At 50.7% G+C, this 57,671-nt stretch carries 47 protein-coding genes, 2 pseudogenes and 1 riboswitch (1 of these 50 running past the window's edge); of the genes and pseudogenes, 39 read left to right on the top strand and 10 right to left on the bottom strand.

The genetic code is table 11. The annotated features are described in order from the left end of the window. Nucleotides 1-1,147, bottom strand: partial view of a DUF4127 family protein gene (locus SD71_RS07235; protein WP_041061576.1) — the 5' portion only. 413 nt of this gene lie to the left of the window's left edge; only the first 1,147 of its 1,560 coding nucleotides appear in the window; it begins with the start codon at nucleotides 1,145-1,147; the stop codon falls past the left edge of the window. A 199-nt stretch (nucleotides 1,148-1,346) separates the two neighbouring features. Between SD71_RS07235 and SD71_RS07230 the strand changes: the two genes are divergently transcribed. The 15 genes from SD71_RS07230 to SD71_RS07165 all read left to right on the top strand — a co-directional run bounded on the left by SD71_RS07230 (nucleotide 1,347) and on the right by SD71_RS07165 (nucleotide 18,269). Next, nucleotides 1,347-2,051, top strand: a complete 705-nt coding sequence (locus tag SD71_RS07230; RefSeq protein WP_041061573.1) for an N-acetylmannosamine-6-phosphate 2-epimerase — start codon at nucleotides 1,347-1,349, stop codon at nucleotides 2,049-2,051. A gap of 69 nt (nucleotides 2,052-2,120) precedes the next feature. Next, nucleotides 2,121-3,479 carry an ABC transporter substrate-binding protein gene (locus tag SD71_RS07225; RefSeq protein WP_041061570.1) on the top strand — a complete coding sequence of 453 codons (1,359 nt, stop codon included), beginning with the start codon at nucleotides 2,121-2,123 and terminating at the stop codon, nucleotides 3,477-3,479. Between the two features lie 68 nt (nucleotides 3,480-3,547). Next, nucleotides 3,548-4,444: a carbohydrate ABC transporter permease gene (locus tag SD71_RS07220; RefSeq protein WP_235427026.1), complete on the top strand. Its 897-nt coding sequence runs from the start codon at nucleotides 3,548-3,550 to the stop codon at nucleotides 4,442-4,444. Further along, nucleotides 4,437-5,318 (top strand): carbohydrate ABC transporter permease, encoded by an 882-nt coding sequence (locus SD71_RS07215; RefSeq protein WP_041061567.1) that lies wholly within the window; start codon nucleotides 4,437-4,439, stop codon nucleotides 5,316-5,318. Before SD71_RS07220 ends, SD71_RS07215 begins: the two co-directional genes overlap by 8 nt. A gap of 93 nt (nucleotides 5,319-5,411) precedes the next feature. After that, the gene (locus SD71_RS07210; RefSeq protein WP_041061565.1) at nucleotides 5,412-6,536 is read left to right on the top strand and encodes a mandelate racemase/muconate lactonizing enzyme family protein; all 1,125 of its coding nucleotides are present in this window, start codon (nucleotides 5,412-5,414) and stop codon (nucleotides 6,534-6,536) included. 2 nt (nucleotides 6,537-6,538) lie between these two features. Further along, nucleotides 6,539-7,372: a Gfo/Idh/MocA family protein gene (locus tag SD71_RS07205; protein ID WP_235427025.1), complete on the top strand. Its 834-nt coding sequence runs from the start codon at nucleotides 6,539-6,541 to the stop codon at nucleotides 7,370-7,372. Between the two features lie 227 nt (nucleotides 7,373-7,599). Next, entirely contained in the window at nucleotides 7,600-8,448 is an 849-nt protein-coding gene (locus SD71_RS07200) for a MurR/RpiR family transcriptional regulator (RefSeq protein WP_326998717.1), read from the top strand. 192 nt (nucleotides 8,449-8,640) lie between these two features. Continuing rightward, a complete protein-coding gene (locus tag SD71_RS25850; RefSeq protein WP_326998716.1) occupies nucleotides 8,641-8,946 on the top strand; it encodes a hypothetical protein in 306 nt (101 codons plus the stop codon). Then, nucleotides 8,828-9,394 carry an N-acetylmannosamine-6-phosphate 2-epimerase gene (locus SD71_RS07195; protein WP_326998715.1) on the top strand — a complete coding sequence of 189 codons (567 nt, stop codon included), beginning with the start codon at nucleotides 8,828-8,830 and terminating at the stop codon, nucleotides 9,392-9,394. Before SD71_RS25850 ends, SD71_RS07195 begins: the two co-directional genes overlap by 119 nt. A gap of 404 nt (nucleotides 9,395-9,798) precedes the next feature. After that, entirely contained in the window at nucleotides 9,799-12,501 is a 2,703-nt protein-coding gene (locus tag SD71_RS07190) for a glycoside hydrolase family 10 protein (protein WP_052476052.1), read from the top strand. A gap of 230 nt (nucleotides 12,502-12,731) precedes the next feature. Continuing rightward, complete coding sequence (locus tag SD71_RS07185; RefSeq protein WP_041061562.1) at nucleotides 12,732-14,114, top strand: ABC transporter substrate-binding protein; 1,383 nt, start codon at nucleotides 12,732-12,734, stop codon at nucleotides 14,112-14,114. A gap of 92 nt (nucleotides 14,115-14,206) precedes the next feature. Beyond that, nucleotides 14,207-15,103: a carbohydrate ABC transporter permease gene (locus tag SD71_RS07180; protein ID WP_200889574.1), complete on the top strand. Its 897-nt coding sequence runs from the start codon at nucleotides 14,207-14,209 to the stop codon at nucleotides 15,101-15,103. Then, nucleotides 15,096-15,974, top strand: a complete 879-nt coding sequence (locus SD71_RS07175; RefSeq protein ID WP_041061559.1) for a carbohydrate ABC transporter permease — start codon at nucleotides 15,096-15,098, stop codon at nucleotides 15,972-15,974. Before SD71_RS07180 ends, SD71_RS07175 begins: the two co-directional genes overlap by 8 nt. Before the next feature lie 19 nt (nucleotides 15,975-15,993). Next, a complete protein-coding gene (locus SD71_RS07170) occupies nucleotides 15,994-17,229 on the top strand; it encodes an alpha amylase family protein (protein ID WP_052476051.1) in 1,236 nt (411 codons plus the stop codon). Beyond that, entirely contained in the window at nucleotides 17,226-18,269 is a 1,044-nt protein-coding gene (locus SD71_RS07165; RefSeq protein ID WP_052476050.1) for an SGNH/GDSL hydrolase family protein, read from the top strand. The genes SD71_RS07170 and SD71_RS07165 overlap by 4 nt, the downstream gene beginning before the upstream one ends. A 48-nt stretch (nucleotides 18,270-18,317) precedes the next feature. On the opposite strand, the gene SD71_RS07160 is transcribed toward SD71_RS07165, so the two are convergent. The 5 genes and pseudogenes from SD71_RS07160 to SD71_RS23500 all read right to left on the bottom strand — a co-directional run. Further along, the gene (locus SD71_RS07160; protein ID WP_041061553.1) at nucleotides 18,318-18,692 is read right to left on the bottom strand and encodes a hypothetical protein; all 375 of its coding nucleotides are present in this window, start codon (nucleotides 18,690-18,692) and stop codon (nucleotides 18,318-18,320) included. 69 nt (nucleotides 18,693-18,761) lie between these two features. After that, nucleotides 18,762-19,229 carry a hypothetical protein gene (locus tag SD71_RS07155; protein ID WP_041061551.1) on the bottom strand — a complete coding sequence of 156 codons (468 nt, stop codon included), beginning with the start codon at nucleotides 19,227-19,229 and terminating at the stop codon, nucleotides 18,762-18,764. A gap of 143 nt (nucleotides 19,230-19,372) precedes the next feature. Further along, nucleotides 19,373-20,351: pseudogene (locus SD71_RS07150) on the bottom strand (electron transfer flavoprotein subunit alpha/FixB family protein). A gap of 24 nt (nucleotides 20,352-20,375) precedes the next feature. Further along, nucleotides 20,376-21,143 (bottom strand): electron transfer flavoprotein subunit beta/FixA family protein, encoded by a 768-nt coding sequence (locus SD71_RS23505; RefSeq protein WP_041061623.1) that lies wholly within the window; start codon nucleotides 21,141-21,143, stop codon nucleotides 20,376-20,378. Nucleotides 21,144-21,206: 63 nt separating this feature from the next. Then, nucleotides 21,207-21,761: pseudogene (locus tag SD71_RS23500) on the bottom strand (TetR/AcrR family transcriptional regulator); the annotation flags it as partial. Nucleotides 21,762-21,931: 170 nt separating this feature from the next. Here SD71_RS23500 and SD71_RS07140 point away from each other — a divergent pair. The 17 genes from SD71_RS07140 (at nucleotide 21,932) to SD71_RS07060 (ending at nucleotide 47,252) form a co-directional block, all read left to right on the top strand. Beyond that, entirely contained in the window at nucleotides 21,932-24,100 is a 2,169-nt protein-coding gene (locus SD71_RS07140; protein ID WP_041061548.1) for a heterodisulfide reductase-related iron-sulfur binding cluster, read from the top strand. 5 nt (nucleotides 24,101-24,105) lie between these two features. Beyond that, complete coding sequence (locus tag SD71_RS07135) at nucleotides 24,106-26,502, top strand: 3-hydroxyacyl-CoA dehydrogenase/enoyl-CoA hydratase family protein (protein WP_041061545.1); 2,397 nt, start codon at nucleotides 24,106-24,108, stop codon at nucleotides 26,500-26,502. Between the two features lie 25 nt (nucleotides 26,503-26,527). Continuing rightward, on the top strand, nucleotides 26,528-27,712 hold the full coding sequence (locus SD71_RS07130) for an acetyl-CoA C-acyltransferase (RefSeq protein WP_041061543.1): 1,185 nt from the start codon (nucleotides 26,528-26,530) through the stop codon (nucleotides 27,710-27,712). Nucleotides 27,713-27,743: 31 nt separating this feature from the next. Continuing rightward, complete coding sequence (locus SD71_RS07125; protein WP_041061540.1) at nucleotides 27,744-29,528, top strand: acyl-CoA dehydrogenase family protein; 1,785 nt, start codon at nucleotides 27,744-27,746, stop codon at nucleotides 29,526-29,528. Nucleotides 29,529-29,556: 28 nt separating this feature from the next. Continuing rightward, nucleotides 29,557-31,242, top strand: coding sequence for an AMP-binding protein (locus tag SD71_RS07120; protein ID WP_041061538.1), 1,686 nt, complete (start codon nucleotides 29,557-29,559; stop codon nucleotides 31,240-31,242). A gap of 38 nt (nucleotides 31,243-31,280) precedes the next feature. Next, a complete protein-coding gene (locus SD71_RS07115; RefSeq protein ID WP_041061535.1) occupies nucleotides 31,281-31,703 on the top strand; it encodes a PaaI family thioesterase in 423 nt (140 codons plus the stop codon). 271 nt (nucleotides 31,704-31,974) lie between these two features. Then, on the top strand, nucleotides 31,975-33,402 hold the full coding sequence (locus SD71_RS07110; protein WP_041061532.1) for a PTS mannitol transporter subunit IICB: 1,428 nt from the start codon (nucleotides 31,975-31,977) through the stop codon (nucleotides 33,400-33,402). An 82-nt stretch (nucleotides 33,403-33,484) separates the two neighbouring features. Continuing rightward, nucleotides 33,485-35,557: a BglG family transcription antiterminator gene (locus tag SD71_RS07105; protein WP_235427030.1), complete on the top strand. Its 2,073-nt coding sequence runs from the start codon at nucleotides 33,485-33,487 to the stop codon at nucleotides 35,555-35,557. Beyond that, nucleotides 35,554-35,988: a PTS sugar transporter subunit IIA gene (locus SD71_RS07100; protein ID WP_041061526.1), complete on the top strand. Its 435-nt coding sequence runs from the start codon at nucleotides 35,554-35,556 to the stop codon at nucleotides 35,986-35,988. Before SD71_RS07105 ends, SD71_RS07100 begins: the two co-directional genes overlap by 4 nt. Further along, nucleotides 35,985-37,136 carry a mannitol-1-phosphate 5-dehydrogenase gene (locus SD71_RS07095; RefSeq protein ID WP_041061522.1) on the top strand — a complete coding sequence of 384 codons (1,152 nt, stop codon included), beginning with the start codon at nucleotides 35,985-35,987 and terminating at the stop codon, nucleotides 37,134-37,136. The genes SD71_RS07100 and SD71_RS07095 overlap by 4 nt, the downstream gene beginning before the upstream one ends. A 24-nt stretch (nucleotides 37,137-37,160) precedes the next feature. After that, nucleotides 37,161-38,885, top strand: a complete 1,725-nt coding sequence (gene ptsP / locus SD71_RS07090) for a phosphoenolpyruvate--protein phosphotransferase (RefSeq protein ID WP_041061620.1) — start codon at nucleotides 37,161-37,163, stop codon at nucleotides 38,883-38,885. Nucleotide 38,886: 1 nt separating this feature from the next. Further along, a complete protein-coding gene (locus SD71_RS07085) occupies nucleotides 38,887-39,147 on the top strand; it encodes an HPr family phosphocarrier protein (protein ID WP_041061519.1) in 261 nt (86 codons plus the stop codon). A gap of 136 nt (nucleotides 39,148-39,283) precedes the next feature. Beyond that, entirely contained in the window at nucleotides 39,284-39,823 is a 540-nt protein-coding gene (locus SD71_RS07080) for an endonuclease/exonuclease/phosphatase family protein (protein WP_326998714.1), read from the top strand. Nucleotides 39,824-40,073: 250 nt separating this feature from the next. Continuing rightward, the gene (locus SD71_RS07075) at nucleotides 40,074-40,442 is read left to right on the top strand and encodes a hypothetical protein (RefSeq protein ID WP_041065147.1); all 369 of its coding nucleotides are present in this window, start codon (nucleotides 40,074-40,076) and stop codon (nucleotides 40,440-40,442) included. A 117-nt stretch (nucleotides 40,443-40,559) separates the two neighbouring features. After that, a complete protein-coding gene (locus SD71_RS07070) occupies nucleotides 40,560-41,045 on the top strand; it encodes an SRPBCC family protein (protein ID WP_041061513.1) in 486 nt (161 codons plus the stop codon). A gap of 7 nt (nucleotides 41,046-41,052) precedes the next feature. Further along, nucleotides 41,053-41,553 (top strand): GNAT family N-acetyltransferase, encoded by a 501-nt coding sequence (locus tag SD71_RS07065; protein WP_041061510.1) that lies wholly within the window; start codon nucleotides 41,053-41,055, stop codon nucleotides 41,551-41,553. Between the two features lie 362 nt (nucleotides 41,554-41,915). Further along, nucleotides 41,916-47,252 (top strand): S8 family serine peptidase, encoded by a 5,337-nt coding sequence (locus tag SD71_RS07060; RefSeq protein WP_041061507.1) that lies wholly within the window; start codon nucleotides 41,916-41,918, stop codon nucleotides 47,250-47,252. 239 nt (nucleotides 47,253-47,491) lie between these two features. On the opposite strand, the gene SD71_RS26160 is transcribed toward SD71_RS07060, so the two are convergent. Beyond that, the gene (locus tag SD71_RS26160; protein ID WP_161793352.1) at nucleotides 47,492-47,653 is read right to left on the bottom strand and encodes an ATP-binding protein; all 162 of its coding nucleotides are present in this window, start codon (nucleotides 47,651-47,653) and stop codon (nucleotides 47,492-47,494) included. Continuing rightward, on the bottom strand, nucleotides 47,640-48,539 hold the full coding sequence (locus SD71_RS07055; RefSeq protein ID WP_041061505.1) for a sensor histidine kinase: 900 nt from the start codon (nucleotides 48,537-48,539) through the stop codon (nucleotides 47,640-47,642). The genes SD71_RS26160 and SD71_RS07055 overlap by 14 nt, the downstream gene beginning before the upstream one ends. Nucleotides 48,540-49,191: 652 nt before the next feature. Here SD71_RS07055 and SD71_RS07050 point away from each other — a divergent pair. The 3 genes from SD71_RS07050 to SD71_RS07040 all read left to right on the top strand — a co-directional run bounded on the left by SD71_RS07050 (nucleotide 49,192) and on the right by SD71_RS07040 (nucleotide 53,141). Continuing rightward, the gene (locus SD71_RS07050; RefSeq protein ID WP_041061499.1) at nucleotides 49,192-49,404 is read left to right on the top strand and encodes a hypothetical protein; all 213 of its coding nucleotides are present in this window, start codon (nucleotides 49,192-49,194) and stop codon (nucleotides 49,402-49,404) included. Between the two features lie 47 nt (nucleotides 49,405-49,451). Continuing rightward, nucleotides 49,452-49,644: riboswitch (cobalamin riboswitch) on the top strand. A gap of 134 nt (nucleotides 49,645-49,778) precedes the next feature. After that, nucleotides 49,779-52,055, top strand: a complete 2,277-nt coding sequence (locus tag SD71_RS07045; protein ID WP_041061496.1) for a ribonucleoside-diphosphate reductase subunit alpha — start codon at nucleotides 49,779-49,781, stop codon at nucleotides 52,053-52,055. Nucleotides 52,056-52,082: 27 nt separating this feature from the next. After that, a complete protein-coding gene (locus tag SD71_RS07040) occupies nucleotides 52,083-53,141 on the top strand; it encodes a ribonucleotide-diphosphate reductase subunit beta (RefSeq protein WP_041061491.1) in 1,059 nt (352 codons plus the stop codon). 74 nt (nucleotides 53,142-53,215) lie between these two features. Here the strand turns inward: SD71_RS07040 and SD71_RS07035 are convergent, their stop codons facing one another. Together SD71_RS07035 and SD71_RS07030 are read right to left on the bottom strand one after the other, a co-directional pair. Next, a complete protein-coding gene (locus tag SD71_RS07035) occupies nucleotides 53,216-54,256 on the bottom strand; it encodes a hypothetical protein (RefSeq protein WP_041061488.1) in 1,041 nt (346 codons plus the stop codon). Further along, on the bottom strand, nucleotides 54,243-54,788 hold the full coding sequence (locus SD71_RS07030; protein ID WP_041061486.1) for an RNA polymerase sigma factor: 546 nt from the start codon (nucleotides 54,786-54,788) through the stop codon (nucleotides 54,243-54,245). Before SD71_RS07030 ends, SD71_RS07035 begins: the two co-directional genes overlap by 14 nt. 137 nt (nucleotides 54,789-54,925) lie before the next feature. Here SD71_RS07030 and SD71_RS07025 point away from each other — a divergent pair, with 137 nt between their 5' ends. From SD71_RS07025 to SD71_RS24765, 4 genes are all read left to right on the top strand, one after another. Then, a complete protein-coding gene (locus tag SD71_RS07025) occupies nucleotides 54,926-55,489 on the top strand; it encodes a DUF1697 domain-containing protein (protein WP_041061483.1) in 564 nt (187 codons plus the stop codon). A 140-nt stretch (nucleotides 55,490-55,629) separates the two neighbouring features. Continuing rightward, nucleotides 55,630-56,487 (top strand): class I fructose-bisphosphate aldolase, encoded by an 858-nt coding sequence (locus tag SD71_RS07020; protein WP_326998713.1) that lies wholly within the window; start codon nucleotides 55,630-55,632, stop codon nucleotides 56,485-56,487. After that, nucleotides 56,484-57,503: a Gfo/Idh/MocA family protein gene (locus SD71_RS07015; RefSeq protein ID WP_235427024.1), complete on the top strand. Its 1,020-nt coding sequence runs from the start codon at nucleotides 56,484-56,486 to the stop codon at nucleotides 57,501-57,503. Before SD71_RS07020 ends, SD71_RS07015 begins: the two co-directional genes overlap by 4 nt. Then, entirely contained in the window at nucleotides 57,500-57,646 is a 147-nt protein-coding gene (locus SD71_RS24765; RefSeq protein WP_235427023.1) for a hypothetical protein, read from the top strand. Before SD71_RS07015 ends, SD71_RS24765 begins: the two co-directional genes overlap by 4 nt. Nucleotides 57,647-57,671: the final 25 nt, after the last annotated feature.

The following is a 57,671-nucleotide window of genomic DNA, read 5'->3' as shown; positions in this document are numbered from 1 at the left end:
GGAGACCCGCGCGAGACAGCTGTTTCATGAACACGTGGTCGCTCCCGTTAGACACGGCTGTGTCGGCCAGCGCGACAAGTCTCCCGCGATCCGTATAATACTTGATGGCCTGTATCAATTCTTTGCTGTTCGTCTCGGAAAAATAGGCGTGGCTGCGATCCTCAAAAGCTGTCGTTGATTCCGCAGCCTGTGCGGCCCCCACGGGAGGGGCATTGACGCAAAGCACGACATGGGCGCTGTCCGGTGAATCGCTTTTAAAGCTGCCGGAAGCGGTCAGATGTGCTTTAATGCTTTCATTCAAGCTTCGGTCTTCGTAACGCGGGATGACGAACGGCGCTGCGGTGGAAGAATAGCGGACGAAAAATTCAGGCTGGAAGCCCACTGTTTCGTTAAATACCCGAGCAAACAGCGTGCATCCGATCTCATCCGCTCCCGGATAAATATGTACGCGGTCGGACACTTCAAGCGACTCCGCATGCGCAATCAGCTGCCGCTGCTCCATGGCGGAAAACCCATATTCCGCGTTATCGTCCAAGGGAATGATCAGCAGGTCAATCACACCGTCCCGAACAAGCCTGATTGCATGTCGGTTAACCTCAGCGTTCACCGCGCGTCTGCGGGTGAAATCGTCCAGCACCTCTGCCGGCACGGTACGGGTAATCTCCGCAAGCTCTTCATTTTCCGATTCCGACAGTCCGCCGCCGCTCCGCTTATCCTCAATCCAGCCGAAACGGTGAATACGCCTTCCGTACTGCGCATAATACGCCGGTTCTTCGTCGTCACCGTCATAAGCGGGTACACGCATAATGAGATTGAAGGCGCGAATTTTAACCTGCGGGTTCCGCTCCTTAATTTTAGACAGAACCTCCAGCCGATTCAGACATTGCTCCACACTGGCTTGGTGAAGCCTCGAAGGAACGATACCTCCGTACACCAGCATATCGAGCGATACGATCATACTTTCAGCTTCGACCGCTTGCTGCTGCAGCCAACTTGCCAGCTTCGCGCAGTCTGCGGGTTTTTTCTTATTCCCGTATAAATCTTCCGGCGGCAAGCTTAACGGCAATGCTGTCATTCTTGACAGCATCTCGGGGTATTTCCGGTTGCATGGTCTCTCGTCCAAAGGTAAATACACGGCCGGCTTCATGCGAGGTACAACCTCCCAACGGGTAGAATGATTCTCTAAATTATATCACCCGTCATTTTGAATAAAAAGAAATTTTTTTCACTTTTTTAAAATAAAAAAGAAAAAAATTCTTTTATTCAGAATATTTTGATGATATGCTTTTGTCAGAGCCCAGAAATTCTCAAAGAAGATGGGGGATGAGCGAACAGGAGGTGAAGAAGTGTCTGAAGTGATCCACCGCTTCAAAGAAGGCATGGTCGTGTCATGTCAGGCTTTGGAGGAAGAACCTCTATTCGGCTCCGAGAACATGGCGGCCATGGCAATGGCGGCTGAAGCCGGCGGAGCCGCAGGGATTCGCGCCAATACACCTCAGGATATCGCGATGATCAAGCGCAAGTGCTCCCTTCCCGTGATCGGCTTGTACAAGCACACTTACGCCGGTTCTCCGGTATATATCACACCGACGATCAATGAAGTGAGGGCCGTAGTCGAAGCTGGAGCGGATCTCGTGGCGGTGGATGCCACCAAGCGTGCTAGACCTGACGGGATAACGTTTGACGAGCTTTACCGGGCGATCAGAAAGAATTTTCCTGCAGTGCCGATTGTCGCGGACGTCTCAACTTTTGATGAAGGCGCAGCGGCGATGGAACTGGGCTGCGATCTGATCTCCACCACAATGTCCGGATACACGCCCTACAGCACCCAAGCTGCCGGACCCGATATCGAACTGGTGGCTCAGCTTGCGAAGCTGAAGCGGGTACCGGTGATCGCGGAAGGCCGGATCTGGACGGCGGAGGAATGCCTGGCCTGCTTCGATGCAGGCGCTTATGCGGTAGTCGTCGGGACTGCCATCACTCGTCCGCAGGAGATAACCAAGCGTTTTGTCGGTGCCATCAGCCAATATATACAAAGCAGAAAGAATTGAAGCACTATTTTTATTAACCATTTTGGAAGCGTTATCAATCATCTGGATTTAAAAAAAGGAGGCAATAAAATGGCAAGAAGGTCAAGATTAACCGCAGTATTATTGGCAGTCGTAATGATGATGACAATGGTGCTGGCGGCTTGCGGTTCGAACAACGAGAGCAGCAGCGCATCGAACAGCGCCCCGCCCACGGGCAGCGCTCAGCAATCGGGTGAAAAATCCGAAGCGCCGAAAGAAAATGTGCAAATCGACTTCTGGACACTCTCGCTGAGCCCGAACTTCGATGACTATATCAACGGTCGCATCAAGAAATTTGAGAGCGAGAACCCGAACATTAAAGTCAAATGGACAGATATTCCTTACAATTCCGCCGAAAATAAGCTGCTGACCTCCATCGCAGGCGGTAATACTCCAGATGTGGTTAACCTGAATACCGTTCTGGCTCTTACATTGGCATCCAAAAATGCTTTAGTAGATCTCAACGCTGAAGCAACCGAAGAACAGCGCAGCATTTATTTTGAAAAAATGTACAATTCAACTGCCCTGGGAAACAGTGCTTATGCGTTCCCTTGGTACCTGACAGGAGCCGTTTTCATGTACAACAAGAAGATTTACGAGGAAGCCGGACTCGACCCTAATACACCTCCTAAGAATTGGGATGAGGTGGTGCAGCAAGCTAAGACAATCAAGGAAAAAACGGGAAAATACTCTTTCGTGTACACGAACCATATCCTGGCCGACTTGCGCGAACTGGGAGTTCCGATTTTGAATGAAGACAAGACGAAGGTCATGATCAATACGCCGGAAGTACTCAAACATGCCAAATGGGTCAAATCTCTGTACGATCAGGAATTGATTCCGAAGGACGGAGTTACCGGCAAGTACACCTATAACATCGACCAATTTCAGGCGGGACAAATGGCGATGCTCATGACCGGCCCTCAGTTCTTGAACCGTGTTAAAGAAAATGCGCCGGACGTTTACAAAAACACCGGGGTGGCGGAGCTGCCTCGCTTGACGCAAGACGGGGATATCGTAACGGCTTTGATGAATGTGGTCATTCCTAAACTCAGTGATAGCCATAAGGAAGCGATCGCTTTCGCGAACTATATTACCAATGACGAATCACAGCTTGAATTCGCGAAGGTCGTCAACATTCTTCCGTCCACGAAACAGGCGGCGAAAGATCCGTTCTTCACGACAGAGGCGGATGACCCGGAGTCCAAAGCAAAAGTAATTACAGCAAAACAATTGGACAGAGCATATGACTTTACGTTTGGTTTAAATCGCGAGAACGACATCATCAAAGCATTTAACGACGAGTGGGATAAAATGCTTCTTGGTCAGCAAACGCCTGAAGAAATGATTAAAGCAGCGGAAAAGAGCATGCAAGAGAAGCTGGATGCGATCAACGCGGAATTTAAATAATTGAATGACACTTATCGGAGTGAGCTGTGGCTCACTCCGATTGTTCAACCAGGAAGGAGCGTATTCGATTGCTGTCTAAATTGAACCGCAACCGGCTCCGGTTTGCTTATTTGATGATAATCCCGGGGTTTATGCTTATGGCTGTTTTTGTCTTTTACCCGATCCTCTACGGTCTGCCGCTGGCATTCACGAATTACTCCGTCGTGGATGAAATGAAATGGGTCGGCTGGAAAAATTTTGACCGGGCTTTTAAAGACCCGATCTTTATCAAATCGATCTGGAACTCACTCATCTATCTGATAGTAGTACCGATAATCCAGCTCATATCCATCCTGATGGCCATTCTTGTGAATAACCGGCTAAGAGGAGTGCAATTTTTCAGGGTGGCCTATTTCGTGCCTGTGGTCACTTCTATGGTTGCGGCGGCCATTGCATGGAGATGGATGTTCCAGGGCAACGGAATTTTGAACTATCTCCTTCAAAGCGCCGGGCTGATCGGCAAACCTATCTCTTATCTCGCGGAAGCGGATGTGGCGCTTTTCGCCATCATGTGTGTAACGGTATGGAAGGGTTTGGGCTACTATATGATGATTTATCTCGCGGGCTTGCAGTCCATCCCGTCCGAGATGCAGGAAGCAGCCAGAATCGATGGAGCAGGCAGAGCCAAAGTCATTTGGTATATTACGATTCCTTTGCTTAAACCTTTTGTGCTTCTATGTTCACTGATTTCCATGATGAGTGCTATTCGGGTGTTTGATGAAGTGTATGTGATGACCGCGCCTCTCCCAGGTGCCCCTTTCAACGCTACCATGACTTCTGCAGTTTATACGTATGAAAAGGCCTTTAGGGACTTCGATTTTGGATACGCGGCAGCGCTCGGATTGATCGTTTCGCTGATTGTTATGGTAATCAGTATCATCATGTTCAAATACGGCAGAAAGGGTGGGATGAGTTATTATGGCTGAAGTACAAGCGGCTTTTTTGGAAACCAAGTCAAGGCGTATTACAAAACCAAGGTCGTTTAAACGTATCGTAAAGCCGCTCATTCTCTACCCGCTGATGATCATAACGGCTTTACTGTGTTTAGGTCCTTTTTTATGGCTCTTATCGACGTCATTGAAAACGAATGCCAATGTTTTTGCTTTCCCGCCGCAATTCATCCCTCGTCCAATTTCTTTTAATAACTATATAAAAGTGTTTGAATTTATGCCTCTCTGGCACCACATCTACAATACCGTCTTGATCAGCGGCATGGGGGTCGCCTTGAATCTCATTACTTGCCTCCTTATGGCCTATCCGCTGGCTCGGATCCAGTTTCCCGGCCGCAACACGATCTTTGTCGCCATGATCAGTACACTGATCCTGCCTAATGCCGCCGGGATGATCGTTCATTTCGTCACGATCCAGAAGTTCGGCTTATATAACACATACCTTGGCGTTGTGCTGCCGGCAGCGGTGAGCGTGTTTAATGTGTTTTTGCTGAGACAGGCTTTCATCACCATTCCGAATGAAATGGAGCAATCCGCTCGTATTGATGGAGCCGGAGAATTCCGAATCTTCTGGAACATCATGGTGCCGATGGTTCGTCCGGCAATTGCTACGGTTGTCATATTCGACTTCCTCAATTTCTGGAACAGCTTTATCTGGCCCGTCGTTGTGCTTAGCGACAAGGAAAAATATCCGCTGGCGCCCGCGCTTCAATATTTGCAGAGCGATTTTTCGTTCAACTTTCCGTACATCGCTGCGGGAACGATTATTTCGATCATTCCGATCATTATCGTGTTTCTCTTTCTGCAGAAGCAGTTCATCAACGGTATGGTCGGCGCCGTGAAAGGTTAGAGAAGGGGAGGGCGGTACCGTATGCCCTCTCTTTCCCGCAGGACGGTGTCGGCTTTGCTCCCGATGCGCGCGAAATGAAAGGAATGAGTGCGTATGAACATCTCGCGTATAGACGTCTATCCGCTGATGCTGCCCATGAAGCAGAGCATCGCGATCTCCGGCGGAACCGTCGGGGACAGCCAGGCCGGCGCGCCACATGTGTATGTCAAGATTACAAGCGACGACGGATTCGAAGGCTGGGGCGAAGCGCGGCCGAGCCACCGGTGGAGCTATGAAACTTTGGAGTCGGTCATCAGCACGGTTAGGAATTACTTCAAGCCGGCGCTGATCGGGATGTGCTCAGGCGACATACATGCAGTACAGCGGGTAATGGATCGGCAGATTGCCGGAAGCGTACATCCCGGTCAGCCTATCGCCAAAGCGGCGGTCGACATGGCGCTGCACGATTTAATAGGCCAACGAGAGGGCAAGAGGCTTCCCGAGCTGTGGATGGCTTCTTTTCGAAATACAATCAAGCTTTCCTATCTGATCAGCACGAGTGATCCCGCTGAAGCCGCAGCCAAAGCGAGAACAGCAGTGGAGGAGGGATTTGAAGGAATAGATGTGAAAATCGGCCTCGAACCTTCAATGGACCTATTGGTTTTGGAGGCGGTGAAACACGAGGCGCCGAATCTGTTTTTTCGTGTGGACGCCAATCAGGCATACGACTTGAATAGTGCGGTGAAGTTGGCAAGGCAGATGGAGCGGCTGGGCGTAGATGTATTCGAACAGCCGCTGCATGCGGGCGATCTTTTTGGCCATGCGCAGCTGAGGCGGAAGACCGCGCTGCCGATCGCTCTGGATGAGAGCATATGGACGGCGAGAGACGTCGTGCAAGCGGTCCGCGCAGAAGCGTGCGATACCGTAGTGATCAAACTGACCAAAATGGGCGGCCTTCAAGGAGCAAAGCAAGCCGGGGAAACAGCCTTGGCGGCCGGCCTGTCACTGCTGGGCGGCGGTTTGACGGAGTCCGGGCTTGCTTTGACGGCAAGCAGCCATCTTTTCAACTATTTGGTGATTAAACCGCCTGTCGATTTGAATGGGCCGATGTTTCTCTCCGATGATCCGCTGGAAGTCGGGCCGTTATTAAAGCATGGCACCGTTACATTGCCTGAGGGTTACGGTATTGGCTGCACCGTTTCCGAGGAGAAACTGAACTCTTACACACGCGAGGGATGACAATGAAAATCGCAAACGAACGGCCGGCTCGCACGATCAAATTCGGCATCATCGGCTGCGGCATTATTGCGGAGCTTCATGCTAACGCAATTGCAGCATGCCCGAACACGGAGCTGCTGGCAGTGACGGATGTCGACGCAGACAGAGCCCGCCATTTTGCCGAGAAGCACGGGATTGCATTGCACGGTTCGGACTTATCCGCTTTGCTTGCCCATCCCGATATCGATGTCGTTTCTGTCTGCACCCCGAGCGGCTTGCACCGTGACGCGGCAGTGGCGGCAGCGGAAGCGGGAAAGCATGTTTTATGCGAAAAGCCGCTTGAGATAAGCGCTGAGAAAATGGAGGGAATGATTAACGCGTGCAGGAGGAACGGTGTGAAGCTGGGCTGCGTCTATCAACGAAGAGCGCGGGCTGTTCCGCGAAAAGTGAAACAAGTGCTGGAGCAGGGGCTGCTGGGGAAACTTGTATTATGCGATGCCTACCTGAAATATTACCGCGACCAGGCCTATTACGACAGTGCCGGCTGGCGGGGCACATGGGCGCTTGACGGCGGCGGTGCGCTGATGAACCAGGGAGTACACGGCGTCGATATGATTCAGTGGCTGTGCGGTGGAATCACCAGGGTGTACGGACGAACGGCCGCTTTGGCCCGCAGCATAGAAGTGGAGGACACGGCGGCTGCCGTTGTGGAATTCGGCGGCGGTGCCTTCGGCGTTATTGAAGGAGCCACTACGGTATACCCGGAACGAAGCACCCGTTTTGAAATTCACGGCGAGCTGGGAAGTATTATTTTTTTACGACAGCGGCATTCAGGAATGGCATGTACCGGGCGTTGAGGATCCGGATGTTCAAGCGGACCATATTGAAGGAGTGCATTCGGTCGGACATTTCCGGTTTATCGAGGACATGGCCCTGGCTGTGCTAGAAGGGCGGGAGCCTTTGGTACCCGGTGAGGAAGCACGCAAAGCGGTGGATATCATTCTCGCAATTTATGAATCTTCGCGAACAAGAAGTGAATGGGTGTTGTGATGGATAGATATCTAAGCCGAGAGAGGGATGCTTTATGAAGAACAAGCCCCTTCTTAACCACTCTTTATTGTTGACGATTCAAAGCATCTATCCATCCCTCACGAAATCGGAACAAAAGGTAGCGGATTCTGTGGTCTCCGACCCCGAAGAGGCTATGTTTTACACGATCACGGATCTGGCTGCGAAATCGGAAGTCGGCGAAACGACGGTCATGCGGCTCTGCCGAAAGCTTGGTTTCAAAGGCTACCAAGAGTTCAAGCTGTCGATCGTGCAGAACCTTTCCTCGCCTTCCGAGCAAATTCATCGCGATATAGAAGACGACGACGATCTCATAACGATTGCGCGGAAGATCTGCTCGCTGAATACTCAAACAATCTCCGACACCACCGCGCTGCTGGATGAAAGCAGCCTTCGGCAAAGCATTGCCGCGCTAAGCGGCGCTAAGAAAATTTATTTTTTCGGCGTCGGATCATCAGGCATCATTGCCGAGGACGCCAAATATCGCTTTATGCGATTGGGCTATAATGTGGAGAGCGCGACCGACGCTCATATCATTGCGATGAATGCGGCGCTGGCAGCGGAGGGCGATGTGGTGTTCGGGGTGTCTGTTTCGGGAAGCAGCAAAGATCTGGTAGACGCAATGGCGATTGCCAAAAATAACGGAGTCACTACTATATGTTTGACCAATCATTTGCGATCACCGATCACCAAATACGCCGACGTTGTGCTGCTCGGTTCATCGCGCGAAAACCCTCTTCAGGGTGGGGCATTTGCATCCAGCTCGCGCAGATTCATATTCTGGATGTCCTTTCGACATCTTTGGCGATCAAGCATAAAGAGAAGACCTATGCGGCACTGGAGAAAACGGCGAAATCTGTTCTGAGCAAACTCTACTAGAATAAAATGATTTGAATTGAGGAGGGGGGGCATATGCACCTCCTCCTTTGTATTACTGCACTTGATTTTGAATAAATTTTCCATAAATAATTATTAAAAAGAAATAAAAATCTTTTGTTATCCAATTGATATTGCTATAATGAGTGGCAAAGGTTGGAGGTGAGATTCAATTTTTAATATGAAAATAAATAATTACTCCAGTTCAAGGCCAGGTGACCTAATGAAGGAACAACTGATTTCCAACCTTAAAAACGGTTTCATCGTCTCGTGCCAAGCTTTGGATGGCGAGCCGCTGTTCGGCTCCAACTTGATGGCATCAATGGCCAAGGCGGCTGAAGAAGGCGGTGCTGCCGCAATCAGAGCGAATGGACCGATGGATATTGCAGCGATTAAGCGTGTCACTTCTTTACCGGTTATCGGCCTTTATAAGAAAAAATTACCCGGACTCGGATGTCTACATAACTCCTACGCTCAAGGAGGTTAGGGAAATTCGGGATGCAGGAGCCGATCTGATCGCAATCGATGCAACGAGGCTGACACGTCCCGGCGGAATGGTTCTGTCGGAGTTCATAACCGCCATCCGTGAAGAGTGTCCGCACGCTGTACTTGTTGCCGATATTTCAACATTTGACGAAGGTTTGGCCGCAATGGATCTCGGTGTCGACATCGTCTCGACGACGATGTCAGGCTACACCTCGTACAGCAAGCAGCAGGAAAAGCCGGATCTCGAGCTGGTTGCCCGTTTGGCGGCTCTTGATAGGACACCGATATTGGCAGAGGGACGCATCTGGACGCCGGACGAGTGCGTCGCTTGCTTCAAGGCCGGAGCGCACGCTGTGGTAGTCGGTACAGCCATTACGAGACCGCGGGAAATTACACGCCGTTTCGTCGAGGCAATGAACGCGCAAATTCGCTCGCGTGCGGAGCTGTAAGGCGGCAAACCCGCCTTACACGAGCAAATTGCTCGCGTGCGGAGCAGTAAGGCGGCCAACCCGCCTTACACAAATAAACTCTCCCATCGAAACACGCCATAAGTCCGGTAACCAGCCTTAAACGAACAAACTCGGCCCGCAATGCACGCTCTAAGTCCGGTAACCGGCCTTACACGAACAAACCGCCCCAGCGAAGCAAACTGTAAGTCCGATAACCGGCCTTACAAGAGCAAACCCAGCAGGCGATGCACGCTGTAAGTCCGGTAACAGGCCTTACACGCAACCCCGCCTTACAGCTCCGCTAGCAATTGCCAAAAGGTGGGTAAGAGATGGGAAGGAGGTGAAAGGAGTCGATCGACGCGTCAAGTTGTGATATCCACATATACGATTGAGGAGGCAAGCGAATGAAAGGGAGAAATAAGGCATTATTGCTTATGCTGGGACTAGTCCTTCTCTTCACCGGCGCATTGGGGCAAGCAGGTGCCGCAGCTCCGGCCGGAGCTCCGCAAATCATTCTTGAAGACGGCAGAACGTTACCCGTCGATTCGGTCGATCAGGTACGCGGTCAGGATCAGTTGGCTGTCTATACGCGAAACTACGGCGAAAAATCCCCGCCTTTCGGCACGGGTACGGTAGAGTATATTATCGTTGACGAAGTTGTTGTTACCAAACGCACGAGCGGTGCCAATGGTACGTTCATTCCGACGACGGGGTATGTGCTTTCCGCCTCAGGTAAGGCAGCCGAATCGCTGGGCCATCTTGAAATCGGTACCACAATCCAGACGCAAAATATCGATATCCCGGTTCTTCCGTCCAAATATATGAGCGTGAAGGGTATTAACGTCGGGATCGACAAAGTCAACGCTTCCCGGGGCGCGAACGAAGTCATTCTTTACCAACCCTCTTACGGAGCTTCAACGGGACAAAATCCGTGGGGGATGGAAATTACGGTGGTCGCCGACAAGGTTACCAGAGTTGTGGGAATCACAGCAGATCCGGCCACCGGGCAGTTCCTCGATAATAATTCCCCCATCCCGAGAGACGGATATGTCCTCTCCATCCAATCGGGAAGTCCTTTCTATGATCGTCTCAACGGTACGGTAGCCGTGGGCGATCCCGCAGCTTTAGTCGTGAACAGTCTAATCTATACCGCAGGAAAAATTACTTATGATGCATTTAACCCGAAAACCAAAGAAGATAACCCCGCCGGTTGGGACGATGCCGCGAACGCTCCGTTTCCGGGCTTCCGGGGCGCTGACCAGCTCATTGTGTATGACAGCAATTACGGAGCGCGCACCGGCACGAATCCATGGGGATTTGAAGCTGTTGTCAACGACAAAGGATTCGTGATCGCGAGCGGAGGCAATGACAGCGTCATTCCTCAGGGCGGCTATGTCCTGTCCGGTCATGGCGTGAAAAACCTGGCACTGACGAAAAACGCCTTGGTCGGTGCAACGGTAAAAATCGATCACAGCAAGAAACAGGTACTTATCATTTTTACCCCTGAATCTTACCTGAACAAAGCGGAAATCGGCATCGACAATGCTGAAAAGGCGCTTCAAGCGTCCAAGAGTAAGTTCCTGGATGTGCCTTATGCGCAAATCGAACAGAAGATCGCCGCCGCCAAAAGTCTCTATCAGCAGGCCAAATCGGAAATGGAGGGCGGGGTCACGAACGGATTGTTCGATCTGCTGAACCGGCTGGACCAGAACCTGTCCGACACTCATTTCATGAATTTCGAGTCCCGCAAGGTTGATGCTCGCGGCTTGTGGCTCCGTCCGAAAGAGACGAATCTCGAACAGGTCAGGGAGCATCTGCAACAAATTAAGGAAACGAACATTAACGCCATCTATCTTGAAACCTGGTGGGATGGCTACACGATCTGGCCGACAACGAACAAGGAGACGACTCAGAATCCGATCTATAAAGGTTTTGATGTGCTGCAGGCTTATTTGGACGAAGGAAAGAAGCAGGGCATCGAAATCCACGCTTGGGTGGAAAACTTCTTCGCCGGAGGCCCGGTCGTTGAGAATCATCCGGACTGGCTGCTGATCAGCAGAAAAGGCGACAATTACGAGCCGACTTCCTACGGCGTCAAATGGTACTGGCTGAACCCGGCGCTGCCGCAAGCAAGAGACTTCGTATCCGGCATTTACAAAGAATTGCTGTCCAAGTATGAAGTCGCGTCACTGCATCTGGATTACACGCGCTATCCGGGATCAGGCGATTACACGAACGATTTCGGGTATGACGAATATACCCGAAACTTGTTCAAGCAGCAATCTGGAGCTGATCCGATCGATTTGCATCCGGGTGACGCTCACTGGGATGAGTGGCTGAAATTCCGTGCAAATATTATCAACACATGGGTAGATCGTTTGGTGGCTGAAGCTAGGGACACCCAGCCGGGCATTCAGATTAGCGCAGCAGTATGGCCGAACTATGACGAAGCCCCGAAATCGCACGCTCAAGAAACCAAGTACTGGGTTGATAAAAATTACATCGACCACTTGCTTCATATGTCGTACGTTCCGGATGCGACACTGATCGAGCAAGATCTGAGAAACTCCGTGCAAATTGCAGGCGGCAAGTCATTCGTGTCTTCAGGGATAGGCACTTTCATTGATCTCACGAAGGCGGAACTCGTCCGTCAAATTAATGCAGGCGTAATGGCCGGAGGGGACGGCAGCGCGTTATTCGAGTTCGAGTCGTTGTTCGACAACGGATATGACCGGGAGCTGAAACTGGGCGTATATCGGAATGCCGCCGTAGCACCGGATTATCGGACAACAAAGCCTTTGTCCGTTTTACTGCAGGACATGACCAGAAAAATCAATGAAATTTATGTACCTTTCGAGGGTATGGACAGCAAAGACGCGAAATCGGTGAAAGCGGATCTGCAGACTGCAATCAACGTACTGGGAACGAAAGCGGTGATGACTCAAGGGATCGCAACCGCCGCTAAGAACAAACTGGAAAGCCTCGAGAAGGAGCTCTCCAGGGCCCAGACGATTCGTGCGGAAGTGAAAGAGCGGTTACAGTTTGATTTAGCTTTCGCCCATAGAATGTTGGATCTTTATTTTGCCAAGCACGAGACAGAGCACTGAGTTTAAGCGAATAGGGCGGAGGGCCGCGCAGGCGGTTCTCCCCTTATCGCGAATGATTACAAAAATGGATAAATTATTAATATACATATATTATAAATAATTAGTGAATTATCCAAAAAAGTTATTGACTGGGTAAAATCGCTGTAATATATTATGGACGTAAACACCGAACAAATCGACGAAATTGAAGAAAAATTCCTATTTTTGAGACCGTTTTCATTGACGGTTAAATGACAAATGAAAAGAGGGAACAGAATGACCAGAAAGTTACGGTTGTCGCTTTACTGATGGTTTGCGCCATGATGATATCCATTTTAGCGGCTTGCGGCGGCGGAAAGAACAACGAGGCAGGATCGAGCTCATCTCCCCCTGCATCGGGATCATCAACTCAAAGCGCTTCACCGAGTGAAAGTTCGGAAGCCCCTAAGGATATTACTTTGCAATTCTGGACCATTTCTTTAAGCCCTAATTTCGATGATTATATTAACGGTCGTATCAAGAAGTTCCAAGATGAGAATCCGGGTGTCACAGTCAAATGGACGGATCTGCCGTATGACGCCATGGAGCAGAAATTGCTGGTTTCCATTGCCGGCGGCAACGCCCCGGATGTAGTTAACCTGAACACTGGAATGACGATGACGCTGGCCGGAAAGAATGCGCTGGTCGACATGAACGCCGAAGCAACTGAAGAACAGCGCTCGATTTATTTCGAAACCTTGTACAACTCGGCGAAACTCGGGGACGGCGTTTATGCTTTTCCGTGGTACTACGGACTCTCCGCATTTATGTACAACAAGGAAATATATGAAAAGGCGGGCCTCGATCCGAACAAACCGCCGACCACTTGGGAAGAGCTCAGGCAGCACGCCGTGACGATCAAAGAGAAAACAGGCAAATACGGTTTCGTGCCGACCTACAATCCGCCGGCTGACTTGTACTTCTCCGGGGTGCCGGTTATTAGTGAAGACAAGAAGAAAATCGTTATTAATACCCCGGAAGCACTCGAATGGGTGAAATGGAACAAAGCACTCTATGACGAAGGTATTGTTCCGAAAGAGAGTTTGTCAGCAGATGCCAACTATGCGACGGATAAATATCAATCCGGCCAGATCGCGACCCTTACTACCGGTGCTGCATTCCTGAGCCGTGTAAAAACGAATGCGAAAAAGATTTATGACAATACGCTCGTTGCGGAGATGCCCGTCTTGAAGTCCGGCAAATATCATGCAGGCCTTATGAACCTGGTTGTCCCGGTTAAAAGTGAAAACCACCCGGAAGCGATTGCGCTTGCGAATTTCATGACGAACGACGAGTCGCAGCTGGAATTCTGTAAAATTGTAAACATACTTCCGTCGACGAAAAAAGCCGCAGCAGACCCGTTCTTTACTCAAGGTGGAGACGATGCGGAGTCGAAAGCAAAAATCATTACTGTAAAGCAAGCAGCCAAAGCGCAGGATTTCACGCTGGGTGTGAAGGACGAAGGCAAGATTTTGGAGCCGTTGTGGAAAAATTGGCAGAAGATGCTGCTCGGCGATATTACGCCGGAAGAGTATTTGAGCCAATCCGAATCAGCAGCGCAAAAGATACTTGATGAGGTAAACGCAGCCAAATAATTGAATAACAGATAAATAGGGGTGAGCCAATCTCACTCCTATTTATCCTTAACACAGTATTCGTATATTCCAAATGCAGGGGGTGACCACCTTTGTTTACCAACAAGTTAATGAGGCGGCAAGCCATTTTTGCCTACTTGATTCTGATTCCCGGCATCATTATGCTGCTGATTTTCACGTTTTACCCAATCGTGCGCGGCTTGCCGCTTGCGTTTACCGACTATTCGGTCGTAGATACGACACATTGGACGGGATGGAAAAACTTCAAAAGGGCATTTTCGGATCCGATCTTCGGGGCGGCGCTGAAAAATTCCCTGATATACATAGTGGTCGTGCCTTTTCTTCAGATCATATCCATTCTTATGGCTATTCTCGTGAATAACAAGCTGCGTTTCGTCCAGTTTTTCAGAGTCGCTTATTTCGTGCCGGTCGTTACTTCGATGGTTGCAGCGGCCATCGCATGGAAATGGGTATACGAAGAACAAGGGATTTTGAATTACTTTTTGATGGAGTTCGGAATTCTGGATGAACCGATTTCTTTTATGGTGGAGACGAAGCTGGCTTTGATGGGAGTCATGATCGTTACCGTTTGGAAAGGATTAGGTTTTTACATGATGATCTATCTTGCCGGGCTGCAATCCATTCCGACTGAAATGCAGGAAGCTGCGAGGATTGACGGGGCTAACCGCTGGAGAGTCATCTGGCATATTACGATTCCGCTGCTCATGCCATTCGTGCTTTTATGTTCTTTATTGTCCGTCATGGGTGCGATCCAAGTTTTCGATGAAGTGTTTGTCATGCATGGATCGCTTGGAGACCCCGCTTATTCGACGTTAACGACGAGCGTTTATTCATATAGGATAGCGTTCACAGACTTTGAATTCGGTTATTCAGCGGCACTTGGGCTGCTGGTCGCTATTATTATCACGATCATCTCGATTGCCATGTTCAGATTTACGAGAAAAGGGGGGTTAACGTATTATGAGTGATGCCTCAGTTTCTCGGGCAAGTCGCCGCCCCATCCGCTCCGAAAAGTGGTCGGGAAAAAAGGTGTTGCAGGCCATCATCCTTTACCCGTTGCTGCTGTTGACCACCGTCATTACGCTTGGGCCATTCCTGTGGCTGCTGTCAACCGCTCTCAAAACAGGGGAAAACGTGTACGCGTATCCCCCGCAATTCATCCCGAACCCGATTACGTTTCAGAATTTTATCGATGTGTTCAACATCATGCCATTATGGGATTATATCGGAAATACCGTAGTTATGACGACGCTCGGCGTTCTCCTTAATCTTTCATTGTGCGCTTTGACGGCATACCCTCTGGCCAGACTGCGTTTTCCGGGCCGCAACGCTATCTTTTTTACGATGGTCAGCACAATGATTTTGCCGAATGCTGCGGGTATGATCGTGAACTTTCTCACCATTCAATCCTTAGGCTTGTATAATTCCTTGATGGGTGTCGTATTGCCGTCGGCGATCAGCATCTTCAACGTCTTTTTACTTCGCCAGGCGTTCATTACGGTGCCTAACGATATGGAGCTTTCTGCTCGAATAGACGGGGCCGGCGAGTTCCGGATTTTTGCCAGTATTATGGTGCCGATGATACGGCCGGCAATTGCAACGGTAGTCATTTTCGACTTTATGGCATTCTGGAACAGCCTGATCTGGCCTGTTATCGTACTGGACGATAAGGCGAAGTATCCTCTAGGGCCTGCACTCCGGTATTTGAACAGCAATCTGGCGTTTAACTTCCCTTATATAGCAGCTGGAACGATCATTTCCGTCATTCCGATCATCGTTATTTTCCTCATTCTGCAGAGGCAGTTTATCAACGGGATGGTCGGAGCGGTTAAAGGCTGACAGATGGAGAGGGTGAAGCATGCCGATGCATAATCAGATTGAAAAGGGCGCTAATGTGCTTTGGGTGGATTTTCTGGCAAACGGGATTCATCTGGCAGAGAGAGAAAACAGGGAGCATCTGGTGCGGCACGCAAAGGTGTCCGGCATTACGCATCTGGTTGTCGACGCGAAAATCCCTTACGGACATAGCACATATCCCAGTCGGTATGCTCTGCATGTGAGCAGCTGGTCCGATGGTCGTTTTAAGATGTGGGAAGGCAGGGACTTCCTAAAAGAGATGATCTTGGAGGCGCGTTCGGCAGGTTTGAAGGTTCTCGCTAATATCGATGTGTTTGCCGAAGGAACCAGAACGACCGGAGACGGAATAGCCTTTAGCAGGAAAGAATGGCAAGTCGTGTATATGAACCCGGAAACATCAGGAGTCTCCGCGTACGCTGAAGACTTTGACAATGATACCGTGTTTGTAAATCCAATTCACCCGGAGGTTGTGGAGCACGAGCTTTCGATCATTAAGGAGATCGTTACCGGCTACGAAATAGACGGGATCGTACTGGACCGTTGCCGTTACCCGAATGTGTACGCGGACTTCAGCAATCTTAGCAGAAGTGACTTTGAGCAATTTATCAACCAAACCGTAGAGCGCTGGCCCGATGATATTATAGAGCCTGGTACCCGAGCAGGACGGGACAATTTTATCCAAGGAAAATGGTTCCCCCAATGGACGGAATGGCGCGCGTGGAACATCAAACGATTCGTACAGCAGGCTAAAACGGCGGTCAAGTCGATTCGGCCCGAATGCCTGTTCAGCATCTATGTAGGTTCCTGGTATCCGCTTTACTATCAAGAAGGCGTGAATTGGGCAAGTGAGACGTACCGCTCGGATCTTCGTTGGGCATCGCCTGACTATCACCGGAGCGCTTACGCGGACGAATTGGATTTTATTATGACAGGCTGCTATTACCCGGAGGTTACTGTCGCAGAAGCGGCTGCCAGTGGCAGACCTGCGGCTTGGTATAGCGTAGAAGGCGCTATTAATATGAGTCTGGAAGCGACAAATAATCGTATTCCGGTTGTTGCAAGCTTGTACTTGAAAGATTATGAGGGTAACCCCGAGCAGTTCCGCAAAGCGGTCAACATGTGCCGGGAACGGACGCATGGAGTAATGCTGTTCGATGCCGTATATCTGAACAATTACCGATGGTGGCCGGAACTGCCCGGTACACTTGAATTGGCGAAAGAAGGGAAGAAGAAATGACGGTTGAAAAGTCGGAAGTGTTCTGGCATTCCCCGATGAATGAGCCGTTCCATATTGCCGGGTTTCCATGGTTGGAAAAAGACGGGGTGTACCGCAGAATGCCGGTAAAGCCGAAACATCCGCTTCCGCCCGCTGTGGACGATCTCGCCAATTGTACTGCAGGAGGGCAAATCCGTTTTCAGACGAATTCGAGCCGGCTATCGGTAAAGGTTCGTTTGACCGGAACGGCGGATATGAACCATATGCCGGCAACCGGGCAGTGCGGCTTTGACTGCTATATCGGGGCATCGGGAGAGCAGAAGTACTATAACACGACCAAATACGACCATACGAAAAAAGAATATGAGTTCGCCATGTTCGAAAAGATGGATGCAGGGGTTCAAAATATGACGTTGTACTTTCCTCTTTACATGGGTGTTGAAGAGGTGCTGATCGGACTCGACCCGGAAGCGGAGATTGCTGCGCCGCCGCCTTATTCAAGTGACAAGCGGATCGTGATTTACGGCACTTCGATTACACAGGGCGGGTGCGCTGCAAGGCCGGGTATGGCATACACGAACATTTTGAGCCGGAAGATCAATCTGGAGTTCATTAATTTGGGGTTTTCGGGTAACGGCAAAGGGGAAGCGGAGGTTGCTCATGCCATTAGTGAAATCCCGAATCCGCAGCTGTTCGTTCTTGACTATGAGGCCAATTCCGTCAGCCCGGAATTGCTCGAAAGCACACTGCCGGAGTTCATTCGGATTTATCGCGGCAAGCATCCGAAAGTGCCTATTGTTGTGCTTTCCCAAATACGATATGCGCGGGAGACGTTTGATCACGGTTTGTTGGAACTGAGGCAAAGGCGAAAATCAATTCAAATGAACATCGTGAATAAACTTCGTCAGCAAGGCGACGACAAGCTGTATTTCTGCGACGGTGAGCAGCTGCTTGGAGACGATTACAGCGAGTGCACCGTTGACGGTGTGCATCCGACGGATTTGGGCTTCATTCGGATGGCCGAACATTTGGCGCCGGTAATGATGCAGTATATTGGATGATAGGGATGAACAAAGGAGGGGTGTGCGCCTGCACACCCCTCCTTCCGTTCACTGAATCGGCACCTCATCGATCTCTTCAACGTCCAGTTCATTTAGAATATAGAAGGCATTATCGATCTCGTCACGCCCAAAGAACATAGCGCCCCATTCTTCATCCGACTCATAAAGAAATTTATGCACGCCATCCTCAGAATACACAGAACAAGAAATCGTTCCTTCTTGCAAGTTCTCCACATCGACCTGAATCAATGAATCGTCGTCAAGGTATGTCATGATCACGTTTTTGAGATCCTGCAGAAATTCCTCGCTGATGTTGTCATCTTCAAAAATCCCGGCAATGATGCTATCCGCTTCTTGCCTAAGGTTTACCAGTCGTTGCTCATTCGTGCCTTGGTCATTATTGTCTGTGGTTGTGGTTTCCATGCGTATCCCTCCATTCACTGACAATAATGTTCCCCAAGGAAACGGATTTATGAAACTTAAATCTGCGGCTTAACCCCAGTTAAAGCCGGTGTTGAACCCGATGTCTTGACCGGCAATATTGCCTCCTGCTTTTAAACCGAACCCGTGCATGCCAAGCTGACCGCCGGCTTGCAGTCCGAGTCCGTAATTGCCGCCGATATTGCCGGCAGCTTGCGCGGCAATGCCTTGACCGCCGCCTACACCCGCATTGGCTTGCAAGCCCAGGCCGTAAGCTCCGCCAATGTTCGTGTCAACCTGGGAACCGAAGCCATGCCCTCCGCCCAAGTGGCTGTTTGCGTGGAAGCCTGCGCTGAAAGGGCCTAAACTTCCATCCGCATTGAATCCCATCGTATAAGCGCCCGGTGGAGTTAAATAGGGCTGAATTGCATGCAGATATGCAGCGGGGGAATATGCCTTCTGGTAGCCTGAATGATACGGTTGGAAATAAGGTTGGAAATCTCTGACATACCAATACGGATAATAAGGGTACATAGTCATGAATAAACCTCCTATCGTTTCGTGCTATAGCCTATTCGAGTCGATCGATCGTGATACTGGCCCTGAATGAAATGGGCGGCAGCGGAGGACAACAAAAAGCCCTGTTTCCACTCGAGGTGAGAAACAGGGCTTTAGATCATTTATTAGGCCAATACTTTCTTGAACTCCTGAGTGAGCAGCGGGACGACTTCGAACAGATCGCCGACGATGCCGTAATCGGCTACTTTGAAGATCGGAGCTTCCGGATCTTTATTGATGGCGATGATGATGCGCGATTGGCTCATGCCGGCCAAATGCTGGATCGCTCCGCTGATGCCGCAGGCGATATAGATTTCCGGCGTCACGACTTTACCTGTCTGGCCGATTTGCAAGCCGTAGTCGCAGTAGCCGGCGTCGCAAGCGCCGCGGGATGCGCCGACGGCACCGCCGAGCAGCTCCGCCAGCTCTTCGAGCGGCTTGAAACCATCCGCACTCTTGACGCCGCGTCCGCCGGAGATGATGATTTTCGCTTCGGTCAGATCGACTTTGCCGGAGGTTTTGCGCACGATTTCTTTGACTACCGTACGAAGATCCGTGGCCGGCGAATAGTCGACTTTATTGATTTGCGCCTGCTGTCCGTCGATGGACTGTGCCGCAGGGATGTTGTTCGGACGAACGGTGACGACCCATGGACCGGCTTGAAACATTTTTTTTCTCGAACGCTTTACCCGCGTACAGAGGTCTTGTGAAAACAACTCCTGCACCGTTCGTGTCTACCGCAATCACATCGGATAACTGCCCAGCCTCAAGCTTGGCGGCAATTGCCGGAGCAAGGTCGCGTCCGATTGCCGTATGTCCTGTGAACAGAGCATCCGGACGGCTTGAGTCGAGAAGAGAGGATAAAGCGGAAAGGTAGGCTTCCGCATTGTAATTTTTCAAGCTGTCATGCTCGATTACGAATACTTCCGACAAGGGGTAAGCTGCAAGCTCATCGGCTAACAAAGAAACTTGGGCGCCGACGATCACGGCCGCGATGCGGTCGCCGTCCTGCATGGCCAGCTTGGCCGCCTGGATCGCTTCGAAAGTTACCTGCCGCAGCTTTCCGTCCCGGTGTTCAGCTAAGATCATATAAGTTCTGCTCATGAATGATATCCTCCTAAAAGTCCGTTAGATGGCCTTCGATTCGGTACGAAGCAGTTCGACGAGCTGGGCGGCCTGTGCGGGAATGTCTCCCTGCAGGATCCGGCCAGCCTTTCTGGAAGGGGGCAGGGACAGCTCGGTCTGCGAAGTCTTCGCTTCGAGCCCGTCGGCTGCAATGCCTATATCATCAAGCGTTAGCTGCGCGAACGGCTTCTTCTTGGCCTTCATAATGCCGGGCAGAGAAGGATAACGCGGATCGTTCAAGCCTTGCTGCGCTGTGAACAGGGCCGGGAGCGAAACTTCCAGCACTTCGAGATCGCCCTCGGCATCGCGGTTCACGGCGGCACTGCCTCCCGAGACCTCCAACTTCGTAATGGAGGAGACATGAGGGATGTTAAGCAGTTCGGCCAGCCGCACCGCGACCTGGCCGGCGCCGTTGTCCACGGAGAAGTTGCCTCCGAGGATCAGATCATAGGATTTATCCGCGAAATAGGCGGCAAGCACACGAGATACAGCGTATTCATCCGCAGGTATGCGGTCGTCGCCGATCAACACCGCTTCGTCCGCGCCCATTGCGAGTGCCGTGCGCAAAGCTTCAGCCGTTCTTTCCGGCCCGACGGACACGACGACAACGCTGCCGCCGGACTGCTCCTTGATGCGGATCGCTTCCTCAACTGCATATTCGTCGTAGGGATTAATAACAAACTTTACTCCATCCTCCGAAACCTTGCCGTTCTGGATGACGATTTTCTCCTCGGTGTCGAACGTTTGCTTCAGTATCACATACACATTCATAATGAAATCTCCTTTCATATAATAAAAATTATGTTGATCAAGCTTGAGCGCCTTAAGGAAAAACTCGACGGTCTGGTCGATCTGCCTGCGCAGCGAATACTTACGCCCGGAGATGAGCCACGAGGTCACCACTTCGTCCATAGCCCCGAAGATGAGCAGGCGCGTAAGCTTCACATCCAACCCTTGGCGAAAAGTTCCTTCTTTCATTCCATTTACCAGAATATCCTCAATTAAAACAATGTACGGCTTCACCGCTTGGCCAATCGCTTTGCGGAGCTCAAGCGAGCTCTGTCGGAGTTCGATCTGGGTGACGTAAGCGAGATGTTTGTTTTGCTCCAATTCTGTGTAATGTATCTCGCAGATCTTTCTCAAAGCTTCATCGGCGGTCGCCGACTGCTCAACGCTCGCCTGGAATTTCGTAACAAGATCGCCCAGGCGCTCACGGAATAGCGAGATCAGAATATCCTCTTTATTTTTGAAATATAAATAAATGGTTCCGTCGGCCACTCCGGCTTCGCGCGCGATTTTCGACACTTGGGAACCGTGATACCCGTTTTCCGCGAAAACTTTCACCGCCGCCTCGAGGATCAACTCATATTTATTTTTTTTGCTTGTCATACGCGACCCCCAATGGTAGAATCATGGTGAAAACTGAATGAATACTCATTCATTTCTTGTCTACATCTTATGAAATTCGCCAAGCATTGTCAATGTGCCGTTCATAAGATTTTTTAAATGTACTGGCTGTAAGCGTATTCACTCCGACTTTCGCGAAGGGATGGTTCATCATGGTTTGGTCGTGGATTCATTATCTACTATTCGTGCTCGTTGTCGGGTATGCCCTGTTTTTGTTCTATCAGACCGTTTACCATCGCTATCTGTACATCAAGATGGGCCAGCCTCCGGTTCGGCCGTTCGACTGGCGGATGAGGGTGGGCGAGCTCGTCTCGCAAGTTCTGGGCCACAAGAAACTGATGAAAGACCGCAAGAGCGGGATCATGCATCTCGTTATCTTTTACGGCTTCATTATTTTGCAATTCGGCGCGCTCGACCTGATCTATACGGGGTTAACGGGCGGGCGGAAGCTGCCGATTCCCGGATATCCGGTTTTCGGACTTACACAGGAAATTACCGCAGTACTCATCATATTGGCTATCGGCTACGCCGCATACCGGAGATACGGCGAGAAGCTGAAACGGCTGAAAAAAGATTGGAAGCCCAGCATCGTCCTTTACTTTATTTTCTTCCTCATGTTGTCGGTGCTCCTGTCGCTCGGATTCGAGCGCATTTGGTCAGGGCATGAAGCATCCGCATACGCTCCGTTCTCGTCGATGATCGCTGCCTTGTTCGGAGGCATTTCAACGGGAGCGGCACAAGTTCTGTTCTATGTTTTCTGGTGGGCACATCTCGTTATCTTGTTGTCCTTCCTTGTCTATGTACCGCAGTCCAAGCACTTTCATCTGATTACGGCGCCGATCAATATCTTTCTGGGCCGTACGGAACCGGTGGGTCGGTTAAGCAAGCTGGATTTGGAAAATGAAGAAGCGGAGTCGTTCGGCGCCGGAAAAATCGAGGATTTCACGCAAAAGCAAATGCTCGATTTCTACGCTTGTGTGGAGTGCGGACGATGCACCAATGTGTGCCCTGCATCCAACACAGGTAAGGTGCTTTCACCGATGCACCTCATCGTGAAGCTTCGCGATCACCTGACGGAGAAAGGCGCAGCCGTCACATCGAAATCTCCATGGGCCCCGGCTTTTGCTTTTCCCATGGGGAACGCGCACAGCGTCGTCCACAACGAAGTGGAAACGCAGTGGGCACATGATGGCATCACCGATATTAACCCGACGCTCGCTTGGCAGAAAGAAACCTGGAAGCCCGCGGACAAGAAGCCGGAAGAGATGGAGCTGATCGGCGATGTGATGACGGAAGAGGAAATTTGGGCTTGTACAACCTGCCGCAACTGTGAAGACCAGTGCCCCGTAGGCAATGAACATGTCGACAAGATCGTGGATCTCCGCCGCCATCTCGTGCTCATGCAGGGCAGCGTACCCCATGAAGGACAGCGCGCCATGCAGAACATCGAGCGCCAAGGCAATCCATGGGGAATCAGCCGGAACGACCGCAGCAACTGGAAAGAGGAAATCGGCGGTATTCCGGTGCCGACGGTGAAGGACAACCCGGATTTCGACATTCTGTTCTTCGTCGGATCCATGGGCTCTTACGACAATCGGGCCCGCAAAGTGTCGCGCGCGCTGGTGCGGCTCATGAATGAAGCGGGTATCAACTTCGCGATTCTCGGCAACGAGGAGAAAAACTCGGGTGACACGCCGCGCAGGATGGGGAACGAAATGCTGTTCCAGCAGCTGTGCATGGAGAACATCGAAACGTTCCAGAAGTACGGTGTGAAGAGAATCGTGACCGCCGACCCGCACGCTTACAATACATTGAAGAATGAGTATCCCGAGTTCGGCCTGGAGGAGGTGGAAGTCCTTCACCACACCGAGCTGCTCGATCAGCTGATCAAGCAAGGGAAGCTGACGCCGAAGCATGCGGTTAACGAGCGTATTACTTATCATGATTCCTGCTATCTGGGTCGTTACAACAATGTATATGACCAGCCGCGCGATGTTTTGCGGGCCATTCAGGGCGTCGAGCTCGTCGAAATGGAACGCAGCCGTGAGAACGGGATGTGCTGCGGGGCCGGCGGCGGGATGATGTGGATGGAAGAAACGTCGGGCAAACGTGTCAACGTCGCCCGTACGGAGCAAGCGCTGCTCACGAATCCGACGATGATCAGCAGCGCATGTCCTTTCTGTCTCACCATGATGGAAGACGGCACCAAAATGAAAGAAGTCGACGACAGGGTAAAAGCGCGGGATATCGCGGAGATTCTCGAACAAGCGGTATTCGGCGATTCCAAATTATCTGAACAATTGACCGTACAGGAGGTATGAGGCAAATGGCAGCAAAAATCACCAAAGCCGCTGTAATCGGATCGGGGGTCATGGGCGCCAGCATCGCAGCCCATCTGGCCAACGTGGGTATTCCCAGCCTGCTGCTGGACATCGTTCCGGCAAGCTTGACGCCGGAAGAGACAGCGAAGGGACTTACTTTGGAGCATCCGGCGGTGCGCAATCGGCTCGCGACCGGAGCGCTCAGCAGATTGTCCAAGATCAAACCTGCTCCGCTTTATGACGAGGCCTTTGTCAGCCGGATCACGCCGGGCAATATCGAAGACGACCTCCACAAAATTAAAGATGTGGACTGGGTGATCGAGGTTGTCGTGGAGAACCTCCAAGTGAAACAAGAGCTTCACCGGAAAATCGAAAGTCATTGGAAGCCTGGCATTATCGTAACCTCGAATACATCCGGAATCTCGATCAATGCCATGGTCGAAGGCTGCGGAGAAGAGTTCAAGCGCCATTTTCTCGGTACGCACTTCTTCAACCCGCCTCGTTACATGAAATTGATGGAGATCATTCCGGGAGAAACGACAGATCCGGCGATCGTGAAGCAAATTGCCGAATTCAGTGAAAAGACGCTCGGCAAGGGCGTCGTAATCGCGAAGGACACGCCGAATTTCGTTGCCAACCGGATCGGTACGTATGGTCTTCTCGTTACGCTGCAGGCCATGGCGGCCAAAGGTTTCACCGTCGATGAGGTGGACGCGATAACGGGACCGGCGTTGGGGCGCCCGAGAAGCGCGACTTTCCGCACGCTGGATCTGGTCGGCCTCGATACTTTCGTGCATGTGGCGAATAACGTATTCGAGAAAGTGGAGGAGGGCGACGAGAAGGTTGTTTTTGAAGTTCCGCAAGTGATGAAGGACATGGTGTCCCGCGGGTGGATCGGCGAGAAATCCGGCCAAGGCTTCTATAAGAAAGTGAAAGGCGAGAAGGGCAGCGAGATCTTGTCTCTCGACCTTACGACAATGGAATACGTGAAGAGCAAGAAGCCTGCATCCGCTTCATTGGAGGCTGCGAAAGCCGCCAAAGGGGCGAAGGAAAAAACAAAAGCGCTGCTTGGCGCCAAGGACCGCTACTCGGAGCTTGCTTGGGATATTTTGAAGAAGGTGCTTGTATACTCGGCCGGCAAAGTCGGAGAGATTGCCGATTCGATACACGATATCGACCGCGCCATGAAATGGGGCTTTAACTGGGAGCTTGGACCGTTCGAGACGTGGGACGCCATTGGCCTGGTTAGAACCGCCGAACGGATGGAGTCCGAAGGAGAGACACTGCCGGATTGGGTGAAGGAATGGATTGCCGCGGGCAACCAATCTTTCTATCAAAAAACGAATGGAACGACTTTTTATCTTCACAAAGGACAATACACGGCAATTGAACAGCGTCCTGAAATCATCTCTTTGCGTAATCTGAAGGAACAGAATAAAGTCGTCCGCTCGAACAGCGGCGCAAGCCTGATTGATGTCGGCGACGGCGTCGTCTGCCTGGAGTTCCATTCGCCGAACAATGCGATCGGCGCTGATATTCTGACCATGATCCAGCAGAGCGTCGATGAGGTTCGCCAGAATTATGACGCATTGATCATCGCCAACGAAGGCCGGCACTTCTGCGTAGGAGCTAATCTCATGCTTCTGCTGATGGAAGCGCAGGACGGGGAGTGGGACGAGGTCGACAACATCATCCATATGTTCCAGCAATCCATGCTTAAGCTTAAACATTTCGAAAAGCCCGTTGTCGCCGCTCCTCACAGCATGACGTTAGGCGGAGGCGTTGAAGCGTGTATGCCGGCCGATCAGATCGTGGCGCACGCGGAGACGTATTACGGACTTGTAGAAGTTGGCGTCGGTTTAATACCGGCCGGCGGAGGATGTAAGGAAATTGCGCTCCGGGCAAGCCTCGCGAACCCGAATCCGGAAGTGGATTTGCAGCCGTATATCAACCAAATGTTCATGAATGTCGGTACTGCGAAGGTTTCAACAAGTGCGGAGGATGCGAGAAAGCTCGGTTACTTCCGGCCGCATGATCGTGTCGTCGCCAATCAGGATCACCTGGTGTATGAGGCCAAACAATCTGCGCTTGCCTTGGTTCGAGGCGGGTATCAACCGGCTCAGCAATCGAAAATCCGCGTCATCGGCGCAGACGGCAAAGCGGTATTGAAGCTTGGCGCTCAAGATATGAAATATGCAGGCTATATCAGCGATCACGATCTGTTGATTGCGAGTAAGCTGGCGCATGTCATGGCCGGAGGAGACTTGCCTGCCGGAACGATGGTTACCGAGCAATACATGCTGGATCTGGAGCGCGAGGCATTCCTCAGTCTCTGCGGCGAAGTCAAAACCCAGCAGCGTATGCAGCACATGCTTGCCAAAGGCAAAGCGCTGCGCAACTAAGCCAACTAATGAGAGGTGATCGAACATGAGAGAAGCAGTGATCGTTTCTATAGCACGTACCCCGGTCGGCCGGGCCAAGAAGGGAAGCTTCGTCCACACCCGGGCGGAGGATTTGGGAAAAACGGTGCTTGAGGCAGTGATCGATCGGGCTCCGGGTGTGAAGAAAGAGGACGTGGAGGATGTCATCATCGGATGCGCCATGCCGGAAGGGGAACAAGGTTTAAACTTCGCCAGAATCATGTCGATGTACGCCGGGTTTCCTTCCACTGTCCCTGCATTGACGGTTAACCGGTTCTGCTCATCCGGTCTGCAAGCGATCGCGTTCGCGGCGGAACGCATCATGGTTGGGGGCGCTGACGTTGTCATCGCAGGCGGTGTGGAAAGCATGAGCCACGTTCCGATGACGGGCTTCAAGCCTTCCCCGCATCCGACGATTGTCGACGAAATGCCGGACGTGTATATCGGAATGGGCCATACGGCTGAGAATGTGGCTGCGCGCTTCGGTGTTTCCCGCGAGGATCAGGACAGATTCGCGGCGTCCAGTCATGCCAAAGCCGCGAAAGCCATTGCGTCAGGGGCCTTCAACGATGAGACCGTACCTGTGAAGACGTCGCTGAGAGGATTCGGCGATAACGGTAAACCGTGGGAGAAACCTGTCACTGTCGAGACGGATGAAGGCGTAAGACCGGATACTTCGGTGGAAGGGCTTGGAAATCTGAAGCCTGCTTTCAAGATGGGCGGCACCGTCACGGCGGGCAACGCCTCGCAAATGAGCGACGGCGCGGCTGCAGCATTGGTTATGAGCAGGGAGAAAGCCGAAGAGCTGGGTCTCAAGCCGCTGGCAAGCTTTAAGTCGTTCGCGCTCGCAGGCGTCGATCCCGATATTATGGGCGTGGGCCCTGTGGAAGCGATCCCGAAAGCGCTGCAGCGCGCAGGACTTACGATTGAAGACGTGAAGCTGTTCGAAATTAACGAAGCGTTCGCTTCCCAGTGTCTGCACGTCATCCGGGAACTGAAGATTGACGAGAGCATCGTGAACGTGAACGGCGGCGCAATTGCCCTGGGCCATCCTCTCGGCTGTACGGGTACGAAGCTGACCGCCAGCCTGATCTATGAACTTCGCCGCCGCGGCGGCGGGCACGGTGTCGTCTCGATGTGCATCGGCGGCGGCATGGGCGCGGCAGGCGTATTCGAAGTTTATCCGGAATAATCGTGATTGATCATAAAAGGGAGAGATGAACATGACTGAAAAAACGTTAGATAAAGTGATCGGCGGAAGCTTCGTCATTGACGATCTGGACTTCAATTCTATCGTCACACCGGATGATTTAACCGAGGAGCAGCGCATGATCGCGGACACGACCCGCGAATTCGTGGAAGGTGAAGTGCTGCCGCACGACGAGGAGCTTGAAAAGCTGGACTATGACCTTACCGTGAAGCTGATGAGAAAAGCAGGGGAGCTTGGCCTGCTTGGCGCCGACGTACCGGAAGCTTTCGACGGACTCGGCCTCGATAAAGTAAGCTCCACCCTGATCAGTGAGAAGCTGGCGAAAGCATCTTCGTTCGCGCTTTCCATCGGTGCACATGTGGGTATCGGAACGTTGCCGATCGTCTACTTCGGTACGCCGGAACAAAAGAAAAAGTACTTGCCCGAGCTCGCGAGCGGTACGAAAATCGCGGCATATTGCTTGACGGAGCCTTCCTCCGGATCCGACGCCCTCGGCGCCAAAACGACCGCGGTGCTGACACCGGACGGCAAGCATTACGTGCTGAACGGCGCTAAACAGTTCATCACCAACGCCGGCTTCGCAGATATTTTCATCGTCTACGCGAAAGTGGACGGTAAAGAATTCAGCACCTTCATTGTTGAGAAAACAATGGAAGGCGTGAGCGTAGGTCCGGAAGAGAAAAAGATGGGCATCAAAGGCTCATCCACCCGTCCGCTCATTCTCGAGGATGTTAAGGTGCCGGTCGAGAACCTGCTGTGGGAAGTCGGCAAAGGCCACCTGATCGCGTTCAATATTCTGAACATCGGCCGTTTCAAGCTTGCCGTCGGATGTCTCGGCGGATCTAAAGAAACGGTTGAGCTGGCTGCCAAATACGCGAATGAGCGTACCCAGTTCGGCAAGCCGATTTCATCTTTCCCGCTGATCGGCAAGAAGCTCGCGGAAATGAATCTGCGCACTTACGTGCTGGAAAGCATGGTGTACCGCACAGCAGGATTGTTTGACGCAGGACTAAGCCACATTGACTATAACAGCCCTGAAGCCGGTGTCGAATCCGCCAAAGCCATTGCGGAATACGCGCTGGAATGCTCGATCAACAAAGTATTCGGTTCCGAAGTGCTGGATTTCGCAGCGGACGAAGGCGTACAAATTCACGGCGGATACGGCTTCATTCAGGAGTATAAAGTCGAACGGATTTACCGCGACTCGCGGATTAACCGCATTTTCGAAGGAACGAATGAAATTAACCGCCTGCTCATTCCGGGCACATTGCTTAAGCGCGCGATGAAAGGCGAGCTTCCGCTTATGCAGAAGGCCCAAGCGCTTCAGTCGGAGCTTCTCCAGCTCGTTCCGGGGCAGACGTTCGACGGCACGCTTGAGGAAGAAACGCACCTCGTGTCCATGGCCAAGAAAATTTTCCTCATGGTGGGCGGAACGGCCGTTCAGAAATACCAAGTGAAGCTTGAGCAGGAGCAGGAAGTGCTCAGCCATATGGCTGATATCATGATTCAACTCTATGCGATGGAAAGCGCGCTGCTCAGAACGAAGAAGCTGATGGCCAAGCAAGGAGAAGAAAAGTCGGCGAACGCGATCGAGATGACGACTGTTTTCGTGCATGAAGCGTTCGATGCGATCGAGTCATTCGCGAAAGAGGCTTTGTCTGCAATGGAGTCGGGAGACATCCTGCGCACGCAGCTGTCCGTTCTCAAAAAGCTCACCCGCCGCACGCCGGTGAATTCCGTACAGCTGAAACGACAGATCGCCGCACGGGTCATAAAGTCGGAAAAGTACGTGCATTAACCCTTATTCCAAGAAGAGGTGATGGGTCTTGGCACAGCATCCGTGGTTACTTCATTATCCCAAAGAAGTACCGCCGACTTACCCGTATCCTAAACATAATCTGGCGGAGTTTCTCATCCAGTCTGCGGCGAAATACCCGGCACGCACGGCGCTGCATTTTATGGGCAAGGAAATGACTTACTCCGAACTGCTGACCTGCTCGTACAGGTTCGCGAATGCGCTTCGGAAGTTAGGCGCAAAGAAAGGGGACAGGGTGGCGATTATGCTGCCCAACTGTCCCCAACTGGTGATCGCTTATTACGGTACGCTGCTTGCAGGCGGGATTGTCGTCATGACAAACCCGCTTTACATGCCGCGGGAGCTGGAGCACCAGCTGAAAGACTCGGGAGCTTCGATTGTCGTTACGCTCGATTTGCTGTTTCAGAGGGTGAAGGGTGTCGTTCCGGCTACGGAAGTGCGCCACGTCGTCGTTACTTCCATTAAGGATTACCTGCCATTCCCGAAAAACCTGCTGTATCCGCTGAAAGCGAAAAAAGACGGCTTGAAGCGGGAGGTCGAGTATGGGGACACCGTGCACGCGTTCGTGAAGCTGCTGAATGCTTCGCCAAGCACTTCGGTATATACCGAGGTGGACGCGGAAAATGATTTGGCCTTGCTGCAGTACACCGGAGGCACGACGGGCGTGTCCAAAGGGGTCATGCTGTCGCATCTCAACATCACGGCGAACACCGTACAGAATGGTCTATGGGCATATAAAAGAAGCGAATCGCAAGAACGTTATTTGGCAGCGCTTCCTTTTTTTCATGTGTTCGGGCTGACGGTGCTGATGAACCAAGCCGTCATGTTGGGCGGCTGCATGTATTTGATCCCGAAGTTTGAAGTGTCGCAAATTCTGCAAACGATTGACCGCTTTAAACCGACGGTGTTTCCGGGAGCTCCGACGATGTATATCGCTCTGATCAACCACCCGGACATCTTGAAATACGATCTGTCGTCGATCAATATCTGTGTCAGCGGTGCCGCTCCTCTGCCCCACGAAGTACAGAATAAATTCGAGGAGATAACCGGCGGACGCCTGATCGAAGGCTATGGTTTGACGGAATCGTCACCGGTTACTCATGCCAACAATATTTGGGAGAGCCGCAAGCTCGGCTCCATCGGCATCCCGTTCCCGGATACGTTCGCCAAAATTGTGGACCCGGACTCCGGCGATGAACTTCCTCAAGGCGAGATCGGCGAATTGGCCGTTCGCGGGCCTCAGGTGATGAAGGGTTACTGGAACAGGCCGGACGAGACGGCGAAGGTTCTGAAGGACGGCTGGCTGCGGACAGGCGATATGGCGCGTATGGATGAAGACGGATTCTTCTTTATCATGGATCGGATGAAGGATATGATCATTGCCGGCGGCTTTAACATTTTCCCTCGGGAAATCGAAGAGGTACTCTTCGAACACCCGGCCATTGAGGAAGCTGCTGCATTGGGCGTTCCGGACAAATACCGCGGCGAGACGGTTAAAGCTTATATTGTCTTGAAACAAGGGGAAACCTTGGATGCCAAGGATCTCGAGAAATGGTGCAGGGAACGGCTCGCCGCTTATAAGGTGCCTCATATCTATGAATTCCGCGAAAGCTTGCCCAAGACGATCGCCGGGAAAGTGCTGCGGAGGAAGCTGGTCGAGGAAGACTCGCAGCAGCAGGAGCAGGTCACCAAGTAATAAGCAGACGCGGTTGCAAGCCCGGAAGGAGAAACACGATGGACACTCAAGAACTGCAGCAAGGATTCGAGGATTTGATCGAAAGAGCGAAGCGAACTTTCTGGGGATATCTAGGATGCGAGCTTGTCGAGATCGAAAGGAATAAGGTAACCGTCGCGCTGGATGTGAAGGAGCATCACCTTAATCCGCTTGGGATTCTCCATGGCGGCGTTCACTGCGGTGTTCTGGATTCCGCCATGGGAATCGCCGCAATGGTCGCCCGTCCCAATGAGAACCTGGTCACTTCGAATTTGAACATCCATTTTACTTCGCCGGTTGGCGTCGGCAGAGTCAGTGCCGTGGCCGAGATTGTACACGTCTCAGGTAAGATGGTTACCGCTCAGGGAACGTTGACGGATGAGAACAACAACATATGCGCAATGGCCACCGCGTCGTTCCGGGTCATTGACAAGAAAAAATAATGGTTGGATTCGAGTGACACCTTCGGCTGAAGGTGTCTTTTCGTTATACAGGTATTATGTATGATGGCGCTTTGGCACAGTTTGCGTTAAAATAAGCTGTAACTAAAGGTAAGTACGATCTTTTTTTCCTACATAAAATCCTGTCAACAGCTTTCATGACGAAAGCTGTTTTTCATTTCATTGAATTTGAAAGCGCTTAACGTATATGATTAATACAGAATCCAATATCCAATAATAATGGGTAATGGAAATTAGTGAAGGAGGTTCAATCATGAGTGAGAGGCAACAACAAACCTCTTCCGAGGGAAGCGTAAAAGTTTCCGTTCAGCGTTTCGGAAGATTTCTCAGCGGCATGGTGATGCCTAATATCGGCGCTTTTATCGCTTGGGGACTTATTACAGCGATGTTCATACCGACCGGATGGTTTCCGAACAAAGAATTGGCTGAGCTTGTAGGCCCAATGATCACGTATCTCCTCCCGCTTCTGATCGGATACACCGGCGGGCATATGGTCCATGGTACTCGAGGCGGAGTGGTGGGCGCTGTAGGCACGATGGGCGTAATCGTCGGCGCGGATATTCCGATGTTCCTCGGTGCAATGATTGTTGGACCGGCATCCGCATGGATTCTGAAACAATTTGACAGATCCATCGAAGGCAAAGTGCGTTCCGGCTTTGAAATGCTGGTCAACAACTTCTCTGCAGGCATTATCGGCGGTGCGTTAGCCCTTCTGGCTTTCAAAGGAATCGGCCCGATCGTGCAAGCGATCAGCAAAGGGCTGGCTTCCGGCGTAGACTTCCTGATCGATAACGGACTGCTGCCGCTGGCCAATATTCTTATTGAGCCTGGTAAAGTCCTGTTCCTTAACAATGCCATTAACCATGGCGTATTAAGCCCGATTGCTTTGCAACAAGCAAAAGAAGTCGGTCAATCGGTGATCTTCCTGCTCGAAGCAAATCCGGGTCCGGGGCTGGGTATCCTTCTCGCGTACTGGCTGTTCGGGCGCGGATCAGTGAAACAATCGGCTCCCGGCGCAGTGATCATTCACTTCTTGGGCGGGATTCATGAGATTTACTTCCCTTATATTCTGATGAATCCGCGGTTGATTTTTGCAGCCATTACCGGTGGTGTAGTGGGAAGCTTCACGTTCAATGTGCTGGGCGCAGGGCTGGTGGCTACGCCTTCTCCGGGAAGCATCTTCGCACTGATCGCTATGGCTCCGAAAGGCGGACTGTTACCGGTGCTAGCCGGGGTATTAACCGCGGCTGCGGCATCCTTCCTGGTCGCCTCCGTAATGCTAAAGACGAGCCGCAAAACCGAAGACGAGGATCTCGAGACCGCAACGGAAAAAGTAAAACAAATGAAAGCCGAATCGAAAGGCGCGCCGGCTTCAGCAGCGGCAGGAGCCGTTAAAGCGAACGGCGATGTCAATAAAATCGTGTTTGCCTGCGACGCCGGTATGGGATCAAGCGCCATGGGCGCCTCCATTCTTAGAAAAAAACTGACGAAGGCAGGCATTGCGGTCACCGTGACGAATGCCGCGATCAGTGAAATTCCGTCGGATGCGGATATCGTTATCACGCAGAAGACACTGACCGACAGGGCAAGATTAAAAGCACCGAATGCGGAACACATTTCGATTGACGACTTTGTCAAAAGCCCGGAGTACGATGTGCTCGCCGAACGTCTGGGTAAATAGAGAATAGCAGAAGATGCAACGCTGACGGCTCGTTCGTCGGCGTTTCGTCCATTTTGTCAGGCGGAGGATGCCGGTATTGAGAGTGTCCAACAGACAGCGCCGCTTATTGGAAGTGCTGCTGAACCGGCAGGATGAAATCACCGCCGGCCAGATCGCGGAAGAGATACACACCAGCACCAGAACGGTTCATCGCGAGCTGCAGGAGCTTGAACCGCTGCTATCTTCTTATGGATTATCGCTGGTGAAGAAATCCGGAATCGGCATCATGATTGGCGGAAGTAAAGCGGATCTAGCCGGATTTAAACAATCGCTGAACGAATCGGAGACGGTTACCTACTCGCCGGAGGAGCGCAAAGTGCTCCTCATTTGCCGTCTGTTGGAGGAGGATGCACCGGTCAAGCTGTTTGCGCTTGCCCATTATTTGCATGCCGCTATCCCCACCGTAAGCCACGATTTCGATGAAATCGAGCCTCAGCTGTATCACAGCGGGTTGGCTTTGATCAGGAGACGCGGCTACGGCGTAGAGATTGAAGGTCCCGAATCTTCGAAACGCCGGTTTATAGCGCGTTTGGCGCAAGAGTTTCTGGACCATTCGGATCTTTTCGGTGCGACACACGGACAATCTTCAAAATGGCCCGTAACCCGGAAACTGCTGACAATGGTAGGTGTAGACAACTTTTTTGCCATTGAAAAAACGCTCTGGGATTGGGAGGACGAGTGGCCGAACCGTCTATCCGAGACAGCTTATACTCATCTGCTGATCCAACTGTCCGTAGCGATTTCGCGCATGCAGCGCGGACATTGGATCCTGAGTTCCGAGCAGCCGGCCGCAGCAGACAAGGAGCAGGATGACCCTCGCTTGAATCGGCTGGCTGCGCCATTCGGCCTCGAGCTGCCGGAGGGAGAAAAGGCATATTTGCTAAAGCTGCTCGACGGCGGTGAAGAGAAGGCGTCCGATGCTTCCGGCGTGCTGCTGGAAAAGTACGGCTTAATGCTTGCCGAGACAGCGGTTGATCTCATTCGTTCAGTAGATGAACATATGGACATTCCGTTCACGAAGGACCGCTCGCTGCTGGACGGCTTGATCCGGCATATGGGGCCGGCCTTGGAGCGGTTACGCAGAGGCGAAGTCATTCGTAATCCGCTTCTTCCGCAGATTAAAAAGGATTATGAATCTTTGTTCGCGGCAGTGCGGGCTGGTGTTGACCAAACCGTGCGGGACGCGGTCGTCCCGGATGAAGAGATCGGTTATATCGTGATGCATTTCGGCGCTTCCGTCGAGAGGTTGAACCTTTTTCCAAGAAGCATTAAAGCCTTGCTTGTGTGCACAAGCGGTATCGGCTCATCAAAACTGCTAGCGGTCCGCATCAACAAAGAAATTCCGCAAATCGATCTGATCGGGCATTACTCGTGGTATGAAGCGGCGCGCATTCCGGAGGAACGTTACGACCTGATCATTTCTACGGTAGATCTTCAGTTGGCCCCGGATCGTTATATCAAACTCAGTCCGCTGCTCACCCGTGAGGAGACTGAAAGACTCAAATCATACATTCGTAAAATAACGCTGAAAAAAGTACCTGCCGCGGAACCTGCCGCACCGGCGGATCATGGGCCATGGGACCGGATCAAGCTGATGCATGGATATGCTTTGGCTGCGATTCAACTGTTAGATCGGTTTGCCGTTTATCGGCTTGATATAGAGCCTGGCGAACGTCATTTGGAAAATGTGGTAACCGAGATGGTTGGCATTGTGTCGTCAACGGGCAACATAGTCGAAGAGGACACCGTCATCCGGCAACTGATCAATAGAGAAAAGCAGGGCAGCCAGATCATCCCGGATACACAGCTGGCGCTTTTTCATACACGAAGCGAATCGGTCCGGCAACCTGTTCTATGCTTATTCCGCCTGAATGTTCCTCTCCTGCTGGGAGAAGAACAAGCGGCCGCAGATGTGTCACACATTCTGCTTATGCTGGCCCCTGGGGAAATTGATAAACCGAGCTTGGAAGTGCTGAGCGAAGTGAGCGCAATGCTGCTGCAGCCTGAGATGGTGGAACTCCTCAAAGCCGCGGAGACGGAGAGGATCAAAGCTTTCATTTCCCGTGAGCTAGAAGCTTTTATAAAGTCTAAATTGGAATGGAGAGAACACTCATGAGCATACTGACCAAAGAAAAAGTGAAACTGAATGTGAAACCCGGCGATAAAACCGAAGCGATACGAATCGCAGGACAACTGTTGGTTGAAGCGGGACATGTGCCGGCGGAATATGTAGATAAAATGCTTGAACGGGAGAACACTTCCTCAACGTATCTGGGCGGCGGTCTCGCTATGCCTCATGGCACCAATGATTCAAAAAGTTTAATCCGTTCGACAGGAATGTCCGTTCTGACTGTCCCGGACGGTGTCGATTTTGACGGGGAAACGGCGAATTTGATTATCGGGCTTGCAGCGGTTGGAGACGAACATCTCGAGATTCTCTCGAGTGTCGCCGTTCTGGTCTCCGATGAAGACGATATGCAGCGGATCTTGCAGGCGAAATCCGAGGCGGAATTGATCGCGATCTTCGAAGAGGGGATGGAAGCATGAAGGCCGTTCACTTCGGAGCCGGGAATATCGGCAGAGGCTTCATCGGTCTGCTGCTCTCTAAATCCGGTTATCAGGTACAATTCGTGGATGTTAACGATCAGTTAGTTGACCTGCTTAAGCAGCGCGGAGAATATACAGTGACACTGGCCAATGAGCAAGGCGACACTATCGTAGTTGAGAATATCACTGCTATTAACGGCAAAGATCTGGACGCCGTGGCGAAGGCCGTTGCGGAAGCTGATTTGGTAACGACGGCAGTCGGCGTGAACATCTTGAAATTTATTGCCGAAGGTATCGCCAGAGGCATTAAGCTGCGGGTGGCGGATTCGGCCTATCCTCTTCATATCATTGCATGTGAAAATGCGATCGGCGGCAGCTCCCAGCTGAAGGAGCATGTTTACTCCCATTTATCGGAGGAGATCAGGCAGCGGGCGTCATCGAGCGTTGCGTTCCCGAATGCCGCGGTGGACCGGATCGTTCCTCTTCAGCAGCATGAAGACAAGCTTCACGTTACGGTAGAACCTTTCTTCGAATGGGTGGTGGACCGTTCCGCCATGCTGCCTGGGTTTCATGAGATCGAGGAAGTCGATTATGTCGACAACCTGCAGCCTTATATTGAACGGAAATTGTTCACCGTGAATACGGGTCATTGCACCGCGGCTTACCACGGATTTCTCAAAGGATATGGCACTATACAGGATGCGATGAAAGACAAGGCGCTGGCGGCTGAGGTCAGGGAAACACTTGGCGAGACGGGAGCGGCATTGGTCAGGGAGTACGACTTCAATCAGGCGGACCATAACCAATACATTGACACAATCATCGAGCGCTTCAGGAACCCGCATTTGACGGATGAAGTCGTCCGAGTCGGCCGCTCGCCGATCCGCAAGCTGTCTCCGAACGACAGGCTGGTGCGCCCTGCGCTTATGGCACACGCTCACGGCATGCAAGTACCGCACTTGGCCAGAGCGATGGCAGCCGCTTTGTTATTTGATTATCCCGAAGACCCGGAATCTGTAGAGTTGCAATCAACCATTAAGGAACATGGGGTCCAAGCGGCCATTACGAAATATACGGAGATACCGGAGACGCATCCCGTTCACGAGCTAGTCGTGGCGGCATACGAATCGTTGAAACACCGGGATTAACGGCAAAGGAAGTGTTGAAAGATGATGAATCAGTTGTTGAAAGGCATTGCAGCTTCGCCGGGGTTAGCTATTGCTAAAGCTTTTGTGCTTAAGTCCGAAGAATATACCCCTGTTCAAACCACTGTGGGCAATCCTGAACTCGAAGCGGAAAGGTTTATGAACGCGGTGAATCAAGCTCGTGCGGAGCTTGAGCAAATTCGGGCATCAACAGAGGAGAAACTTGGCGCGCATGAGGCGCAAATTTTCGAAGGCCATTTGTTAATCCTGGAGGATCCCGATCTGATTGACGTCATTGTGGACAGAATCAAGACGGAATCCGTGAACGCCGAGTTCGCGCTTTATGAGGTGTCGCAGTCTTTCATCGACATGCTTAATCAGATGGAGGATGAGCTGCTGCGGGGGCGTGCGGTCGACATTCAGGATGTGACCGGGCGTGTGATGAACAGGCTGCGGGGGACGGACAGCGGGAATTTGTCGCAAATGACGGAGCCGTGCATCATCATTGCCGAGGATTTGACGCCATCGGACACCGCGCAGTTAAATCTTCAAGCAGTCCAAGGTTTTATCACCGAAATCGGCAGCCGCACCTCGCACTCTGCCATTATGGCGAGATCATTGGATATCCCGGCAATTGTAGGAGCGGGAGCCGGTATCCGCAATATTCAGCCAGGCACCATGGTGGTGATGGATGCTTCCGAAGGAGTCATTGTGGTGGATCCCGGTGTTGACGAGCTTGCCGGCTACCAGGAGAAGAAACGAGAATATGACCGGCGCAAATCCGTGCTGGCACAGTGGGTAAATCGGACGACTGCTTCCAAAGACGGTAAGCTGGTTGAGTTGGCTGCGAACATCGGTAAACTGGAAGACGTGCAGAAGGCGCTGGATAACGGTGCGGAAGGCATCGGTTTGTTCCGGACCGAGTTTTTGTACATGGGCCGCAGCCAGCTTCCGACTGAAGATGAGCAGTTCAACAGTTATAAATATGTGCTTGAGAAAATGGAAGGAAAGCCCGTAGTCATCCGCACCTTGGATATCGGCGGGGATAAGGAGCTGCCCTACATGGATTTGCCGAAGGAAAGCAATCCGTTCCTGGGCCAAAGAGCGCTCCGGCTTTGTCTTGACCGCCCGGATCTTTTCCGTACGCAATTGCGTGCGCTGCTTCGTGCCAGCCGATATGGAAATCTGAAAATCATGTTCCCTATGATTGCCGTTCTGGATGAACTGCTGGAAGCTAAACGCATTCTGCAGGAAGAGAAACAGAAGCTGGCTGCGGAAGGCGTGGAGTTGGCTGAGCGTATCGAAGTCGGCATGATGATCGAAGTTCCTGCAGCGGCTATATCAGCTCACGTATTCGCCAAGGAAGTCGACTTTTTCAGCATCGGAACCAACGACCTCATTCAATATACGATGGCTGCCGATCGCATGAACGAAACGGTATCTTACCTTTACCAGCCATGCCATCCTTCGATTCTGCTGCTCATTCGTATGGTCATTGATGCTGCAAAGCAAGAAGGGAAATGGGTCGGCATGTGCGGTGAAATGGCAGGGGACGAAACCGCGATCCCGTTGCTGCTGGGCATGGGGCTCTACGAATTCAGCATGAGTGCAGGCTCGATCCTTCCGGCCCGGGAACTCATCGCTCGGCTTTCACAGTCCGAATGGTCCGGTCTAGCTGAGCAGGCGCTTACGATGCACGGACAGCAGGAAATTCAAGCCTTCGTTCAGAACAACAAGAAAGGAGAGCAATAACATGATTACGAAATCATTCACGATTATTAATCCGACGGGCTTTCACGTCCGTCCGACGAAAACTTTCGTCCAAACCGCCAGCCAGTTCCCTTGTAAGGTGAACGTCATCAACAAAGGTAAAAAGGTAAACGGCAAAAGCTCCTTGAGCATGCTCACCTTGGGCATCGCCACCGGCGATGAGGTCACATTGGAGATTGACGGCGAGCAAGAAGCGGAAGCTATGGAAGCGCTGGGCAAGCTGCTTGTAGAAGTCCACGAATAGTCAGTTCCATATAAAGCGAAGCCTTAGTCCACGTTGGACTAAGGTTTTTTTGCATTTACCCCTTGCCTGTAAGTTGGTAAAATATGTAACGTAGTACCACCATCTTAAGCGCAGAATAAATTCCTGAAAAGAGGTGATGTTTCCAATGATCATCGCCACATGGAACTGTAATATGGCATTTCGCAAAAAGGCATCCCACATGATGAACATAAAACCGGATATATTAGTGGTTCAGGAATGCGAGCATCCGGATCGGCTGACCTTTGAAAGTCCATTTTCTGAACCGTTGCACAAATTATGGTTTGGGGACAACCAAACAAAAGGGCTTGGCATTTTCGCTTACTCCGATTTTAGACTTGAACTTCATAACAGCTACGATGCCAATCATAGATACATCGTTCCCATCAAGGTCAGCGGCGCTGTCGATTTTAATCTGCTCGCTGTCTGGGCAATGGACGATAAGCTCAACCGGAGAAACAGATATGTCGGACAGGTCTGGAATGCGGTCAATCACTATTCGCATATCGGTGACAAAACCGTCATCGCCGGTGATTTTAACAGTAACGCTATTTGGGATAACGAGAGCTCGCTTCGGTCAGGCAACAATTTTTTTTACATCGCAAAACCGACAGGCCATACCACATCGACTACTGTTTCCTTTCAGAGGAATTTGTGAACATACTGGATGCAGTAACAATAGGAGAGTACGCAGATTGGATCAAATACAGCGACCATATGCCCGTTTATATTAAATTGCGCTGTTAAAGCGCCAGGCAGGTGTTAAATTGATAAACCGAGTCCTTACTTTTTTAATTGCCATCGTTATTCTATGTGGTTGTAGAAGCGATTCTGTAGAAGATGCGTTCTATTCCAAGCATGAAGAGAATGAGATACTGCATATTCACCGGGATCATGGAGGTGCTGTCGTGTTCTATCAAGCCCCTTTCGACAATGGTACGGGCATCGGGGCTGCGATCATCGAGGGGGATGATCACAACGGTTGGGACTATTTAAAGTCCTCAGCAATATATATGCCAGGCTTCATGCTTAATAGTGACAGGGTTAATTATATTGAGGATCCTGCTGTACGTTTGTTTTACGGTGTTCTTGACGACCCAAGTGCGGAAAGAATCATTTTCGAAAATAAATACGACAAGCAGCAAGAGGCGCAGATTGTAGATACAAATTGGAAAAGGATATGGTTTGCTTATGTAGCCGTACCAAATGAGCTCAAATTTAAAATACTAGATAAAGACAGTAATATTTTATTTAAAGTGCCGGCCGCCGGCGGTTAAATGCTGAATGGCGCTGCCGGATGAATTAAGCCGCCAATTATAACTCGGAGTTGATTAATATGGCTAAAATCTGGTAGTTTTGAGGTAAATGACAAAACAAGGGAGAGGTTGACCGAAATGAGAACATTACATAAAGAAATTGTAGTATCAGAAAGTAAGGAGTTAATTTGGTATGCATGGACGATATCTGAGCGGGTAAGTCAATGGTTCGCACCGGCAGCCAACATAGATCCGCGAGTGGGAGGCGCATTTGAACTGTTTTTTATCCCAGGCAATAAAGAACAGATGAACACTAAAGGTTGTAAAATTACCTCTTTGTCACCGATGGAACAGCTATCTTTCACATGGAAGGGACCGGATGATTTTGCAGGTCTCATGAATTCATCAGACTCACTTACCGAGGTGCAAGTACGCTTTACGCAAGCGGGAGACAAAACGACAAATGTAACTATCGAGCATACGGGTTGGGGCACAGGCGAACAATGGGATAAAGCGTTTCAGTGGCACGAGATGGCATGGACGCAGGTATTAAACAGTTTAAAAACAGCTTTGGAATCAGGTGAGGGAGAATTGTGCTGTTCGCCAGGTCAATCTGCATCATAATTGCGCGATGTCTACCTATCTTTTTCTGCCGATGACAGAGGAATATGCCGCCTTGATCTCGCATTGGAAGTATGACGAACCATACTCAGTCTACAGTATGGATGGCAGTAAGGAATGTATCACTGAATTACTAAATTGTGAGTATTATTATGCTTTGCATGAGCAGAATGGGTTATTCGGCTACGTCTGCAAAGGCGAGTCAGCGCGTGTGCCGGGCGGATATGGCGCCGGTATCTATAACGACAGTATCTATGTGGATATTGGACTGGGCCTGAGACCGGACATCACAGGACAAGGCAAGGGGTTGGAATTTTTGATACTCTGTATGCATTTTTTACGAGAACAATTCAATATCCACCACTTTCGGTTGGTTGTGGCAAGCTTTAACGAACGTGCGATAAAAGTTTATGAACGTGCCGGTTTTGTGAAGGGAATTACTTTTCAGAGTAACGTAGATGGTCAGGACATGGATTTTACGGTAATGCGCTACACTTACTCGACAACATAGGAGACTCATATAAACCGCATTCTGGGTTTTGTCCTTGTTGAAATATATCCAACTTTAAATAAACCGGTGGAGCAACAGCTCCGCCGGTTTATTTCATTATTTGCCGTTATCGTAGTTAAGTAGAGTTGTATAATGCTCTGCTGGATTGCCCTATATTTCAGATAGCTTCTAAGATCTCGCTCAAATCTGGCCACTCACCACATCTGATTCTATCTACTGACACCATGATCGGCCATATAGATGGTTGCTGATTTATACTGCAGAAACCAAGGGATGAAGGGGGTAAATCAAAAAGTTCCGAGTTCGGCGAACGCTTGCTCTACCAAGGTGTAAAACTCATTTAGAAGGAGTGAAAAAATCAAATGAACTGGAAAAAATTCCGTATACAGATCTCATTCGGCATGGCACTGTTGATAACGCTTTCATTCGCATTGCCTGTACAGGCAGCAGGTCCAACAAGCACCGGCGAAAAAGTCGATCTCAAGTCCAACTCTCCGCAGATTATGGCCGTGAAGGTAGATCCAAAGGTACAGAAACAGTTCGAAACTGATCAATACGTCACTTTCCTTGTCAAAATGAAAGAGCAGGCGGATCCCCAAGTTGCTGCGCACAAAGCGCGGCAGCAAGCGACAGCCGACAAAGTTACACCTTCTGCGGCCAAGCTGGCTATGCGAAACTCCGTTGTGAGCACACTGCGCGAGACGGCCTCCCGTACCCAGTACAACCTGGAATTATATTTGAAGAAAGCGAAAGGCAAAGGAGAAGTAAAAGATTACAAGAGCTTTTTTATCGTTAACTCAATGGCGATTACGAGTACAAAAGAAGCGATGGAGCAAATCGCACAGCTCCCCGAGGTCGACAAAATTCTGCCTAACCAGGAACGCTTTCTCGACAAGGTGGAGAAAAGCCAGGCAAGCAGCTTCACGACGGCCGGTGCCCAACCGAGCAGTGTGGAATGGAACATCGCGCAAGTGCATGCTCCGGAGGTTTGGGCAATGGGAATTGACGGTACAGGCATAGTCGTTGCCAACTTGGACACAGGAGTGGAGTATTCTCACCCGGCCCTGAATCGCAAATGGCGGGGACTCGATGCGTTGGGCAATGTTTCACATCCCGAATTAAGCTGGTACGATGCGCATAGTCACTCGCCGCTGCCAGCGGATGGCCACGGCCACGGCACTCACACAATGGGTACGATGGTAGGCTCCGAAGCGGACGGCGTTAACCAGATCGGCGTTGCTCCAGGGGCTAAATGGATCGCTGTACGTATTTTCAACCCTAGTACGACAGATGCCATTATTCTGGATGCAGGACAATGGCTGCTTGCCCCGGTGGATTCCGAAGGGAATCTCCATCCTGAGCTGGCGCCTGATGTAGTGAATAATTCTTGGGGCGGCGGTCCAGGAATCGACGAGTGGTTCCGCCCAATCGTGCAGGCGTGGCGTGCCGCGCAGATTTTTCCTGAGTTTTCTGCGGGCAACGTCACCGCCACCAACCCCGGTGGACCAGGTTCCGTAGCGAACCCCGCCAACTATCCGGAATCGTTCTCCACCGGTGCGATCGATATTAACGGTAACTTGGCGAATTTCTCTCTCCAGGGACCATCTCCATACGGTGAGATGAAACCGGAAGTGTCGGCTCCGGGCGTAAATGTGCGCTCATCCGTTCCCGGCGGTTATGAAGGCGGCTGGAACGGCACTTCGATGGCTGGCCCGCATACCACAGCGACTGCAGCGCTCTTGCTTCAGGCCAACCATTCTCTAACGGTGGATCAATTGGAACAGATCATCACGACTACGGCGACTCCACGCACAGATGGCCAGTTTCCTGAAGCTCCGAACAACGGTTACGGGTATGGGCTCGTGAACGCCTTTAACGCCGTTGGTTCCGTTATAAGCGGAATCGGTACCGTCACCGGAAAAGTGACGACATCGGGTGACGACGATGAACCGCCGGTACTGGATCATACGCCGCTGGCCGTCGTATACACAGGCTTTGACGTACCGTTGACGGCTCATGTCACGGATAACGTCGGCGTCACCGCGGTCGAGGCGTTTGCCAAAATTGTCGGCACGGATCAATATGTATACCTGCCTATGGAACGCATTTCAGGTGATGCGAAAGACGGTATGTATCAAACATCGTTACCGGCATTTCTGCTTGATTCAGCCGGGTTGGAGTACTACATCCGGGTAAACGATTACGGCAACAACGGATTTGAATCCCCGAAATACCGAGTCATTGTCTCCAATGGTGTCCAGCCTGGTTATATGCAGGATTTTGAAACCAATTTCGACGGGTTCAGCACAGGCGGTGATCATAATACCTGGGAGTGGGGCATTCCGACAAGCGGACCGGGCTCCGCGGCATCGGGACAAAAGTTGGCAGGCACTAACTTGGATGGACCGTATGATCCTAACTCGAATGCTTACTTGCTGGCGCCTCCGATTGACCTGTCAGCCGGTACGCAAGGCGTCGCTTTGTCCTTCAAACATTGGTTTGATCTTGAAACTGGTTTTGATTCGGGCGTCGTTTACATCGCTTCGGAGGACAACAACTTCACTTTCGTTCCCAAAATGCAATTCACCGGCAGCAGCCAAGGCTGGAAGACGCAATTCATAGACTTGAACGAATACGCCGGCCAACGGATTTATGTGCTGTTCAATCTGTTTTCGGATGGTTCTGTCCAACGGGCGGGCTGGTACATCGACGATCTGACCGTTCTGGCTCCGGATTCAACTCCTCCGGCAGTTCCAGCCAATTTGACGGCTTCGTCGGATCCGACCGGCAACGTTGTGCTTGGCTGGTCGCCTTCTGCGGACGCAGACTTCAAACAATATGCGGTATATCGGTCCACACTGCCGGGTGCGGGCTATGACTTGCTTGGAACCACGACGGCAACGGTTTATACCGACAGTACTGTGGCAGACGGAACCACCTATTATTACACGGTAGCCGCGCAAGACTATAGCGGTAACGAAAGCGGCAAATCGAACGAAGTTTCCATTACGGTTCAACGCTCTATCCCGATCTTCAGCGATAACTTCGATGGAAGCACGGATAACGGTTGGATCCATCAGGGGACGAATGACGTATGGGAACGCGGCGCGCCGGCTTCGCCCGGACCGACAAATGCCGTAACGCCTCCGAATGTGTGGGGCACCGATCTCGACGGTAATTACCTGAGCGGCAGCAATTTTTCTCTCGAATCCCCGACCATTGATCTGACTGCGGCATCGACAGCCGTGCTTACATTCGATCACTGGTATAGTTTTGAAACCGGATGGGATTTCGGCCGCGTAGAAATAACCTCAAATGGCGGAAGCTCCTGGACGGAACTGGGCAAATTCTCACACGTCAGCAACGGAATGCAATGGACTCCCGTCTTCTTTGACCTAGCGCCTTATGCAGGGCAGCAGATTAAAGTTCGTTTCAGAGTGACATCCGACAACAGCGTTGTAAAAGCCGGATGGTACATCGACAACTTCCAGGTGCTGCCGACTACAGCGCCTGCGACAACACCCGATGTACTGCCTGATTTCGGCGAAACAGCAAAACCGAAACCCATCTACGGCGATCTACTGTTCAAATTAACGAAAACAGGTAAAGACAATTTCATAGAAAAGAAGCCGACAGGCGATGTTGTGCTGCAAAGTTTACCTGTTGGAGCGTCTGTGACGGTCGTTGAAACCGGTGTCTCCACTCAATCGGATATGTCTACCGGACAGTACAGCTTCATGCATGTCGCAGGCGATTACCACCTTAAGGCCGAAACATACGGCTACTATCCACAAACTGCGCCTGTAACGATCACTGACAACGCAGCAGTGACAGCCAATTTCAAACTGCAGCCGATCCCTCATGGTCGTGTTGCCGGCGTGGTCACAGACGAACGCTCGCATGAGCCTATTGCCAATGCCACAGTGTTTGTGATGGAAGATGCAAGGATAACTCCCGTGCGGACCGGCGCGGACGGAGCATTTACATTGGATGTGTTGGAAGGAACGTATACAGTGGCGGTTTCCGCGCCTGATTATTACAACAAATCGGTAACGGTGACGGTTCCTCCGAACGAAAGTGTGGAAGCGAATGTTGCCCTGAAACCCTTTGTTGGATTTGCGGGCGACATCGGGTATGACGACGGTACGGCGGAAAACGCTAGAGCATTCAATGCGGCAAACAATGCATGGGCGGTTAGAATGACTCCGCAAGCGGGAACCGCTCAGGTCACCGGCGCGTCGTTGCGTTTCTGGAATACGGAATGGCCGCAGCCGGGCGGAACAGCGTTCCAATATGCGGTATTTGACGCATCAGGCGCTGGCGGAGCACCCGGACGGATGCTGGCAGGTCCGTTCGACGGTACCGCTCTCCGCAACGGGCAGTGGACGTCCGTCAGCCTGGCGGATCCCGTTGTCGTACAAGGCGATTTCTACATCGTATACATTCAGACAGCCGCCTATCCGAATACACCCGGACTGGGGACGGACGAAGACGGAACCAACGCCGAACGCAGCTGGCAGAGAGTGGGCGGAGTGTGGGGCCAATCGCCGCTTGACGAAGGCAACTACATGATTCGCGCGATCGTTCGATATCCGGTGAACGCTCCGGTTATTGCATCGCCGGCTCCGAATTCATTTACGAACCAAACCTCCATAACCGTCACGGGCAGTTCCCCTGCAAACGGCGCGACCGTTAACATTTACAACGGAACGGAGTTGGCAGGCAGCGGCACGGTGGCTGAAGGACAGTTCAGCATTCCCGTATCACTACAGCCAGGGCAGAATCAACTGACTGCTGAAGCGGTAGTTAACGGCAAATCGACCGACCGGTCCGAGCCTGTGATTGTTACATTGGATCAAACAGTTCCAGAGTTGACGGTAACCGCTCCGGCGGATGGATTCAAAACAAATGTGGAAATGGTATACGTCGAAGGATCTGCAAGCGATGAGCACCTCGGAGAGATTACGGTTAACAATGAACAAGTGAATCTCAGAGCCGACGGCACGTTCTCTCATCGCATTCTCGTTAATGAAGGTGACAACTTCATTACCGTCACCGCCAAAGACCGTGCCGGAAATGAAACGACAGTCACCCGATCGGTTGTTGTGGTACTTGATCTGCCGGAAATCACCAACATCTCTCCTGCCAGCGATGTCCATATAACAGCAGGGGGTACGTTACAGGTTTCCTTTGATAGCGCACCCGGCTTGCATGGCTCGTTCAGGGTTGAGCTCCCGCTGGCTCCAAGCGCTGCCGGAAGCAATGAAGTGTTGATGACGGAAACGTCATCGGGTCACTACGAAGGAACTTATACGACACCGGAGTCTCTCGTTGTTAACGGCGGCGTCATCGTTATCCGGGTTCGGGATGACGCGGGTAACGAAGTGGAAGTGCAGGCGCCTGGCAAATTGTATGTATCAGGACAGCCGAAACCTCCATCTAACGCAGATCCGGTTGCAGTCATCACAGCTCCTGGTTCTGCAAAACCGAAGAAACCTGTGACATTCGACGGTTCTCTCTCAGGAGATGTGGATGGAACGATTGCCAGCTACGAGTGGAGATTTAGCGATGGAGGCACTGCTTCCGGAGCAAGCGTAAATCACACATTCTCGAGAGCCGGCTCCTACAGCGTGACCTTAACCGTGACGGACAACGCCGGCGCAACGAATTCCATCACGCATACGATTGTTGTAAAGTAAGTTCGATCTTATACCAGTAATAAACAATGCCGCCCGGCGATAGGGCGGCATTGTTTATTATTTTTGGCTCTGTTAACTCTGATTGTTGATTTCTGCCCAAAATAAAAACGCCCTTATTATTGGGTGTTTAATGCTGAACTATCGTTCCCCCGTTAGTGAGTATCTTTCAATCGAGTTCTTTCTTAAAAGACAAAATAAAAGCGGTTTCATTTTCATTAGTATCCAACAGTATATCACCATCATTTTTTTTGCATAATTTGTTTGCATATCGTTAAGCCCAGCCCAGTCCCTGATGATTTATTGGTTATAAATGGTGTGAATAATAAATCTTTTATCTCGTCAGGGATCTTTGGACCATTGTTAGATATATATAGATACACATTATCATCATCCTCTTTCATTGACAGTGTGATTTCTTTTTTTATGGGAAACTTCAAGTAACGCATCAGCTGCATTGTTTAATAAATTTGAAATTACTTGTTGTATGCCCTTCTTTTGCACCCTGATAATTTTATCCTTTTTAAATTTTTTTACAAACATAACATCTTCTTGTATTAATCGCGGATTTAACATGGATAGAACTGAATTAATAATTTGTATTAAAGAGATGTTTTCGTACGATTCATCATGTTTTACATTCCTGGAAAAACTGAGAAAACCCGTAATTTGCATATTAATAGTCTCAAATTCATCTTCAATAATTTTTAAATAATTAGCAATCTTTTGGTTCATTTCAGATGAAATGTTTTGTTTAATGAGTTTTAAAAATCCCTGAATGGAGGTAAGAGGATTTCTGATCTCATGAGCCATACTGGCTGCCATTTTGCCAATCAGAGTTAAGCGCTCACTATGTAGCTCGTTAATTTGCTTCTCTTTTTCCAATATAACATTCCGAGTCATGTTCCAATAATTTTCACGAGCATGCTTCTCAAATAAATCCATCCTATATATGTACTTTTTTATAAGTTGATAGATGTCAATCTGATTCTCTATGGCAACCATTTCGACAGTTTCAAGAATAATTTTTCTCCAAATGTTTGTAGTAATTAGAATATATTCAATATAGTTATACCGATCCAGTGAAATTTTGGACCATTTGGGTATAGAATTAAAAATTGGATGGTCGTCCGCAAGGATTTCTAATTTCATTATATAATCTAAATAATTATCAATATTTTCATCTGAGTCTAGAGGCAGATCGGGATAAATTTCACGAACTTCCCGAGACCATCTTTTCGATAAGGTCGCTTTGTGGCTTAACATGATTGAAACATACTCATTATTCATTATTAAAGCCACCGCCTTATTACGGACTAATTCGACAAATATTAGCCGAATACCTTTAAATCATATATGTTAATAAAATAATTCATATTTGGTTTGTTTCGCATAACTGTCCTTTAATTCAAGAACATATATCGATAAAAGACAAGAAATTGTATCGGATCCTCTCTTACACACAACCGAACCGCTCTTCAACTCATCAGTGCAAATTACAGTCGACGGCCTTAACATCAAAAAGCTGCCGGAGCGAGTTTTGACCGGTCAGGTAGAGAGATTCCTCTTCCATCCGTCACAGACGGCACTTTCGCTACACCAGGAAGAATATTACAATAGAAATATTTAAATTACGGCAGCAGGTGGGTGAGCGACACAGCCCGCCGGTTCGAACACATATAAGTTGTCTCAAATATCAGGACAGCCTTGCGAACTAAAAGGAAGCGTATTGATGTAACTTTCCATGTAGGCCCAATCCGGCTCACCTTTCGAGGTCACAGGCAAGCGGATAACCGACTAAATAATCAACAACAAAGTTTAACAGAGCCTTATTTTTAAGAATATAATCGTCCTTCGAGTCCTACCCCGGCCGCAGGAATTCGCTGTATAATAACCTTTGGGTTGCGAAATTTCCAAATAAAGTGCATTCAGGGGGCGAATCATGAAAACAAATGTTCGGCCCAATGCGAAAGCGGGGAAGAGAGGCTACCCAAGTCAGTGGGAAGGCCCCGCAACAGGGTGGGATTCATACTTTTACAGTGATTTTGATGGTGTGGGTGAACTATACAATGAATTTGTCTCAAAGGGTGCATTAATTGCGTATGAGCCACAAATTGAAACGATGGGAGATAAGCAGTGGAAATTCACATTTTAACGACTTGACTGACACTATATATTGATGGTAAACTCAGTCCCATAACTAAATATTGTGAAGAAATCGGTGTTTCTAGCATTCGCATGCTAAGAGACTTAATAGGGAAGTTCGGTGTAAAACCGACGCGGTCCCGCCACTGTAATGGGGAACGTGATGCATTTGTCCACTGGCCGTCGGCCGGGAAGGCGCATCCACGTGAAGAACCTAAGCCAGGAGACCTGCCGTTTCTTGAACACTAATGACCTACGGGAGATAGGGAGGTGTTGAGATGGGGCGGCAGGGTTGCCACCCGTTAACCGAGTACAACTTGGCATTTCGACGTTTTCTATAAACGTTGGGATGCTTTTTTTATTGCGAAATGGAGGAAAAATGGAATGATAGTTGTCAAAAGAAACGGTCAAACGGAAGAAATGCAATTTGCGAAATTCAAGAAAGTGATCGACTATGCGATGGATGGCAGCGGACTGTCCGACATTGAGATGGAAGAAGCCCTGTTGCCGCAGCTGAAGGACAGAATGTCGACAAAGCAGATTCAGCGCATTCTGATCCAGACCGCCACCGAGAAAATTTCGGTGGAACAGCCGCAATGGGAGAAGGTAGCAGCGAAGCTGTATCTGTATGATCTGTACAAGGAGGCGGCGGTGAACCGCGGTTATGGGAGTAAATCGTTCGGGTACGGAAGCTTTTATGACCTCGTGCAGATGCTGACTCAGCTGGGCTTATACGGAGCATATGTGCGCAAAGCTTATAAGAAGTCGGAGATTGAAGAACTGGGCCGGTACATCAAGCCGGAAAGGGACGAGTTGTTCACCTATGTCGGAGTGAAGACGCTTGCCGAACGTTACTGCGTGCGGGGCTTCAACAAGGAGGTCTACGAGCTGCCGCAGGAGGCTTTCATGGGAGTTGCGATGGCCATTGCCGCGGCGGAGAAACCGGGGGACCGGGTGCGCTGGGCCAAAGAGTTCTATGATGTCATGTCTCTCCTGCAGATGACGGCGGCGACACCGACGATGTCGAATGCGCGAAAGCCGTATAACCAGATGTCGAGCTGCTTTATCGGCACAATGGATGATTCTCTCGAATCCATTTTTCACGTTGTGGATCAGTTCAGCCAGGTGAGCAAGTACGGCGGGGGAATGGGAATTTACATAGGTAAGGTGCGGGCCGCAAACTCGGATATACGAGGATTCAAAGGGACAAGCGGCGGCGTCATTCCGTGGGCTCGCATTATCAATGACACTGCGGTTGCTTGCAATCAGCTCGGTATGCGCAGCGGCGCGGTCAGTGTTACATTGGACATTTGGCATCGGGATATCTGGGAGTTTCTGAATTTGAAAACGAATAACGGGGATGAACGCCGTAAAGCACATGATATTTTTCCTGCGATATCCATACCGGACGTTTTTATGCGGCAGTTAAAGAAAGAAACACGTGTCAGGGACGGCAAGTTTTACTTGATGTGTCCGCATGAAATCCGCAGCGTGATGGGCTGGAGTCTGGAGGATTGCTACGATGAAACCGAGCAAGGGGAATTCACCCGGCGTTATTGGCAGTGCGTTGACCACCCCGATTTGAAGAAAGAAGAAGTGCTTGCTATAGATCTGTTGAAGGCGATCATCAAATCCGATACGGAAACCGGCACGCCCTTCCAGTTCTATCGCGATTCGGTTAACCGGATGAATCCGAACAAGCACGCAGGAATGATTTACTCCAGTAACTTGTGTATGGAAATCAATCAGAACATGTCCGCAAGCGGTCCGGTCGAAAGACGCATAAGCAAGGATCGGGACGGCAATGAGTATGTGGCGGAAACGAGAAGAAGCGGGGACTTTGTTGTCTGCAATCTCGGATCTCTGAATCTTGGACGGCTGCAAGACGAGCAAAGTATAGCCAAGGTTGTGCCGGTCGTTATTCGCATGCTCGACAACGTCATTACGGTTAACCATCTGCCGGTGAAGCAGGCGGAACAGACGAACAGCAACTATCGGTCAATCGGACTCGGCACCTTCGGTTACCATCATATGCTGGCCATACAGGGAATTCAGTGGGAATCCGAAGAGCATGTCGCATTCGCCGACCGGATTTACGAAGCGATCGCCTATCACGCCATAAAGGCGAGCTGCGATCTGGCGAGGGAGAAGGGGGCTTATCCGCTTTTCTCAGAGTCGGAATGGGCAACGGGCGCCTACTTTGAGCGGCGTGAGTATACGAGCGAGAGATGGAAAGCACTGGCTGCGGATGTCGCGGCGTGCGGGCTGCGGAACGCTTATCTGATGGCTGTAGCTCCGAACGGCTCCAGTTCGCAGTATGGCGGCTCCACGCAAAGCATCGATCCGATATATGCGAGATTTTATTTGGATGAAAAGAAAAACGCCGTAATCCCGATCATCGCGCCCGATTTGAATGCCGACACCTTCTGGCTGTATAAGGAGGCGCATCTGATCGACCAGAGTTGGAGCATCCGGGCATGCGCGGCCCGGCAGCGGCATATCGACCAGTCTCAAAGCTTCAATCTTTATATTACTCCGCAAACGAAAGCAGCCGACATTGCCCAATTTTATGTATCCGCATGGGAACAGGGTGTGAAGACGCTGTATTATACGCGCAGCCGAAGTGTGGAGGTAGAAGACTGTGCGGCTTGCTCCGCTTGACAGTATATTTCGTAGGAGGATAATCGCATGCAAACGCTGAATCCCAAAGCGCTCTTCAATCCCGACGCCGATACCCGTGAATCCGGCAGGACACTGATCGGCGGCGAGACGACCAATCTGATGATGTTAAGCAACAACAAGTACCGGTGGAGCTTTCCGCTATACAAAACGATGATGCAAAACTTTTGGATTCCCGAAGAAATTTCGCTGGGGCAGGACAAGCTTCATTACGATCGGCTGGAACCGGCCGAGAGGGAAACTTTCGACAAGGTCATCTCGTTTCTCGTGTTTCTCGATTCTCTGCAAACCGTCAATCTGCCGAACATTAACGAGTACGTCACACTGCCTGAAGTCAATCTGCTGCTGAATATCCAAACCTATCAGGAAGCTTTGCACTCTCAGAGCTACGGCTACATTTTGGAAAGCATCGTAGGCGCACAGCGGCAGCGGGAGATTTACGAAATAGCCATTAAGGATCCCTATCTGCTGCGGAGAAACCGTTATATCGCCGATTGCTATCAGGAATTTATCGATGAACAGACCGAGAAGGGCTTTGCCAAAGTCATGATGGCGAATTACATTCTGGAAGGCATTTATTTCTATGCGGGTTTCTCTTTCTTCTATAATCTTGCACGATTTGGAAAAATGACGGGAGTCGGTACGGAGATCAAATATATTAACCGCGATGAATTGACGCATCTTGCGCTGTTCCAGAATATGTTCCGGGAGCTTCGCAGTGAGTGTCCGGGCATATTCACACCTGCATTCGAAGAAGAGCTTCGGGATATGATGAGGCGGGCGGTTGCACATGAGATCGAATGGGGTGAATATGCTTTCGGCGACCGAATTCAAGGCTTGAATAGCGGCCTCATACGAGACTATATCCGCTATTTGTCAAATTTCAGGCTTGAAGCAATTGGACTGACGCCGCTGTATCCCGAGGAGGTGGAGGATCCGCTGCCGTTCATTCGCCAATTCACTCAATTTAATCAGACAAAGACGGACTTTTTTGAGGAAAAGGTTATCAATTATGCAAAGGGAGGATCCGATCTCGATCTGGATGCCCTTGATGATTTCGAACTTTGAAAATTAGCTGAAAAAGAAGGAGGAGTGCGCTGATAAAAGCGACTCCTCCTTGTTTGTATAGCACGGTAGTTACTTCACTTGTTCGTTAACAGAGTGCTGACCGAGGTGTATATTCGAGGCAAGAAATTCAAGACGGTGCCGCTCTGTGGAAAGTCGATGGTTATGCCGTACACGGCGTCATCAACTTGCTTCACAATCAGTTGCCGGGTGCTGGTATCGCTGCTTGCAGTGAGCATCATCAGCGCTCCGCCAAGTGAAGGGCTAATTTCAGAGGGAGGGGTTTCCTGCACCTCTCCGATCGGGATGAGCTCTTTCTCCGCTGCTTGTTTGATCTCTTCCAACTTATAGCCTGCAGGCAGCTTTTCAATGGTGGCCCGATACCGGTCATCCGTTTCAAAAGTCATTGTTCGCGAGGCGTCGTCAAACGTTAATCCTTCCAGCACATACAAAGCATATTCGGGTAAGATCCTCAGGCCTCCTGAGTAAGTCCACGGGCCACCATCGGTTTCAACCGTGAAGTCCTTCTGCCGCGGAAGCAAATCAATCCCTGTCTTCGGCGGAGCGTCGCCGATCTTCTTGATCTTCTTGATCTTCTTCAAATATCGCTGGAAAATGCCGCCCTCAAGCGGTTCTTCTTCATACTCGATCCAGACTTTGTCGCCTTCATTGATTTCACGGAAATCCAGGTCGGGAGTTTCATACGTTTGAAATGCCGTTTCTTGCCCGTCGATGTTGATCGCCACAGTGTGGGCGTCAACGCCTGCTACATATTCACCGGTGCCTTGCTTGGTTATTCGCACCACAGGCGTCGAAGATGCCGGCGGTGCCGGGGTCGCCGGCTCCGTCTCCACGGCCGGAGATGAGCTGACCGACGGCAGCGGCGGCTGTTGCGCGGCCGGCTCGGTTTGATCCTGCATTGCGAATCCAATCACCAACGCCGCGCATACCGCAAGCGAAGAAATAGCGGCTAGCAGCACATTACGGGGAAAGCGCCGCCGTTCCTCCACGGCTTCCGCCGCCTGCTCAATCTTCAGTATTTTTTCCATAGTGAATGTCTTTGCCTTGATCGGATCTGATTTCAGCGCTTCATACCATTGCGGCTCACGCTCTTCCATGAATCCATTCCTCCTTCCAGGCTCCGTTTACTTTCTGACGCGCCCGCGATAATCTCGATTTAACCGTGCCTTCCGATACGCCGAGCAATTGCGCGATTTCTTTTTGCGACAGTTCATTCTTAGCATGCAGGACGAGAACTTCACGATATTTAACGGGTAGATTCATGACCAGCTGCCAGAGTTCGCTGGAAAGGGAATGCTGCACCGCTTCCTGCTCGGCGGACGGATGGGTTTCGCTGGGGGTTACCGATTCGGCCAAAACAATCTTACGCATGAAGGCACTCCTGCGGTAATTGATCGAAATATTGCGCGTGATGGCAAACAACCAAGTTCGCATGGAGGATTCGCCCCGAAAAGAAGCGATATTACGATACACTTTCAGAAACACGTCCTGCGAGATGTCATCCGCAAGGTCAGCTCTGTTGGTTAGCAAGAAAGCATAATTCCAGACTTCCTGGCCATATGTCAGCATTAATTCCCGAAAACTTTCGGCATCCAGACTTTCAGCCACTTTCCAATACTCCAGCTCCATCACGATCTCACCTCTATTAGTTAGACAATTCAAATCGGAAGTTCGTTCCAAACTGGCTGTATTTGTCAGCAGATTGTTTGTATACTTAATTCATTAGCTGAACATAGCAAGCTGTTCAAGAGAGGCTGATGAGACGGATGGCAATTTATTTCGCGCTTTTACGAGGCATTAACGTAGGTGGAAAGAACATCATTAAGATGGCTGAATTGAAGCGGATGTTTGAGGCTATGGGGCTGAGCCGGGTTCAAACCTATATCCAAAGCGGTAATGTTCTGTTCGAATCGAATGATGAGGAAGAACGTTTGCGTGAACGAATTGAGCATGAAATTCAGGCGGTATTTGGTTTCCCGGTAAAAGTTATTTTAAGAACAGCGGAAGAGCTGAAAAGAATTGCTGCCAGTTGCCCGTTCTCAGAGCAGGAAGTAGCCGAAGCGGAGGCATTCTCTGAAGGAGAGAAGCTGTACGTCGGCCTGTTACTTGAGAAGCCTTCCTCGGAAGGGATTGAACGGCTGAAGCCTTACCAAAGCGTAAACGATCAGTATCGGGTCGTTGGCAAAGAAGTGTTTCTTTTGTTCCGGGACAGCGTACGCAATTCCAAGCTTGCGGCCAACCTTGAGAAGTTAGGTGTACCGGTGACCGTACGTAACTGGAAAACGATGAACAAGCTCGTCGCCCTAGCTCATACTATAGAGGTTAAATGAAATTTGAAGCCGGCTCAAGTGAACCGGCTTCTTTTTGTTTGGAGAAAATGAATAACAATTTTACATTTCGTAGACATGACCATCTTTATCCATTACTATAATGTTATAAACGATACACAAATGTTCGTTTAAAACTCGCGATGGAGTTGAATTTCATGTCCGTTTCTCCACGTTTGAATCGAATGTTTAGCGCTCAGGGCAAATGCTTCGATGTAGCGATAGACCATGGCTTTTTTAATGAATTTACCTTTTTGGCTGGAATAGAAAACATGAAACAAGCAGTCGAGACCATCGTAGATGCGAACCCCGACTGTATTCAACTGAGTACCGGACAAGCCCGGCATTTGCAGTCCATGAAAGGAAAGCAGAAGCCGGGACTTGTGCTGCGGGCGGATGCCGCGAACATTTACGGCGCCGAGCTGCCGAAGTTTCTGTTCAGCGAGCTGATCGAGCGTGCGGTTGAGCAGGCGGTCGTTTGGGATGCAGTGGCTGTCTGTGTGAATCTACTGTCACTGCCGAATCAGCCCGAGCTTCATCATCAATGTGTGCGAAATATATCCCTTTTGAAAAAAGAATGCGAGAAGTACGGAATGCCGCTCATGGTCGAACCTTTGGTCATGCTTCCAAACGAACAAAAGGGCGGTTATATGGTGGATGGAGATATTCGTAAAATCATGCCGTTGGTGCGTCAAGGCGTTGAACTTGGTGCGGATGTGATCAAGGCGGATCCCTGTGACGACGTGTCCGAGTACCATCGGGTAATTGAAATCGCTTGCGGCATACCCGTACTCGTTCGCGGCGGCGGGCGTGCAAGCGATGAGGAAATTATGAGCCGTACCGTGCGGTTAATGGAGCAAGGCGCCTCGGGTATCGTCTATGGACGTAACGTGGTGCAGCACCCGAATCCCGCGGGTATGACCAAGGCGCTGATGGCCATTGTGCATCATGGAGCAACTGCCGAGCAGGGGTTGGCACTTCTGAAAGGGGACGGACGATGATGGTCAGCAGAGTCATTCGATTCGGCGTGATCGGCTGCGGTCTCATGGGCAAGGAGTTCGCCAGCGCCGCCGCTCGTTGGTGTCACCTGTCCGATGTCGACTTCGAGCCCCGCATCGTGGCGGTTTGCGATGCGAATCCCGACGCAACGGAGTGGTTCCGGGAGCGTGTGCCGACTGTTGAACGGACTTATTCGAATTATAAGGAATTACTCGCCGATCCGGCGGTGGAAGCTGTTTACTGCGCCGTTCCGCACCATTTGCATGCACAAATTTATGTGGACATCATTAATACGGGCAAGCATTTGCTTGGCGAGAAACCGTTCGGTATCGATCAAGAGGCGAATGGTTTGATTCAGCAAGCAATTCGTGAAAATCCCAGCGTCATCGTCCGATGTTCCTCCGAATTTCCGTTCTTCCCGGGAGCTCAGCAAATCATCCAATGGGTTCGGGAAAATCGCTTCGGCAAAATTATTGAAGTAGAGGCGGGTTTCTGGCATTCTAGCGATCTCGACCCGGTAAAGCCGATCAATTGGAAACGAAGGGCTGCAACGAATGGAGAGTACGGATGTATGGGAGATCTTGGCATGCATGTGCTGCATTTGCCGCTGCGTTTCGGATGGAAGCCGGCTAACGTTCGGGCGCTGCTGTCCAAAGTCGTAAATCAGCGTCCCGACGGAAAAGGCGGCATGGCTCCATGCGAAACATGGGATAATGCGATCCTTGCGTGCGAGGTCGAAACGGAAGTACAGAGCTTTCCTATGGTTCTGTCCACCAAGCGGATCGCTCCGGGTCACGCCAACACTTGGTTCATCAAGATTCAAGGCACGGAATTTTCAGCAGAATACTCGACGAAAAATCCGAAACAAGTCGCTTCGCTCCCTTATCGGCAGGGGCAGCCGCAAGCATGGCATATTGCTGATGTTCCGTACAAATCCGCTTACGATACGCTGACAGGCGGTATTTTCGAATTCGGCTTCTCGGACTCCATTCTCCAAATGTGGGCTGCATTTTTGTGACGAGATTTCGCATGCCGGCCAAATTGCGGCAGCCGTTCGGGTGTGCCACACCGGAAGAAGCGGCAGGCAGCCATCTCGTGTTTACAGCTGCTCTGGAATCTCAGCGCACCGGTGATACGGTTGAGGTGAATTGGAGGGATTAAGTTGGACCAACGACAGGCTTCGGAC

The sequence above is a fragment of the Cohnella kolymensis genome, assembly GCF_000829465.1.
Taxonomy (GTDB): Bacteria; Bacillota; Bacilli; order Paenibacillales; family Paenibacillaceae; genus Cohnella; species Cohnella kolymensis.
This window is presented reverse-complemented; position numbering and strand designations above follow the sequence as displayed.

Bases quoted from the DNA above. Each gene is read 5' to 3' on its own strand.
- SD71_RS07225 (WP_041061570.1), top strand. From the start codon at position 2,121: ATGGCAAGAAGGTCAAGATTAACCGCAGTATTATTGGCAGTCGTAATG.
- SD71_RS07215 (WP_041061567.1), top strand. From the start codon at position 4,437: ATGGCTGAAGTACAAGCGGCTTTTTTGGAAACCAAGTCAAGGCGTATT.
- SD71_RS07210 (WP_041061565.1), top strand. From the start codon at position 5,412: ATGAACATCTCGCGTATAGACGTCTATCCGCTGATGCTGCCCATGAAG.
- SD71_RS07205 (WP_235427025.1), top strand. From the start codon at position 6,539: ATGAAAATCGCAAACGAACGGCCGGCTCGCACGATCAAATTCGGCATC.
- SD71_RS07200 (WP_326998717.1), top strand. From the start codon at position 7,600: ATGAAGAACAAGCCCCTTCTTAACCACTCTTTATTGTTGACGATTCAA.
- SD71_RS25850 (WP_326998716.1), top strand. From the start codon at position 8,641: ATGAAAATAAATAATTACTCCAGTTCAAGGCCAGGTGACCTAATGAAG.
- SD71_RS07195 (WP_326998715.1), top strand. From the start codon at position 8,828: ATGGACCGATGGATATTGCAGCGATTAAGCGTGTCACTTCTTTACCGG.
- SD71_RS07190 (WP_052476052.1), top strand. From the start codon at position 9,799: ATGAAAGGGAGAAATAAGGCATTATTGCTTATGCTGGGACTAGTCCTT.
- SD71_RS07185 (WP_041061562.1), top strand. From the start codon at position 12,732: ATGACAAATGAAAAGAGGGAACAGAATGACCAGAAAGTTACGGTTGTC.
- SD71_RS07175 (WP_041061559.1), top strand. From the start codon at position 15,096: ATGAGTGATGCCTCAGTTTCTCGGGCAAGTCGCCGCCCCATCCGCTCC.
- SD71_RS07170 (WP_052476051.1), top strand. From the start codon at position 15,994: ATGCCGATGCATAATCAGATTGAAAAGGGCGCTAATGTGCTTTGGGTG.
- SD71_RS07165 (WP_052476050.1), top strand. From the start codon at position 17,226: ATGACGGTTGAAAAGTCGGAAGTGTTCTGGCATTCCCCGATGAATGAG.
- SD71_RS07160 (WP_041061553.1), bottom strand. From the start codon at position 18,692: ATGGAAACCACAACCACAGACAATAATGACCAAGGCACGAATGAGCAA.
- SD71_RS07155 (WP_041061551.1), bottom strand. From the start codon at position 19,229: ATGACTATGTACCCTTATTATCCGTATTGGTATGTCAGAGATTTCCAA.
- SD71_RS23505 (WP_041061623.1), bottom strand. From the start codon at position 21,143: ATGAATGTGTATGTGATACTGAAGCAAACGTTCGACACCGAGGAGAAA.
- SD71_RS07140 (WP_041061548.1), top strand. From the start codon at position 21,932: ATGGTTTGGTCGTGGATTCATTATCTACTATTCGTGCTCGTTGTCGGG.
- SD71_RS07135 (WP_041061545.1), top strand. From the start codon at position 24,106: ATGGCAGCAAAAATCACCAAAGCCGCTGTAATCGGATCGGGGGTCATG.
- SD71_RS07130 (WP_041061543.1), top strand. From the start codon at position 26,528: ATGAGAGAAGCAGTGATCGTTTCTATAGCACGTACCCCGGTCGGCCGG.
- SD71_RS07125 (WP_041061540.1), top strand. From the start codon at position 27,744: ATGACTGAAAAAACGTTAGATAAAGTGATCGGCGGAAGCTTCGTCATT.
- SD71_RS07115 (WP_041061535.1), top strand. From the start codon at position 31,281: ATGGACACTCAAGAACTGCAGCAAGGATTCGAGGATTTGATCGAAAGA.
- SD71_RS07110 (WP_041061532.1), top strand. From the start codon at position 31,975: ATGAGTGAGAGGCAACAACAAACCTCTTCCGAGGGAAGCGTAAAAGTT.
- SD71_RS07100 (WP_041061526.1), top strand. From the start codon at position 35,554: ATGAGCATACTGACCAAAGAAAAAGTGAAACTGAATGTGAAACCCGGC.
- SD71_RS07095 (WP_041061522.1), top strand. From the start codon at position 35,985: ATGAAGGCCGTTCACTTCGGAGCCGGGAATATCGGCAGAGGCTTCATC.
- ptsP (WP_041061620.1), top strand. From the start codon at position 37,161: ATGAATCAGTTGTTGAAAGGCATTGCAGCTTCGCCGGGGTTAGCTATT.
- SD71_RS07085 (WP_041061519.1), top strand. From the start codon at position 38,887: ATGATTACGAAATCATTCACGATTATTAATCCGACGGGCTTTCACGTC.
- SD71_RS07080 (WP_326998714.1), top strand. From the start codon at position 39,284: ATGTTTCCAATGATCATCGCCACATGGAACTGTAATATGGCATTTCGC.
- SD71_RS07070 (WP_041061513.1), top strand. From the start codon at position 40,560: ATGAGAACATTACATAAAGAAATTGTAGTATCAGAAAGTAAGGAGTTA.
- SD71_RS07065 (WP_041061510.1), top strand. From the start codon at position 41,053: ATGTCTACCTATCTTTTTCTGCCGATGACAGAGGAATATGCCGCCTTG.
- SD71_RS07060 (WP_041061507.1), top strand. From the start codon at position 41,916: ATGAACTGGAAAAAATTCCGTATACAGATCTCATTCGGCATGGCACTG.
- SD71_RS26160 (WP_161793352.1), bottom strand. From the start codon at position 47,653: ATGAAAGAGGATGATGATAATGTGTATCTATATATATCTAACAATGGT.
- SD71_RS07055 (WP_041061505.1), bottom strand. From the start codon at position 48,539: ATGAATAATGAGTATGTTTCAATCATGTTAAGCCACAAAGCGACCTTA.
- SD71_RS07050 (WP_041061499.1), top strand. From the start codon at position 49,192: ATGAAAACAAATGTTCGGCCCAATGCGAAAGCGGGGAAGAGAGGCTAC.
- SD71_RS07045 (WP_041061496.1), top strand. From the start codon at position 49,779: ATGATAGTTGTCAAAAGAAACGGTCAAACGGAAGAAATGCAATTTGCG.
- SD71_RS07040 (WP_041061491.1), top strand. From the start codon at position 52,083: ATGCAAACGCTGAATCCCAAAGCGCTCTTCAATCCCGACGCCGATACC.
- SD71_RS07035 (WP_041061488.1), bottom strand. From the start codon at position 54,256: ATGGAAGAGCGTGAGCCGCAATGGTATGAAGCGCTGAAATCAGATCCG.
- SD71_RS07030 (WP_041061486.1), bottom strand. From the start codon at position 54,788: ATGGAGCTGGAGTATTGGAAAGTGGCTGAAAGTCTGGATGCCGAAAGT.
- SD71_RS07025 (WP_041061483.1), top strand. From the start codon at position 54,926: ATGGCAATTTATTTCGCGCTTTTACGAGGCATTAACGTAGGTGGAAAG.
- SD71_RS07020 (WP_326998713.1), top strand. From the start codon at position 55,630: ATGGAGTTGAATTTCATGTCCGTTTCTCCACGTTTGAATCGAATGTTT.
- SD71_RS07015 (WP_235427024.1), top strand. From the start codon at position 56,484: ATGATGGTCAGCAGAGTCATTCGATTCGGCGTGATCGGCTGCGGTCTC.